The organism is Streptomyces sp. Da 82-17, from assembly GCF_046098215.1.
Lineage (GTDB): Bacteria > Actinomycetota > Actinomycetes > Streptomycetales > Streptomycetaceae > Streptomyces.
The window spans coordinates 55,624-110,201 of record NZ_JBJURH010000025.1 but is presented as its reverse complement, the minus strand read 5'-3'; the positions used below and the strand labels follow the sequence as shown (position 1 = coordinate 110,201).

The window sequence follows — 54,578 nt, the reverse complement described above, 5'->3', positions numbered from 1 at the left end:
ATCGACGACAAGCTCGGCGGCGACCGCCCGGAGAACCTGAGCCCCGGCTCGAAGAACATCCTGGTCGTCGGCTCGGACAGCCGTGGCGGCGCCAACTCCGGCTACGGCAAGGGCCTGACGACCATGCAGTCGGACACGCTGATGGTGCTGCACCTCGCGGCGAACCGGAAGTGGGCCACCGTCGTGTCCTTCCCGCGCGACTCGTGGGTGGAGATACCGGCCTGCGACAAGGGCGACGGCACGAAGTCGAAGCCGCACCACTTCAAGATCAACGAGGCGTTCGCGGTGGGCGGTTCGACCGGCGAGGTCGCGGGCGCGGCGGCCTGCACGATCCGTGCGGTGGAGCAGAACACCGGCCTGCGCATCGACCACTTCGTCTCCGTCGACTTCCAGGGCTTCAAGGGCATGGTCAACGCCCTCGACGGCATCGAGGTCTGCCCCGAGCACCCCATCCACGACAAGAAGGCCGACCTCGACCTGGAGGCGGGCTGCCAGACGGTGAAGGACGAGCAGGCGCTCGGCTACGTACGTACGCGCTACAGCGTCGGCGACGGCTCCGACCTCGGACGGATCGGCCGCCAGCAGGAGTTCATGCGGGCCCTCGCCGACAAGGCGCAGCAGAAACTCACCAGCCCCGGCGACCTCTACGACTTCCTGAAGGCCGCCGCCGGCTCGCTGACCACGGACCGGTCCCTCGCGGGCGTGAAGCCGCTGGCCGGACTGGCGACCGAACTCCAGGACATCCCGAAGGACCGGCTCACCTTCCTCACCGTCCCCAACTACTCCCGTGAGGCGGACGTGCCGAGCGACAAGGCCAACGTGGTGTGGCAGTACCCGCAGGCCGCCGACCTGTTCACGTCCCTCGCGAAGGACGTGGAGGTCGACGACAAGCGTCTGGAACGGGAGTCGAAGAACCCGGTGTACGCCCGCACGGTCACCGTCCAGGTCCTCAACGGCACGGGCCGCGCGGGCCTCGCGGGCGAGGTGGCGGCGGAACTCCGCGCGGCGGGCTACACGGTGGCCGCCACGGGCAACGCCCCGGAGACGGCGCCGCGCACCCGCGTCACGTACCCGGCGAACCTGCGCCCCCAGGCCGAAGCCCTCGCGTCCCGCCTGCCCGGCAGCAAGACCGAGCAGACGGACGACCCGGCCACGGGCCAGGTGACGTTGGTACTGGGGAAGGACTTCGAGGGGGTGCGCTGAGGGAGGTCGGCCTCAGGGCCGGTTGTTCGGTGCCGGTGCCGTGCCGTGCCGTGCCGTGCCGGTGCCGGTTCCCGTTGCCAGTTCCGTCAGCCATTTCCGGTTGCTGGTTCCGGTGTCCGGTTCCCGTTGCCGCAGCCGGTTGTCAGCGCCGCTTACGAGGCTCCCGGGCATGGTCAACAGCCCTGTGGAGGTCCGGCAGTTCACCGGTCCCGCGGACGCGGACCGGCCGTCGAGCGGATCGTCGAGTCCCTCGCGCCAGGGACGAGCCGCCTGCTGACGGCCACGGCGGACGACCATGGCTGACGGCCACTGCGGACGGCGAACTCGTCGGCTGGCTCAACGTCACACGCGACCCGTGGGCGCTGTTTCGGGGGCGTCCTGATGCGAGAGGTCCGGCGCATCGCCCGCGAGGAGATGGGCCTCGAACAGCTCCACCTCGCCGCCCGCGCGGGCACGGGGCTCTCTGAGCGCAGACTCCCACCCCCGCAACCCCTCCCCATTGCTTTACAGTGGGTGTAGAAACACACCGCACCTCACGACCTCGCGTACGAGAAGGAGTCACGGTCCCGCAATGGGTGAGCCTCCCAGTACCCGCCGTGCCGCGTCCGGCCCGCGCCGTTTCAGCGAGGGACGGGAGGTGGCACGGTGACCGAGGTCCTGCTGCTGCTCGTGGCCCTGCTGCTCACGCTCGCGTGCGCGGTGTTCGTCGCCGCCGAGTTCTCCCTGACGACCGTCGAGCGCGGCGAGCTCGAACGCGCGGCGGAGGCGGGGGAGCGGGGCGCCGAGGGCGCGCTGAGGGCCGCACGGCGGCTGACGTTCCAGCTGTCTGGCGCCCAACTCGGCATCACCGTCACGTCGTTGGTGATCGGCATGCTCGCCGAACCGTCGCTGGCCGCCCTGTTGCGCGGCCCGCTGCGGGCCGTGGGGCTCGGCGCCGCCGCGTCCTCCGTGGCGACCGTGCTCGGCGTGGCCGTGTCGACGGTGCTGCTGATGGTGATCGGCGAGCTCGTACCGAAGAACTGGGCCATCGCCCGCCCGCTCGCCGTCGCCAAGGTGGTGGCGGGCCCGCAGCGCGGCTTCACCGCCGCGTTCGCCCCGTTCATCCGGCACCTGAACAACACCGCGAACCGGTTCGTACGGCGCTTCGGCCTGGAGCCCACCGAAGAGCTGGCCTCCGCCCGCGGCCCCGAGGAACTCGTCGCCCTGGCCCGGCACTCGGCGGCCGAGGGCGCCATCGAGCAGGACTCGGCGGAACTCTTCGTCCGCACCCTGCACCTCGCCGGACTCACCGCGGAGAACGTGATGACGCCGCGCGTCGACGTCTGCGCCCTCGAAGCCCACGCCACCGCCGCCGACGCCGCCAACCTCAGCCACGCCACCGGCCTGTCCCGCTTCCCCGTCTACCGCGACACCCTCGACGACGTGATCGGCACGGTCCACATCCGCGACGTCCTCGCCCTCGACCCCGACAAGCGGGCCGAGACCCAGGTCACCGTCCTGGCCGGCGAGCCGCTGCGCGTCCCCGACAGCCTCACCGCCGACCGCCTCCTCGGCCGGCTGCGCGCCACCCGCACCATGGCGATCGTCATCGACGAGTACGGTGGCACGGCCGGAGTCGCGACGGTCGAGGACATCGTCGAGGAGGTCGTCGGCGAGGTCCGCGACGAGCACGATCCCGTCGAGGTCCCCGACCTGCTGCCCGCCCCGCCCACCGAGGACGGCCGCCCCACCTGGGAGGCCGACGGCAGCGTCCGCACCGACCAGCTCGCCGCGATCGGGCTCACCGTGCCGGACGGCCCGTACGAGACCGTGGCCGGGCTGATCGCGACCAGCCTCGCGCGGATACCCGCCGAGGGCGACCACGTCCTGGTCGACGGCTGGCGCCTGGACGTCCTCGACATCGACCACCACCGGGCCGAACGCGTCCACATCACCGCACCCGCCGCCACACTGGCCCGGTCGGACCGTTCCGCCCGGTCGGCCCGGTCGGCCCGGTCGGAGCGTTCCGGGCAGAGCACGCCGGAGGGCGTCCGATGACCACGTTGCAGCTCTTCATCGGCGCCCTGACGCTGCTGACCAACGCGTTCTTCGTCGGCGCCGAGTTCGCGCTGATCTCGGTGCGCCGCAGCCAGATCGAGCCCCGCGCCAAGGCCGGCGACCGGCGGGCGCGCATCACCCTGTGGGGCGTCGAGCACATCTCCGCGATGCTCGCCACCGCCCAACTCGGCATCACCGCCTCGTCGTTGGTGCTCGGCGCCGTCGCCGAACCCGCGATCGCGCACCTCCTGGAGCCCGGCTTCGAGGCCGCCCACGTGCCGCACGCCCTGGTCCACCCCGTCGCGTTCGTCATCGCCCTCACCCTGGCGACGTATCTGCACATGCTGATCGGCGAGATGGTCCCGAAGAACATCGCGCTCGCCGCACCCGTGCCGTCCGCCCTGCTGCTCGGCCCGCCGCTCGTCGCCGTCACACGGGCCCTGAAACCGCTGGTGTTCGGCATCAACGCCCTCGCCAACAACCTCCTCAAACTCCTCAAGGTGGAGCCGAGGGACGAGGTCGAGGCGGTGTTCACCGACGACCAGCTCGCCCGCATGGTCGAGGACTCCAGGGCCGCGGGCCTGCTCGCCCCCGAGGACGGCGAACGCCTCCGCGACGCCCTGGAGCTCGGCACCCGCCCCGTCGGCGAGATCCTCGTCCCGGCCGCCCGGATGCGCACCGTCGACCACACCGTCACGCCCGCCCGGCTGGAGCGCGTGGCCGCCGAGGCCGGCTACTCCCGCTTCCCCGTCACCGGCCCGGACAGCGCCCTGCTCGGCTACCTGCACATCAAGGACACCCTCGGCGTGACCGACCGCGACCAGCCGTTCCCGCGCACGTCCCTGCACCCCGTCACCCGCGTACGCATCGACACCCCGCTCGACGACACCCTCACCGCCCTGCGCGCGGCCGACAGCCACCTGGCGGCCGTCACCGGCGCCGACGGCACGGTCCTCGGGTTCGTGACGATGGAGGACGTCCTGTCCGAACTGGTCGGTCCGACACCGGTCGACGCCTGAACCTCGGCCCTGCGCATGCGCGCCCGCGCTGTTCTGCCCGTGGCAGAACAACCGCCCGATCGGCTCGACGATCACTACAGTCCCGACGCATGACGACGACGACCACCCGCTGCGTCGAGTACCCGGCGGACGGTCTGACGATGATCGGGCACCTCGCCCTGCCGGCCGGAACCGACCGCCGGCCCGCGGTGCTGCTCGGCCCGGAGGGCACCGGGCTCAGCGACGTCGAGCGCCGCCGGGCCGACGCGCTCGCCGAGCTGGGATACGTGGCGCTGGCCTTCGACCTGCACGGCGGGCGCTACCTGCACGACCCCGACGAGATGCTGGCCCGCTGCCTGCCGCTGCTCGCCGACCCCGACCGCATGCGTGCCATCGGCCACGCGGCGCTCGACGTGCTGCGCGCCGAGCCGCGGACCGACCCCGACCGGATCGCCGCCGTCGGCTACGGCACCGGGGGCGCCATCGGCCTGGAACTCGGCCGCGACGGCGTCGACCTGCGCGCGATCGGCACGGTCAACGCGCTGACCACCGGCCGCCCGGGCGAGGCGGCGCGCATCCGCTGCCCGGTGTGGGCCGGAGTCGGCTCGGAGGACCCGATCATGCCGCCCGAGCAGCGGAACGCGTTCACCGCCGAGATGCAGGAGGCGGGCGTCGACTGGCGCCTCACGGTCTACGGCGGCGCCCTGCACGCCTTCCACCACCCGCCGGTCGACCACCCCACGGTCCCCGGCGTCGGCCACCACCCACGGCACGCGCAGCGTGCCTGGCACGATGTCGTCGCCCTGCTCGCGGAGTGCCTGCCCGTGACGGAGTGACCCGGCGACCCGGCCACCTGCCGACCCGACGACCCGGTCGACGACCGCGGGACTCACTCCTCGGCATCCCGCAGCCCGACGCAGTCGTGCGCCCAGAAGGGCTCCGAGTAGACGAACGTGCCCGTCATCCACGGCTCGTACGCGGTCAACCGGGCGACCTGGAACGCGGGTTCGGGGATGCGTAGCGACGGTGAACGGAAGCCCGCCGGGACGGCGGCCTCGAAGCCGCGGCTGCCGTAGTAGGCCGGCGAGCCCTCAAGGAACACCAGCGGTACACCCCGGCGGTCGGCGGCCGCGAGGGCGTGGGCGACGAGTTGTGTGCCGATGCCGCGGCGCTGAAACTCCGGGAGCACGCCCAGCGGTGAGAGTGACAGGACGTCCACGATCCGCCGCGGGGCGTCCAGTCGCGTCGAGCTCAGCAGGACGTGCCCGACGACCCGGCCGTCGACGACGGCGACGTACGACATCGGCGCCCGAGCGGCCTCCGTGGCGCGCAGTGTCCGCACGAGCGCGGCGACCCGCTCGTTGCCGCCGAAGGCGCGTGTGTGCAGTGCGTGCACGGCGGTGTGGTCCTCGGCGGTCTCCTGCCGGACGACGATCCCGGCGGGGGCGGTCCGCGCGGCTGCCGACGTGTCGTGTGAGGTCGTGGCGGACCTGGGGGCCGTGCTCATCGTGCGGTGGCGGCCAGTACCGCCGTGAGGCCCGCTCGGAGGTCGCGGACGAAGAACTCGGGGACTTCGAGGGCCGGGAAGTGCCCGCCGGATTCGGGGAGGCTCCAGCTGACGATCCGCCGGTACCGTTCCTCGGCCCAGGGGCGCGGGCACTTCTCGACGTCGCGCGGGTACATGGTGAGGGCCGACGGGACGTCGACGCGGAGTTCCGGGTCGAGGGAGTTGTGGCTCTCGTAGTAGATGCGCGCCGCGGACGCGCCGGTCCGGGTCAGCCAGTACAGGGTGACGTCGTCGAGGACGCGGTCCCGGGAGATCGTCTCGAACGGGCTGTCCTCGGTGTCCGACCACTCGGCGAACTTGTCGAGGATCCAGGCGAGCAGACCGACCGGTGAGTCGACGAGCGAGTAGCCGATGGTCTGCGGCCGGGTCGCCTGCTGCTTGGCGTACGCGGCGCGGTGCCGCCAGAAGTCGCGGGTCTCCTCGGCCCACGCGCGCTCGACGTCCGTCAGCCCGTCCGTGGACAGCCCGGGCGGGCCCTCCGCGAACGTGGTGTGGATGCCGAGGACCTGCTCCGGGAACCGGCCGCCGAGGACCGTGGTGATGTTGCCGCCCCAGTCGCCGCCGTGGGCGAGGAACCTGTCGTAGCCGAGCCGTCCCATCAGCTCCACCCACGCGGCCGCGATCTTCTCGGTTCCCCAGCCGGTGGTGGCCGGCTTGTCGCTGTGGCCGAAGCCCGGCAGGGAGGGCGCCACGACGTGGAACGCCGGGTCGTCGGCGTCCTCCGGGTCGGCCAGCGCGTCGATCACGTCGACGAACCGGGCGACGCTGTCGGGCCAGCCGTGCGTCAGGAGCAGCGGGGTGGCGTCCGCGCGTGCGGACCGGCGGTGCAGGAAGTGGATGCCCAGGCCGTCGATCGAGGTGCGGTACTGGCCGATCCGGTCGAGGCGTTCCTCGAAGGGCCGCCAGTCGTAGCCGGTGCGCCAGTAGTCGACGACCTCGACGAGATCGGCGAGCGGAACGCCCTGCTCCCACCGTCCGGCTCCGGGCCCGGCGGCGCGGACCGTCTCGGCCTCCGGCAGTCGCGCCGCGGCCAGCCGTGCCCGCAGTTCGTCGAGTTCGGCGTCGGACGCGCGGGCGGTGAAGGCGTGCACGTCGGTGGTCGGACGGGACATGGGACCTCCTGGCCGTGGTGGAACCGGCCACACGCCAAAGTGAACCGGCTAAGACGGTTCTAGCAGTTTTCCGAGCCGCGCAGCAACCGGCTATGGTGGTTCCATGCGTGTGGTGTTCCCTGAATTCCGCCTCGGCAAGGTGCTCTCGACGAGCTTCACGGGGACTCTGTCGGAGCGTTTCGGCGAGCCCGTGGAGCGCATTCCCGTGCCGCGGCGACTCGTCGACTGGCTGACGGTGAGCGGCCTGGCCGTGGACTCCTGCACCGACGCCCAGCTCGACGTCGCCCGGGAGCTGCGGGAGGCGATCCACCTCGCGGCGACGGCGGCCGCCACGGGGGAGGCGCTGCCCCCGTCCGCCGTCCGCGTGATCAACGACCGCAGCGCTCAGGGCCGGGCGACGGCCGTCCTGACGCCCGAGGGCGAGCGGCGCTGGCAGCTCGGCGCGGACTCCCAGGTCGAGGACGCCCTCGGCGTGATCGCCGCCGACGCGATCAGCGTCCTCGCGGGCGAACGCGACGGCACGCTGGCCCTGTGCGCGTCACCGACGTGCCGGGCCGCGTTCTTCGACACCAGCCGGAGCCGCACCCGCAGATGGTGCGAGATGAACACGTGCGGGAACCGCGAGAAGAAGGCCCGCTTCCACGCCAACCAGCGCAGGGACCCCGGGCCGGCGAAGTGACCGCCAGGCTCGGCCCGCCCTGTAGCCCGGCCCGCCGCTCGGTCGCCGTGACGTCCGTCAGGCGTCCAGCCGTTCCTCCAGGCGGACCGTCACCGTGTCGCCTTCTCCCTTCCCGATCGCCCTGCGCACCTCCGCCTTCACGGGCAGCTTGTGCGTGCCGTCGCCCAGCGCCATGAAGGAGCTCCGGAACGGGTGCCCGTCGATCGTGCCCCGGACCTTCACCAGGCCGCGCGTGCCGAAGAACGCGACCGACTCGGGCCACACGAGATAGGTCCAGCCGCCGTCGTTCGGACTCTTCCGCAGGGTCGCCGAGAACTCCTGGTCCACCATGTGCACCGCCTCCTTGGCATGTCATCGGTCCGTGAGGATCCACCAGGTAGGACGGGTCCGGCCGGGGAAACTCATCGCCGCCGCAGCTCCGCGACCGCCGTCGCCCGGCCTCGGCGCGGCGCGGCCGCCAACAGGGCCCGGGTGTACAGGTGTTGAGGATCGGCGAGCACCCGCTCCGTCGGGTCCTGCTCGACGAGTTCCGCGTCCGTTTCCGGGTGCCCGTCGCGCACGGTCCGGACGAACCCGACGAGCGCCGACGTGAACGCGTCCGGGCTGTGGCTGCCGAGCGCCTGCACGTTGATGCCGACGCACGCGGTGATCAGGTCGGCGGGCAGGTCGCGGATCAGCCGGGCCGACATGGGCTGCAGGCAGCAGGCCGCGCCGAGCGCCACCGAGGTGAGGTCGAGTCCGGCCTCGACGGCGACGCGCGCGGGCCAGGCCCGCCACGGCGAACTCGCGCCCCTGCCTTGGGAGATGGAGCTCCCGTAGTGCACCCAGCGCGGCCCGCCCGCGGTGTCGGCGGCCACCCGCGCGTGCGGGTCGAGCTCCAGGGCACGCAACCGGAACTGGTGGTACGTGGGGAGCCACAACTCGACGGTCGCTGGGCGGCGGCCCGGCAGTGCGACCTCGAACTCGGCGTCCCGGCCGTCCGCCCGGAGCGGCACGCTGTGCGCGAGCCGGCCGTCGTGCACCACGTCCAGAACGGGCCGTTCCTGCGGGCCGTTGAGGCGCGGCGCCGGGTCGGCCCGGTAGCGGCACAGCAGTCGCGCGCTGTCGGTGCGCAGCGTCACCCGCACCCCGGCGGGCATCGCGGCCCGCCCGACCCCGCCCTCGGGCAGATGCAGCGCGGCCTCGTCGTACGGCAACCGCCAGGGCGCGACCCAGCCGGGCCCGTACTGCAGGGACACGGCCCCCCGGAACCGCAGCACGGGATCCGCACCGTCGACGACCCGCGCCCGCGCCGACGCCTGCCCTGGCCCTTGAACTGCCCCTGTACGCCCCATGGTTGACGCCTCCTTCCGCCGCCGCACGGCAGAGGCATCCTCGGCGCCGGGGTCGGCGGTAGCCAGTCGTACGGGATGCAGTGACCCGCACTCACAGGAAGCGTGGACACCCCCTTGACGGCCGCAGGATCTGGACGGAGACTCGACCCGAAGAAACCCTACTGAATTGGTAGGGAATACGTAGGGAACGCGGAGCCGGGAACGGAACGAGGGAGACAGAGGCAGACCATGGCCACGACCACCACCGCGACCGCTCTCACCACAGCGGGGCCCCGCCCCACGGTGTCCCGCCCCACCGATCCGCCGCCGTTCCGGAACGCCATCGGCGCGGACGCCCGCAGCGGCTTCTACGTCGTGCCGCGCCGCTACCGCCTCTACCTCTCCCGCTCCTGTCCGACGTGCCGACGCATCGCCCACGTGCACGAGTCGCTCGACCTCGCCGCCTGCCTCCCGGTGACCCTGCTGCCCCCGGCGCCGGACGCCCCGGACGGCGGGTACGTAGCGCTGCGCCCCCTGTACGAAGCGGCGGCCCACCACTACCCGGGCCCGGCCGCGCCCCCGGTCCTCGCCGACACCTGGACGGGCCGCATCGTCAGCTCCCACGCCCCGGACATCCTCCGCGACCTGACACACCGTTTCGCCCGCCCGTGCACCTGACGGAGCACCGCAGCACGGCGCGGCTGGCAGGCCGCGCCAACTCCCCGGCACATGCGACGACTTGAGTGCCGTCGAGCGGCGGCCCGTCCCGGGTGGCATCGTCTTCCCCGTGACCTCGCCCCGCGCCACCGAAGACACCGCCGCAGACGCAGCGGCGGCCGCCACCGACCGTCCCGCCCTCGACCGTCTCGACGCCTACCTCGAAGCCCTCGTCGACGCCCTCTGGGAGGGAAGAGACCGCCCGCCCGCGCACGAGCCCGAGCGGATCGCCGCCGCGGGCGGGGGTGAGCTTGTGCAGTGGGCCCTCGAGGAGCTGAAGCGCGTTCCCGCAGAGCCGAAACGCTCCGACACCGCCCGCCACGTGCACACCCTGCTGGCCGAGTTCCGCTCGCGCCGCTGCCCGTGGAACGCGGCCCTGCTGCGGCTGCTGGACGACACGTACGTCTTCGCCGCCACCGGCCCTCGTCGGCACGAGGACTGGGCGCACGACGTCCTCGCCGTGCTGCACCGCACCGTCACCGACCCCCGAGGCTGGGCCCGCCTGGACTGGGACCGCCACAACGACGCCCGCGACATCGTCCCCGCGTACCCCTTCGACCCGCCGGACGCGGCCGAACTGCCCGGCCGTCTCCATCCCCTCGACACCGAAGCCGCCGTCGCGGCCCTCGCCGTCATGAAGGAGGGCTGGGGTTCCGCGTCCACCCCCGTCCGCTCCCGCCCCACCCGCGACGCCCTGCTCGCCGACGCCCGCACCCTGCTCGACCGGTACGGCCCCACCGCCCGCTGCTTGACCAACGCCCGGGCCGCCGCCACCGACCGCGCCCCGGACTTCCTCGCGGCCGGGCTCCAGGGCACGGCATCCCGCACCTTCCTCACCGGCGAGTACCTCAACGGCCTCGACCTCTTCGACGACTTGGGCCTGGTCGTCGTCGGCGACGAGGAGGTCGGCGTGTTCTGGTCCATCGGCGCCTACTGACGACCACCCCGACTGCCCCGACTGCTCCGTGGTGGGCCTACGGGACCGCCCACTCGCCGGTGAACACCGGCTCCCGCTTCTCGTTGAACGCCGCGAACGCAGCCGGCGCGTCCACGGTCGCGAAGTTGACCGACTGCGCCCTGGCCTCGTTCGCGAGCGCGTCGCGCAGCGTGCGGTCCGCGCCCTCGTTGAGCAGCGCCTTGTTCTGGGCGAGGGCCACCGGGGGCCCGGCCGCGAGGCGCCGCCCGAGGTCGGCGACGAACGCGTCCAGCCCGTCAGGATCGACCAGCCAGGTCACCAGGCCGAGCCGGTGCGCCTCCTCGGCGTCGACGGTCTCGGCGAGCAGCGCGAGGCGTTTGGCCTGCTGCAGGCCGACCAGCTTCGGCAGCAGCCAGGAGCCGCCGCAGTCCAGGGAGAGGCCGCGCCGCGCGAAGATCTGCGAGAACCGCGACCGGGGCGTGGCCACCACGAGATCGCAGCCGAGCGCGAGGTTCCAGCCCGCCCCGACCGCCACGCCGTCGACCTTCGCGACGGTCGGCACCGGGAGTTCGTGCAGCACCAGCGCGAGGTCGCTGACCACCCGCATCCGGGCCAGCGGATGCGCCGGGCGTCCCTCGTCCCCGTCCGACAGATCGGCCCCGGCGCAGAACGCGCCGCCCGCGCCCGCGAGGACGACGGCCCGCACGCCCGGGTCGTCGCCGGCCTCCGTGAGCGCGTCCCCGAGGGCGTGCCACAGCTCGACGTTCAGGGCGTTCTTGAGCCGGGGACGGTTGAGGGTCAGGGTGCGGACGCCGTCCGTGGTGGTGCTGAGCAGTACGGGCTCGCCGGTCATGACGTCGGCTCCGCCTTTCTCCGGGGTGTGCTGGGAGGGGACAACAGGCCGCGCACGTACGGCGGTTGAAGGCAGTTGGCGATCGGGCGGCGCTGGACCGTCATCCCCTTGAGCCGTTCCAGGTCGGCGGGGACGGCGGCCGCGGCCCCCTCCTTGTGCCCGGCGAGGTACAGGTCCCGGATCTTCGCCGCCTCGGCCTCGTACCCGTACCGGCGGGCGAGGTTGGTGGCGACGTTCTTCGGGCCGGTCGCCGCGAGCACGATCGGGATGCGGTCGCGTACCGGACGGTTGATCAGCTTGAGAGGGCTGTCGGAGGCGTGGTCCAGGCCCGCTGCGGTCATCGCGGTCGGCGACGGGGTGCGGGTGTGGATCTGGAAGTGCTGGACGCGATCTCCAGGCGTTCGGATCCGCATGGATCCTCCCCAACTGCCGTTCTCCCTACGGGCGTTCGGGTCAGAGGGACATCGGTGGAGCACCCGAACCGCGAACTTAACGATCGTTCGGCAACTGCCGTCCTCAGGCAACCACAGGCCTCAGAACGGTGTCAACGGAGCTGCGGAACGTGGGTTCACGGGTTGCACTGCGCCGGCCAGGCCTGCCTCGACCAGGCGACCCAGGGGCGCCACGACTCCAGGTTGTACGTGCCCCACTCGAACGGGTTGTACGCGACGTGGCAGCGCAGCTGTTCCTCGATCGTGGGCGTGAGGAGATGGCCCTGCGCGCCGAGCTTGGTGCGCATCTCGCTGGTGTGCGCGAAGTGCGTGGCCGGGCCGCTCCACGCCCGGCCCCAGCCCGTCGGGTCGACGTTGATGACGTAGCCGCGCGGGTCGGGCGTCACCCACGGCTGGTACATCAGGTCCCGGCCGAGCCACGGGTCGGCGACGACCGGGTACGCCGAGTCGGGCAGACCGCGGTGGTCGACCCGCTGGACGAGGGTGTCGCCGCGCACTTCGTACCGTGTGGGCACGGACTTCCCGTCGGCCGTCCTGGCCCACGGCGGGTTGAAGCCGCCGAGGAACGCGCCGTCCGCGCCGGTGACCGCGACGCCGCCGCCCTTCTGCTCGTCGAGCGAGGCGCCCTCGGGCAGCCGTACGTCGTACGCGTACGCCTGCGGGGCCCCGGCCTCCTCGATGACGGTCGTGATCTGCGCCGAGCCGTCGGACTTCGCGACGGGCACGGTCGTGCTGCCGTCGCCGTGGTCGAACTCCCGCTGCCCGCCCGGCGCCTGGGCCTCCGTCGTCGTGCCGGTGCGCGGCAGGGACACCGCCACGGCGTCCGCGCCGGTGCCGAGCGTGACGGGCTGCCCGGCGTCGGACGGCATCCGCAAGCCCTCGACGCCCCGCCCCTCGGCGCCTTGTCCCGCCGCGCCGTCGAACACCTCCGGCGCCACCCGCTCGATCGCCTCCGTGGCGTCGCCCCCGCCGTCACCGCCGACGACCGCGGCCTGTGCGGGTGCGGTGCCGGACAGCGCCAGTGCCGTCGCCGCGACCACGCCGACCGCCGACGCCGCTGCCTGCCTCGTACGCATGCGTTCCCCCTCGATCCTGGACGTGCCGTGCGCGCACCATCCTGCTGCGGGGGTGTGGAAGAAACCTTGGACAAACCTTGAGCGCCCGGAGCGTCGAGCGGAACCGGGGCTCGGGGCGGCCCAAGTCCTAGCGGTGCGGCAGGAGTTGGGAAGCCGTTCCGGTGATCGCGTCGATGGCGTGCATGAGCGTCGGGACCTGGCGGCCGCCCGGCCGGGTCACCGCCATGATGCGGCGGGCCGGGGCGGGCTCGCCGTGCAGGCGCAGCCGCTTGACCCGCTGGTCCTCGTGCAGCCGCGCGAGCCGCGGCACGAGGAACACCCCGAAGCCGTGCGCGACGAGCGCCGTACCGGTGTCCCACTCGTCGCAGTGGTGCGCGATGTTCGGTGTGAACCCGGCGCCCATGCACGCCGCGAGCACCAGTTGGTGGTACGTCGAACCGGGCGTGCCGACGATCCACTCCTCCCGCGCCGCGTCCGCGAGGGTCACCCACCGCTTGTGCGCGAGCGGGTGGTCGCGCGGTACGACGAGGTCCAACGGGTCGTCGAGGAGCGGCTGTTGGTCGAAGCGGCCGTCGGTCATGGGCGGCGAGTCGGCGGTGACGACGAGCAGCGCCAGGTCGGCCTCCTGCGCGAGGAGCAGGTCGAAGCAACGGTCCGGCTCGGCCTCGATGATCCGCACCGTGACATGCGGGTGCGCGTCGCGCAGGGCCGCCGCCGCGGGCGGCAGCAGCGTGCTCGCCGCGGTGGAGAAGCCGCACAGCGTGACCTGCCCGGCCGGCTCCGAACCGGCGGCCGCGAGCTCGGCGCGCGCCAGCTCCCACTGCTCCTGCAGCAGCTCCGCGTGCCGCAGCAGGATCCGCGCCGCGTTGGTCAGGCGGATGCCCCGGCCCTGGTGGACGAGCAGCTCGGTGCCGACGTCGGAGGCCAGCTGCCGCAGCTGGTACGAGACGGCGGACGGCGTGTAGTTGAGGGCCTGGGCGGCGGCGGTGACGGTGCCGTGCTCGGCGACCATCTGCAGGATCCGGAGACGGGGATCGATCATGCGAACAGTTTGCACGGTCACCCCCGGAACTGTTTGATTCCGCTCGTGTTTGCTGCCGTGCACACTGACAGGCGTGGCTGAGCTGAAGGTTTCTCGGGGGCGCAGGCTGCCCTCGGAGTCGGTGGACCGGGACCGCGGGGCGGTACGTACCGCCGGGTTGCTGCTGATCGTGCTGACGGCGGGTGCTTACCTGCCGAGCCCGCTCTATCCGGACTACCAACGCCTGTTCGGCTACGGCGACTTGGTGATGACGCTGCTCTTCGCGACCTTCGCGTTGGTGTCCGGCCCGGCGCTGCTGTTGTGCGGCGCGGCGGCGGACGCGCTGGGCCCGCGCCCGCTCGTCCGCGCGAGTGTGCTGCTGGCCGCGGCGGGCTCGCTGTGCTTCCTGCTGGCCGACAGTACGGCGGTGCTGTTCGCGGGTCGTGTCGGGCAGGCGTCGGCGTTGGGCGCGGCGACGGGGGCTGCCCAGTCGCTGATCGCCCGGCACCGCAGCAGGAGCGCGCGCATCGGCGGCCCGCTCCTGGTCAGCCTCGCCTTCGCGGGCGGCACGGCGCTAGGCCCGGCGGTCTCGGGCGTGCTCGCCCAGTACGTGCCCGGCCCGCTGGTCACGCCGTTCGTCCTGCACCTGGCGCTGCTCGCGTGGGTGTGGAGACGGCTCGGCAGGGCCGTCCCGGCAGCTCCGCGCGCGATCGTCCGCCCGTGCCTCGCCCGCCCGAGCATCCCGGCCCCGTTGCGGCCCGTCTTCTGCGTGTCCGGCCTGAACGGCTTCCTCGCGTGGGCGGTCGTCGGCATCTACCTCGCGCTCGTGCCCGCCCTCCTGCAACGCACCCTGCACAGCGACAACCCGGCCCTGTCCGGCGCGGTGCTCGCCGCCGTGCTCGGCTGGTCGTTGCTCGCCCAACTCGCCGCCGTCCGCTGGAGCGCCTACGTCACCCAGCTCGTCGGCGTCACGGCACTCACCGCGAGCCTGGTCCTGCTGGCCGCGACCGGCGCGACCTCCCTCCCCGCGACCGTCGGCTCGGCCCTGCTCGCCGGCGCCGGGCACGGGCTCGCGTTCAGCGGCGCCACCACGGCCGTCGACGCCCGCACCCCCGCAGACCGACGCGCGGGCGTGGGCTCGGCCCTGCACCTGCTGTTCTACCTGGGCTCGGGCGTCCCCGCCGTCGCCGTCGGCCTGATGACCATCCGTACGCCCCTGCCCGCCGCGGTCGGCATCCTCAGCTGGACCGCCGCGGCGCTCGGCGCACTCGCCCTGGCCCTCACGTACGGGCTGGGCGTGTCCGGGAGGCTCAACTCCCGTTCCTCCGCTGCGAGTCCAGCTTCCGGAGTGCGGGCTTCAGGATCTTGCCGCCCGCGTTCCGGGGCAGTTGGTCCAGCAGGACCAGGTCCTTGGGGCGCTTGAAGGACGCCAGGCGGCCGTCGAGGAAGCGCGTCAGGTCGGGCAGGGAGAGGTCGGCGCCCGGGGCGGTCGTGACGTACGCGACCGGGATCTGGCCCCAGCGGTCGTCCGGGCGGCCGACGACCGCGACCTCGCGTACGGCGGGGTGGGCGGCGACGGCGTTCTCCAGCTCGGCGCAGTAGATGTTCTCGCCCCCGCTGATGATCATGTCCTTCTTGCGGTCGACGACCCAGACGAAGCCCTCCTCGTCCTGCCTCACCAGGTCGCCGGAGTGGAACCAGCCGCCCTCGAACGCCTCCGCGGTCTCCCGCGGCTTCCGCCAGTAGCCCCGGGTGACGTTGGGCCCGCGGTAGACGATCTCGCCGACCTCGCCCACCGGTACGTCGTTCATCTCCGCGTCGACGATCCGGTACTGGATGCCCGGGATCGGCCGGCCCACCGAGCCAAGCTTGCGCAGCGAGTCCGCGCCGCGCAGCACACACGTGATCGGCGACGTCTCGGTCTGGCCGAACACCGCCACGTTCAGCGCGCCCGGGAACTTCTCACCCATCGCCCGCAGCGTCGCGTCGCTCGCCGGGGCGGCGCCCCAGCTGATGATCCGAAGCTTCAAGTCCCGCTTGTCGACGTCGGGTTCGGCGCACAGCAGGTCCCACTGCTGCGGCACGTTGAACACCACGGTCGCGCCCTCCGCCTCGTACGCGTCGAGGACCGCCTTCGGGTCGAACGCGCCGAGCGGGTGGATCACGGTCGTCCCGCCGACCACGAAGTTCGCGACCATCGATCCGAGGCCCGCGATGTGGAAGAACGGCGCGGTCAGGAAGCCGACGTCGGAGTCGTCGAACATCTCCATCGCGCGGATGCACGTGACCGCCTGCACCTGCATGTTCCGGTGCGACAGCAGCACCCCCTTCGGGCGGCCCGTCGTGCCCGAGGTGTACATGATCAGCGCCGTCGACTCCTCGCTCACGTCCGGCAGTTCCATCGGCTCGTACGCGGCCAGGAACTCCTCGTACGCGCACTCCGCGGGGCCCGCTTCCCCGATCACGACCACCGTGCCGATCGACGCCGCCCCCGGCACCGAGCGCAGCAGCGGCAGCAGTGGGGCGTCGACGACGACCGCCGACGGCGCGCAGTCCGCGAGGATGTACTCCAGCTCCAGGGGCGCGAGCCGGAAGCTGAGCGGCACGGCCATCGCGTCCAGGCTGTTCGCCGCGAACACGGTCTCCACGAACCACGGATGGTTGAGGGTGAGCAGCGCCACCCGGTCGCCCGCGCCGACGCCCCGGTCGGCGAGCGCCGCGGCGAGCTGCAGGGAACGCCGCGACAACTGCGCCCAGGTCGTCGTCTCCCCACGGTGGCGCAGGGCGGGTTTGTCGGGGCGCATCATCGCGTGCGTGGCCGCCTGGGACATCCAGTGGTTCCGGAAGGACCAGGCGGGAGCCGTGCCGTTGGACATGGGGACTCCGTAAGTTGTCGGTCGGTCCGCGCGGTGGTGGCTGCTCCGGCATTCTGCCCGCCAACCCCCGGGCCGGAGAAGCGTCGTGACCCGATTTGTTAATCAGGAATCACATGGCGTACGAGGCGTGCCCGGGCGTGCGGGAACCGCCGCCGCCCCGCCGCCGAGCCCCCGCGGGTTGTGATTGACTGAGCGGCATGGCCCCGTCCCCGCACCAGCCCGTACGTTCATGACCGCCGAGCCGCTCTCCGCCACGCGCCCCCGCAACCGCAGGCAGCTCATCGTCGAGGCGGCCGGCCGGCTGTTCAGCGAGCGCGGCTACCACGCCGCGTCCATGGAGGAGATCGCCACCGGTGTGGGCATCTCCGCCGCGGCCCTGTACCGGCACTTCCCGAACAAGTACGCGCTGTTCGCCGAGTGCGCGCACACCATGGCGGACCGGCTCGTCGCCGCCCTCGACGAACTGCCCCGGGACGCCCCGCCCGCCGACGTGTTCACCGCCCTCATCCGCGTCACCGCCGCCCACCGCGCCTCCGGCGGCGTGTACCGGTGGGAGGCCCGCTACCTCGACCGCGACGACCGCCGCCTGCTCCGCGCCAAGTTCGCCCGCGTCGTGGGCCGCGCCACCGAAGCCGTACGCCGACATGAAGACCCGGCGGCCGAACGCCCCGACGCGGGACGCCCTGACTCCGAACCGTCGGCCGCTGCGTCGGCCACTGAACTCGCCGACGCAGCACGCCAGTTGCGGGTCGTCGCCGCGCTCGGCGCGATCGGCTCGATCACCATGCACCGTACGTCGATCGCCCAGCGCCGCCTGGAAGACCTGCTGTCGACCTGCGCCCTGCGCGTGGCCAACGCCGGGCGCAGGCCGGTGCGGGGGAGCGGGCGTGCCGTCGAACTGCCCGCGCTGCCGGTGGCGCGCTCGCGGCGGGCGGAGATCCTCGCCGCCGCCGTCCCGCTGTTCGCCCGCGACGGCTTCGCCAACGTCACCAACGGCCAGATCGCGGAGGCCGTCGGGATCGCCCCGTCCGCCCTGTACCGCCACTACCCCGGCAAGGTCGACATCCTCGCCGCGGCCTGCCTCCAGGCGGCCGGGCTGCTCACGCAGGCGGTCGACCGCGCGCTGCACGGCGTCACCGAACCACGGGACGCGCTCATTGCGCTCGCCGAGACCTATGTGGCGTACAGCTTCGAGCACACCGACCTCACCAGCGTCGCCGAGGCCGAATTCGGGGGCCTGCCCGCCGAGTTGCAGCGCCCGCTGGTGCACGCCCAGCGCGAGCACATCGCCGTGTGGGAGCAGCAGCTGAGGCTCGCCCGGCCCGACCTCGACCCGCGGCAGACCCGGGTCCTGGTGCACGCCGGGTTCGGTGTGGTGGTCGAGGCCGGGCGGAAGCTGCGCTGGCGGGACAGCCCCGAACACCGGGCCGCCGTAACGGAGTTGGTGGTCGCCGCACTGGGCGTCTGACGTGGGCTTCGGCCGGCCGGGGCGTCAGGAGCTCGGCCGGTTGCCCGTCGGGATGACGATCGGGGTGGTCTGACCCGAGGAGCCGTTGTTGAGGAACGCCATGGCCAGCGCCCGCAGGAACTGGTCGAACAGATAGAACCCGCCGGGCGCCACCGGGATCAGACCCTCGCGGAACTGGATGTACGCCGGCCACCCCGCGCGGATCAGCGCCGCCGACGCCGGGTCCCGCTTCAGGCCCAGCCAGTCGCCGATCTCGTCGCTCAGGACGTACCGCACGAACTCGTTGAGGAAGCCGCGCGACACCCCCAGGTCGACCTGCGACGGCAACCCCAGCAGCTCCTCCGCGAGTTGGATGCCCTCGGTCGTCGGCGCGAGGATCGGCGTCAGCACCTGACCCGACTGTTCCTCGGCCGCCGCCCACGACTTCGGGATGTACTCCTCCCGTACGCCGAGCAGATGCAGCGCCACCTGCCAGGAGTGCAGGAACGCCGCCTGGTCCTCTGTCGAGAACGGCACCTTCCATTCGAGGAGCTTCCTGCGTACGTATGTGCCGAGACTGTGGAAGGTGACCAGGATGTCGGCGTTGCTGATCGGGATGTCCTGGTCCGAGACCGACGTCCAGTGCGGCGACTGCGGCAGCAGATGCCGGACCGCCGCGTGCACCAGACGTGTCTTGTTGGCGGTGACCACGAACTGGCCCGACGGTTCGAAGCCGTCGAGCTCCGCCAGGTCGTAGCCGAACGTGAACGTCTTCGCCGCCCGGTCCTTCATGTCGGCGCCGCCCGCCGACCAGTACACGCTGCGCGCCTCGCGCGGGATCACCGTGCTCATGATCCCGCTGCCGAGCCCGTACAGCATGAACAGATACGTGTCCTTGCGCCGGTTGAAGTCCGCCGCCCGCGCCAGCATCGCCCGGTCCGCCCACGACGGCAGCCGGTTGACCTTCCGCAGCCACGCCGTCAGCTCGGCCGGGAACGCCCCGGGCAGCGGGTCGTCGTTGTTCACCCAGGACTCCATGGCGGAGTTGACCGCCGGAACCTGCCCGTTCTCGATCAGGGAGACCAGGAGCCGGTCCACCTCGTCGTCCCACACGTACTCCGGGTCGGCGCCCGCGCCGGCGCCCGCGATCGAGCCCTCCGGTGACCACGCCCACGCCTCGCCGGCACTGCCCGCCGCGCCCACGAGGCCGAGCGCGACACCGAGGGACAGGACTTTCCTGCGGCTCGGACTTCCGTTCCTCCCGCTGAGATCGCTCATTGACCTGCTCGCCTTCCTGGTAGGTCGATGCGGCTCAACACGCCTTGCCCCGATGGGGTGTTGGGGGAGCCGCGCATGACTCGATGCTTGTTCCAGGATGTGATTTCCGATTAACATAGCGAGGCGCGCCGCCACCGACAAGAGACTCGGCGAGGGCGGCGCAGCGGCGTTCCGGTTCGACTTTTCCGTACGACGTTCCCGTACGACGTCTCCGTACGACCGAGGAGCCCCCGCATGACCACGGAGCAGGAGCACACCCCGCTGCCGGACGCCGACGCGCAGAGCGCCGGGGCGCCGTCCTCGCGGCCCGGGTGGGTGACGGGCGAGGCGGTCGCGCGGTGGTGTGCGCGGGTGAGCCGGGAGGGGGAGGGCGGCGCGGTGTCGACGGCGCTCGCCCCGTTCGACCTGACGCCCGTCGCCGCCGTCCCCGTGTGCGCCCCGGACGACGTCGCGCGGGCGGTGGCGGCGGCCCGGGCGGCACAGGAGGAGTGGGCGCGGACCTCGCCCGGGCGCCGGGCCGGTGTCGTCCTCGCCTTCCACGACCTGCTGTTGGAACGCCAGGAGCAGGTGCTCGACCTCGTCCAGTGGGAGACCGGCAAGGCCCGCTACCACGCCTGGCAGGAGGTGGCGCAGGTCGCGACGATCGCCCGGCACTACGCCCGCCGCGCCCGCCGCCACCTCGCGCCGAAACGGGTACGCGGCATGGTGCCCGGCCTGACGAAGGTCGTGGAGGTGCGCGTGCCGAGGGGCGTCGTCGGCGTCGTCTCTCCGTGGAACTATCCGCTCTACCTCGGCGTCGGCGACGTGCTCCCGGCGCTGCTCGCGGGCAACTCCGTCGTGTCGAAGGCCGATGAGCAGACCGCGCTGACCCTGCTCTGGGCACGTGAACTGATGGCGGAGGCCGGGCTGCCCGCCGACGTGTGGCGGATCGTCACCGGCCCCGGAGACGTGGTGGGCGGCGCCCTCGTCGACGCCGTCGACTACGTCTGCTTCACCGGCTCGACCGCCACCGGACGCGCCGTCGCCGAGCGCGCCGCACGCCGTCTCGTCGGGGCGTCGCTCGAACTCGGCGGCAAGAACCCGCTGATCGTCCGCCCCGACGCCGACCTCGCCGCGGCCGCGCACGGCACGGTCACCGCGGCCTTCGCCAACACCGGCCAGATGTGCATCCACATCGAGCGGGTCTACGCCCACGAGGACGTGTACGACGCGTTCCGCGACCAACTCGTACGGCACATACGGCAGTTGAAACTGGGCCGGTCCTACGACTACGCGGCGGACATCGGCTCGCTCACCTCGCCCGCCCGGCTCGCCGCCGTCCAGGCGCACGTGGCGGACGCGGTGGCCAAGGGGGCGCGGGTGCTCGTCGGCGGCCGGGCCCGCCCGGACGTCGGGCCGCTGTTCTACGAGCCCACGGTCCTCGAAGGCGTCACCGGTGACATGGCCGTGTACGCCGAGGAGACCTTCGGCCCGGTGCTCTCGCTCTCCTCCTACGGCACCGACGACGAGGCCGTACGCCTGGCCAACCAGGGGAGTTACGGGCTCTCCGCGTCCGTCTGGTCGAAGGACACCCGCGCCGCCGCCCGCCTCGCGGCCCGCGTCCGGGCCGGGGCGGTCAACATCAACGACGGCGCCGCGGCGGCCGCCGGGAGCATCGAGGCCGGGATGGGCGGCATGGGCGACAGCGGCCTCGGCAGACGGCACGGCGCCGAGGGCATCCGCAAATACACCGAGACCCGGACCGTCGCCACGCAACGGCTGCTGCCCCTCGGCCCGCAACCCGGCGCCACCGCACAGGACTTCGTGCGCCGCACCAACGGGCAACTCGCCCTGCTGCGCCGGCTGCGGGTCCGATGAGCGTCCGGGAGGAGTGGGAGTCGCTGCGGGCCGCGCAAGGCCCCCTCGACACCGGCGAACTCGACGCACTCTGGGCCGAGTTGGAGCCTGTGGACGCCTGTGAGGTGCTCGGCGCGTGGCGCGGCTTCGCCTTCCCCACCGGGCATCCGATCGAGAAGACGCTCGCCGCGACCCGCTGGCACGGCAAACGCTTCGACGCGCTCGACGACGCCAAACCCCTCGTCTGCCGAGCCGCCGACGGCACCCTCTATTCCGACACCAAGGCGGGCCGCGGCGAGGCGAGCCTCTGGAACGTCGAGTTCCGCGGCGAGGTGACCGCGACGATGGTGTACGACGGCATGCCGGTCCTCGACCACTTCAAACGGGTCGACGACCACACCCTCATGGGCGTGATGAACGGCAGACCGGCACTCGTGCTCGCGGACGGCCGGCACTTCTACTTCGGCCTGGAACGCGAGGAGTTGACGCCCCTGACTTTGGGCGGGACCGGCGGGGCTGCGGGCGGGACCGGTGGCTCGGCGGGCACGTCCGACGGCTCGGCGGACGGCCCGGCATGAGGGCCTCCGTGCTGCTCTCGCGCGGGCCCGACCGCCCAAGCGAACTCGTCGACGCCGAACTCGACGGGCCCCGGCCGGACGAGGTGATCGTCCGGATCGAGGCGGTGGGCGTGTGCCACACCGACCTCGTCACCCGCGCAGCGCTCGGCGACCGCCCCGCGGTCCTCGGCCACGAGGGCTGCGGCACCGTAGCCCGGGCCGGGACGCAGGTCGACACCGTCCGCGTGGGCGACCGGGTCGTGATCTCCTTCGCCTCCTGCGGCCGCTGCGAGCAGTGCCGGGCCGGGCATCCCGCCTACTGCGCCCTCGCCACGGTCCTGAACGCCTCCGGCCGCCGCGTCGACGGCTCGCCCACGCTCCGCCTGCGGCAGCAGGAGCCCGGCCGACTCCCCTTGTACGCGGCCCACTTCGGGCAGTCGTCGTTCGCGTCGGCAGCGCTCGCCGACGCCCGCGCGTGCGTGCCGGTCGGGGACGTGCCGCCGGAGGCCGCCGCCCCGCTCGGCTGCGGGTTCCTCACCGGAGCGGGCGCGGTCCTCAACATCCTGCGGCCGGGCCCCGGCGACCGGCTGCTCGTCGTCGGCGCGGGTGCGGTCGGCAGCGCGGCCGTTCTGACGGCCCTGTCGGAGGGCGTCGAGGTCGTCGTGGCCGAACCCGTGGCAGCGCGCCGCCAACTCGCCGTACGGCACGGGGCGTTGGCGGTGCAGTCCCTGGACGCGCCGATGCCGTCGGGCACGCACGCCCTCGACACCACCGGCCGCCCCGAGACGCTCACCCGCACCCTCGCCCTGCTGCAGCCGCGCGGCATCCTCGCCGTGGTCGGGCTCGGCCCCCGCACGGTCGGCGTCGACGTGCGCGAGCTGATGCTGCGCGGCCTGCAACTCCGCGGCTGCGTCGAGGGCGACGCCGATCCGCGGCTCCTCGTGCCGGAGCTGGTCCGCCGCCGGGAGCAGGGCCGCCTGCCCCTCGACGCCCTGGTCACGCCGTACCCGCTGGCCGACTTCGACCGGGCGGTCGCCGACCAGCGCACGGGCCGCGTACTGAAACCCGTACTCCTCCCGCCCCACGCCTGACCCGCGCATCGACCCCGTACCCGTACGACCGACCCGACGACACAGAGCGGAGCACCGATGACGACCGCGCCTGCGATCCGGCCCGAGCGGACGCTGTACGACGACGACCACGAACTGCTGCGCAAGACGGTCCGCGCCTTCGCCGACAGACACGCCGCGCCGCACGCCGAGCGGTGGCGGGCCGAGGGGAAGGTCGACCGGGAGCTGTTCCGGGAGGCCGCGAAGGCCGGGCTCCTCGGGTTCAACATCCCCGAGGAGTACGGGGGCGGCGGGATCGACGACTTCCGCTTCAACGCCGTCATCGGGGAGGAGTTCTCCCGCCACCCCGCGGCCGACGGGCTCGCCGCAGTGGGACTGTCCAACGACATCGTCGTCCCGTACTTCACCGGCCTGACCGACGACGAGCAGAAGGCCCGCTGGCTGCCCGGCATCGCCGCCGGCGAACTCGTCGTCGCCGTCGCCATGACCGAGCCCGGCACCGGCAGCGACCTCGCGGGCATCACCACGACGGCCGTCCGGGACGGCGACGCATACGTGGTCAACGGCAGCAAGGTGTTCATCTCCAACGGCCAGAACGCCGACCTGATCGTCACCGCCGTACGCACCGGACCCGACCGGCACGGCGGCATCAGCCTCCTCGTCGTCGAGGCCGACCGGCCCGGGTTCACGCGCGGCCGCAACCTGGAGAAGGTCGGCCTGCACGCGCAGGACACCAGCGAGCTGTTCTTCCAGGACATGCGCGTGCCCGCCGCCAACCTGCTCGGCGCCGAGGGGGCCGGCTTCAAGTCCCTGATGCGCAACCTCGCCCAGGAACGCATCTCCATCGCCGCCAACGCCATGGCCTCCATCGAGGGCGTGCTGGAACGGACCGTCGCGTACGTCAAGGAGCGCAAGGCGTTCGGCCGGACCGTCGGCTCCTTCCAGAACACCCGCTTCGAGCTGGCCGACATGGTCACCACCGCCCGCGTCGGCCGCACCTACATCGACGGCCTCCTCGCCCGGCACGCCCGCGGCGAGCTGGACGCCGTGGACGCCGCGTCCGCGAAGTTCTGGGCCACCGAGAGCTACGTGAACATCGTCGGCCGCTGCTTCCAACTCCACGGCGCCTACGGCTACATGCTCGAATACCGCATCGCCCACGACTATCTCGACTCCCGCATCACCACCGTCTACGGCGGCACGACCGAGATCATGAAGGAGATCGTCGCCCGCGACCTGGGCCTCTGACGCGGGGCGGAAAGTTCTTCACCGGAGCCCTTGAGGTTGACCCGAGGTCAACCCGCAGAGTGCTCCGTATGACGAACCCGAAGACGAACCAGAAGCCGAACTCGAAGCCGAACCCCGCCTGGACGGGCATGGTCGCCGTCGACGACACCGCACTCGCCGTCACCGACACCGGCGGCACCGGCACCCCCGTCGTGTACCTCAACGGGGCCTACGCAAGTCAGCGCCACTGGAAGCCGACCGTCGCCGAACTCGGCGGCGACTGGCGGCACATCACCTTCGACGGGCGCGCCCGCGGCAAGTCCCGCAAGTCCGCCGACTACTCCTTCGAGGCCTGCCAACGCGACCTCGACGCGGTCCTCACGGCCCGCGGCGTCGAACGGCCGATCCTCGTCGGCTGGTCGTACGGCGCGTTCACCGCGATGTACTGGGCCGAGCGGCACCCCGACCGGGTCCGGGCCGTCGTCAACGTCGACGGCGCCCTGCCCGCGGGCCTCACCGGCGCGGAGGGGCACGAGCGGATCCGCAAGCTGTTCCGCCGCAACCGGCTGATCCTGCCCCTCGTCGCCCCCTTCGGCCTCGCCGCCCGCATGTCCGCCGACCAGCACGCCGACGTCAACATCGAGCTGAACGAGATCGCCGCCGCCTGCGCCCCCGTACTGGAACGCGTGACCTGCCCCGTGCGGTACGTCCTCGCGGCGGGCGACAGCTACGGCAGCAAGGACGGCGAGCAGGAGGACGCCCGCGCCGCACTCGAACCCGTACTCGCCCGCAACCCGAACCTGAAGGTCGGCGAGAAGGTGGCGAGCGACCACGGCGCGATCCTGCGGAAGGACTACCGGGCGGTGGCCCGTGCCATGCGCGAGGTAGCGTCGGCGGCACGGCAGTCGACGGCGGGAGGCGATGCGTAGTGGTCAACAGATGCTTGGGCAGGGCGAGTTGATGGCGGGCGGGCTCACGATCGGGCAGGCGGCGGCGTACGCCGGGGTCACGATCAAGACGGTGCGCCACTACCACCGGCTCGGCCTGGTCGACGAGCCGCGCCGGGACACCTCCGGCTATCGCCGGTACGCGTCGACCGACCTCCTCCGCCTCGTCCAGGTGCGCACCCTGGCCGCGGCGGGGGTGCCGCTCGCCGAGATCGGCGAGCTCCTGGACGCCGGCCCGGAGCGGTTCGCCGCCGCCCTCGACGACGTGGAACGGCGCCTGAACGAGCGCATCGACGAACTCGTCGCCCGCCGCGACACCCTGCACCGCCTCGCCGACGGCGACCGGGCCCTCCTGCCCGACCGCGCCTGCGCCCTCCTCGACCGCTTCGCCGCACTCGGCTTCCCCGCCGCCTACACCGCCTCGCAGCGGGAAGGCCTGGTCCTGGCGCGGGCGGTGGCCCCGGACTTCTTCGACGGCTTCGTGGCGCAACTGGAGCACCGGCTCGACGACCCCGAGTACGTCCGCCTCGCCCAGCGCAGCTGGGAGGCGCTGTCCTGGGAGCCGGACGACCCGCGCCTGGACGCGCTCGCCGCCGACTTCGTCGCGAACCTGCTGACCCGCCGCGACCTCATGGAGGAGCAGGCCGCCGACCTCTCCGCCACTCCCGACGCCACCACCCGCTACCGCCTCATCAACGACCACCGGGCCGACCAGCACCCGACCCTGACCCGCCTCACGACCCTCATGGAACAGAAACTGCGCGAGGCCGGGCTCCAAGTCCCGCGCAGTCGCGGCTAGTCGGGATCCCCGGCCCAGGGCTCGGTGGGCCGGTCGAGCCCCGAGATCCTGAACAGGGTGCGTACTGTCTCGCGGTCGACACGGCGGGACAACTGACGCAGGGCCGTGGCACCGCACGTCAGCAGGCGCCGTTCGGCCGAGGTGCGCGCGCCCGCCTCCAGGAGCGCCCAGAGCGCCGGGTTGCCCGTCAGGACCGTCGGGTCGACCTCGACGCGGGTGCCGTACAGGTCGCGCAGGACGAGGCGTTGGGCGACGCCGTCGTGCCAGCGCACCGACACCAGGCAGTCCGTACGCACGCACCGGCTCCGCAGCAGTCCCCGCGAGGCCAGCCATCCCGGCCCGGCGGTCACCCGGGGCGGGAGCAGCACGACGAACAGCCACACCGACAGCCCGGACCACAGGCCGACCCGCCACACCGTCAGGCCGCCCGCGCACCCGTCGACGAGGAGGGAGAGGCCCAGCAGGGCCACCGCACAGACCAGGGCGTCGCGCACGTCGGCGGGCCAGCGCCGGTCGGCGACGGCGAGACGGCCGGGAGGCCCGGCAGCCACTCCGGCGACCGCCTCGAAGGTCCTGCCCCTGCCGCCCCTGCCGCCACGGAGTCCCATACGGCCGAAGCTAGCCCCGACTCCCCGGCGAACCAGGCCTGTTGACGCCCCGCTGACGAAGCGCCGATCCAACCTTTACGGGCCGTGTCAGACGACCTCGAAGTTGGCCATCATCCCCATGTCCTCGTGCTCGGCGTTGTGGCAGTGGAAGAGGAAGCGGCCGCGGTAGCCGTCGAAGCGGGTGATGATCTCCGCCGACTCGCCGGGCCGCAGCGACACCGTGTCCTTCAGGCCCGCGTCGTGCGGCAACGGCTCCCGCCCGCCGCGCGACAGCACCCGGAACCCGACGAGGTGCAGATGCACGGGATGGTGCACGTCGGCGACGATCCGCCACACCTCGACGTCCCCCAGGCGCACGGTCACGTCGCTGCGCGCCGGGTCGTACGGCAGCCCGCCGATCAGCCAGCCGTGCCCGCCCCGCATCCGTCCGCCCCGGAAGGAGAACTCCCGCACCCGGACCGCGTCCGCGCGGCGCCAGTCGGGCAGGTCGTCCGACAGGACCCGCGGGACCCGGCTCGGGTCGGCGGCCTTGCGTACGACGTGGAAGGCGAGGACGTCGCGGGTACGGCCGGCGCCGAGGCGGTTGACGAGCCGGACGCGGCTGCCGACCGGGACGTCCGCGAAGTCGACGACCACGTCGTACCGTTCGGCCGGGGCCATCGGGAGGCGCCGGTGCGTGACCGGGGCGGCGAGCAGCCCCTGGTCGGCGCCGACCTGCACGAGGTCGAGCCGCCGCCCGTCGTCGCCGACCGCCTCGAACTCGTAGTGCCGGGCGTTCGAGGCGTTGAGGAGACGGAGCCGGTAGCGGGCCGCGTCGACCTCGTGCACGGGCCACGGGGCGCCGTTGACGAGGATCACGTCGCCGAGGACCCCGGCGAGGTAGGGCTCCTCGACTCCCGGTGTCCGCCGGAGCGTCGGGTCGAGCGCCGGGTAGGCGAGGCTCCCGTCGGCGGCGAAGGCCCGGTCCGCGATCATCAGCGGCAGCTCGCGCGGCCCGGCGGGCAGTCCGAGCGCGTCCTCGGCGTCGTCCCGCACGATGTGCAGCCCGGCGAGCCCCCGCCAGATCGCGGGCGCAGTGAAGTCCATGCGGTGGTCGTGGTACCAGAGCAGGGCGGGGCGCTGGTCCAGCGGGAAGGTGTAGGCGCGGGTGAGGTCGGTGACGACGGCCCGCGGATCCTGCATGGCGTGCCCACCGTTCCCGCTGCCGTGGCCGGAGTTCCCGCTTCCGTGTCCGGCGCCGTGTCCTGTGTGGCCGTCGGGGCCGTCGGGGCCGGACTCGGGCCAGCCCCTCGGCAGCACGAGGTCCGTCGGATACCCGTCCGAGTCGGCCGGGGTCCGCCCGCCGTGCAGATGGACGACGGTCGGCACGGGCAGTTCGTTGCGGTGCGTCACCCGCACGGCCCGTCCGCGCCGGGACTCGACGGTCGGCCCGGGGAAGGTGCCCTCGTACGTCCACAGCGGGGTGCGGACGCCGGGCAGGATCTGCGCGGTCGTCTCGCGCTGCGTCATCTCGTACCGGTCGACACCGCCCGAAGTGCCCGTCGGCGCAAGGACGTCGGGGATCGGCAACGGCACCCGGTACGGGGGCGGCAGCGGTACGGCGCTGCGCAGTTCGGCGCCGGTGACGGCCGGGCGGCGGGCGAGCGCGGCCGAGGCGGAGAGCCCGCCGGCCGCCATGAGCCCGAGGGCCCCGCCGATGCCGAGGACCCGGCGCCGGTTCAGGCCGGGGGCCCGGCCGGGCAGGTCGGCGTGCTGCTCAGGCATGGCCGGCCTCCATGGTCCGCACGCGCGCCTCGCCCGTCTGCGGGGCCCGGCGGTGCAGGGGCCGGGCCCACACGGCGACGAACAGCACGACGATCCCGGCGACGGTCAGCACGCCCAGCGGGAAGTGCAGCCACAGCGCGCCCTCCATCCCCGCCACGTACTGCACCGTCTCGGCCGCGACCACCGCCAGCGTGGCGAGGAACGGCCAGGCCCGGCGCAGCCGCACCCACGCCACGATCGCCACGACGAACTGCAGATAGCCGATGTAACTGGTGACGTCGGCGCCGACCGTGTGCCAGCGCAGGCCGTCGTAGTCGCCGCTCATGTACACGCCGGCGAAGACCGGTTGTCCGAAGACCGTGATCACATGCGCGCTGACGACGGCCCGTAGAACCCACCCGCTTGCCGCGGTGGCCATGGGCGTCCTCCCCGTTGGTTTCCGTCCGGATCCGTTCCGATCCGTGCTGGTTCCGTTCCTTGGCGAACCGGAACTCCTTGGCGAACCGGAACGCCCTTCACGCTATGACCGTCGAGTTATCTTGACCAAGACCAATATTGCTATGCCGCTATACCTGTGCAGGCATGGAGGGAACGGTATGGATCTGAACGCGCTCAAGCAGTTCGTCGTCGTGGCACGCCTGGAGCACCTCAGTCGCGCGGCGGACGAACTCCGGGTCGCCCAGCCGTCGTTGAGCCGCACCGTCGCCCGCCTGGAGAGCGAACTCGGCACGCCGCTGTTCGACCGCGCGGGCCGCCTCCGCCTCAACGACGCGGGGAAGCTCTTCCTCGGGTACGTGGAACGCGCACTCGGCGAACTCGACGCGGGCCGGCGCGCGGTCGCCGACGCGACGAGCGAGGGCTTCGGGACCGTACGCCTGGCGTCGGAGACGTTCCTGACGCTCACCGGTCCGCTCACGGCGTTCAAGCGGGCGCATCCGGCGATCGAGGTCCAGTTGCATCAGTTGCCGGCCGACGACATGGCCCGGCACCTGCGCGCCCAGGACGTCGACCTGTGCGTGTCCTCGCAGGCCATCCCGGTCGAGGGCCTGGAGGCGGTCCAACTCCTCGACGAGGCGGTGTGGGTGGCCGCGCCGCTCGGCCACCCGCTGGCGGGCCGTACGTCGGTGACCGTCGAGGAACTCGCCGACGAGCCCTTCGTCACGGCCACCCGACGCCACTGGCTGCGCCGCCTCCTCGACCGCCTCTTCGCCGGGCAGGGCCTCACCCCGAAGATCGTCTGCGAGGGCGACGAGTCCAGCGCCATCGCCGACCTGATCAGCGCGGGCCTCGGCATCGGCCTGGTCCCCGCGATGGCCCGCCGCTCCACGACCTGCGCGCCGGTCGTGTGGATCGCGGTGGACCACCCCGACTGCCGCCGCACGGTCCACCTCTACCGCGCCACGAACAACCGGCTCTCCACCGCCGCCGAACTGATGCGCACGACGATCACGCAGTGGGACTGGGAACCCGGCGAACAGGCCGTGCCGGGCGCGGTGCACTGCCCACACCCGTGCCGGGAGGCTGCCGGGTAGGGCGGCGGCGGAGGCGGAGGCCCGACAGTGCCCAGTGCCCGGTCGGACGTCGGCCGCTCCACGTCCACGGCGCCACGAACAACCAACCCTCCACAGCCGTCCGTACGTTCACCCCCGCCGACCCCCCAACCGATAGCGCAACAACCGGGCACGGACGTCGTCCGCCGTCAGCCCGAGGCCTGCCGTCAGGGTTTCGTCGGGGATCTCGTCCGCGTCGACGTACGCCGCCGCTCGGCCGCCGAAGCGCTGCGTCGTGCGTTCCAACGCGGCCACGGCCTTGAGCGCGGCCAGCGGCGCGTCGTGGGTGAGGCGGTCCAGCTGTTCGTCGATCCGGGCGAGGAGGGCCGTCAGGTCGTCCGGCAGCGGCACGGTGCGTGCCTCCACGTCGGCCATGTGCCGCTCCCAGTCCGCGGCGGGCCCGGGGGAGGGGAAGTCCCGCACGGCGTCGGCCTCGCCCCGGTCGATCGGGTTACTCCGCCGTGCCGCGCCATCCGCACGAGCACGCGGCCCGCGCCCGCGCCGCCGACGGCCGGCTCCCGGCGCCGTGGTACGCCCACCACTCCCGCGTCTCACGGAACTCGGACCCGCTGCCGGGGTCCAGGTACACCACCTCCGGCTCGGTGCCGTCCGCGAGCACGGCGCCCACCCAGCCCTCGTGGGACGTCCCGAACTCCTCCGTCGTCCACGCCATGTCCCCTCCGATCCCCGCAAGACGGCGGTACGCGGCCCACGATGCCGCACCGCCCGGCGCACGCACAGCCGTGCTGCCGCCCCCGGCCGCTACAAAACGCTTGCTGCGGCGGCGGGTTGGGCCCGGCGGGCCCGCCGCAGAGGCGGTCGTACGGCCGTTCGGCGGCATGCAGGTTCGTTTCGTCGCCATCCGTCCGTGTGAGCGGCCCGGAGACCGCCCGCCGGGCGGGCAGACATGGCGGCGCCGATATTCCCACCAGCAGAAAGACCGGTCGATGCGACTTCGCTCCGCCTTCACCGCCGTTCTCGGCGCCGCCCTGCTCCTCGTCGCCGTCCCCGGCTCGGCCTCGGCCGCCTCGGGGCAGTTCCGCTACGACTACGTGACACTCGAGGGGCACGCCGTGACGGGCTTCCTCAACGACCCGCCCAGCGGCGAGTGCGTGAACCTGCCCGGCGTCGGCTGGGAGAACCCGCTGCCCGGCCACTCGCCGAAGAACCGCACGGACGCCTGGGCGCTGGTCTTCACCGACACCGACTGCGAGGGCGACTCCTTCCGCCTGCGCCCGCACACCGGCGGGGCGTCGGAGCGGCTGAAGGTCCGCTCGGTCGTCTTCGGCTGACGGACACGCTCAGCCGGCACGGACGGAGGGGGTGCGCATCGTCGGGGACGCGCACCCCCTCCCCTTTCTGTACGCCGACGGCCCCCGGCTCATGTCCGGGGGCCGTCCGGGCCCGGCTCACCTCCCGGGCGCCGAGGTCTCCTCCGCGACGGTGAAGTGCCGTACGCCGCCCGGCCGTTCGAGCTCGTCGAGCACGGCCACGGCCAGGTCCTCCGCGCTGATGCGGGAGCTGCCGTCGGGGCCGGTCAGCAGCGTCGTCGTACCGCGCCGGTAGCGTCCGGTGCGGGCCCCGGGTTCGAGCAGGGCCGGCGGACTGACGTACGTCCACGCGTCGTACGGGTGCTCCGCACAGGCCTGGAGCTGACGCGTACTGGCCTCCGCGATCGCCCGCCACTGCGCCGCGACGTACCGCGGATCGTCGAGCACCGACAGGCCAGGTTCGGCAGGGGAGTCGAGCGGCGCCGCCCCGCCGACGACCAGGACCGGGACGCCCGTCCGCGCCGCCGCGTCGAGCACGGCCACCGTCATCGGGGCGAGCGTGTCCTCCTGGCCGGGGGCCGGGCGGACGGCGAGTACGGCGACGTCGGCCTTGTCGAGCGCCCGGTCCAGGGACGCCGGGTCGCCGCCGCCCGCGTCCACGGCCACGGAGGTGACGCCGGGCGCGGCGGCCGTACCGGGGCGTCGGGAGGCGGCGATCACCTGGTGGCCGCGCGAGACGGCTTCGGCGACGACGCGCGAGCCGACCATTCCGGTGGCGCCGAGGACTGCGATGTTCACGAGTCGGACCCTTTCGGAGTCGAAGAGAGGCGAAGAGAGGCGAAGAGAGGTGAAGCGAGAGAACTGCGGGAGGAGCGCTAGGAACTTGAGGAACGTGACGAACGCGAGGCGGGCGTGATCTGTCCCGCCGCCAGCGCCGCGAGCGCCAGCGCGAAGCCGAGGAGCTGAAGGGGTGCGAGGGTCTCGCCGGAGAGCAGCACCCCGAGGACGGTGGCGACGAGCGGTGAGAGCAGTCCGAGGAGCGCGGTCGCCGTCACCGGCAGCGAGCGCAGCCCCCGGAACCACAGGGTGTACGCGACGAGCCCGCCCGCGGTGCCCAGCCACACGTACCCGGCGACGGCCTGCCCGTCGATCCCGCCCGGCACGCCCTCCACGAGCAGCGTCGGCACGACCAACACCAGCCCGCCCGCGGTGAGTTGCCACCCCGCGAACCCGACCGCGCTGACCCCCTCGGGGCGGCCCCAGCGTTTCGTGAGGACGACGCCGGTGCCCATGGCCGCGGCCCCGCCGAGCCCGGCGGCGATCCCGAGCGGGTCGAAGGCCGCGCCCGGCCCCAGCACCACGAGCCCGACCCCCACGACCCCCACCACACCCCACCCGAGCCGCCACGGCGACAGCCGCTCGGAGAGGATCAGCACGGCGAGGAACGCCACCAGGATCGGCTGACTCGCGCCCAGCGTCGCCGCCACACCGCCGGGAAGACGCTCCGCGGCGAGGAAAAGCAGCGGGAAGAACACCCCGACGTTCAGCGCGCCGAGCACCCCCGCCTTCCACCACCACGCCCCGCGCGGCAGCGTCCGCGCGACGAGCAGGCCGAGCAGCCCGGCCGGGAGCGCCCGCATCAGCCCGGCGAACAACGGGGCGTCGGGCGGCAGGAGTTCGGTGGTGACGACGTACGTCGTGCCCCACACCGCGGGCGCGAACGCCGTGGCGAGCGTGAGCCCGGCACGGCCCGCCGCGGTGGCGGGCGCCGACGGGGAGGGGGCGGAAGGGGCCGGGGGAGCTGTCGTTGTGGTCACGACCTCACTGTCGCGCCCGCCCCAACCATGAGTCCAACACATCGTTTTCATGCAATCGATCGCGAGACGCGATGAATCGCTCGCGGTGAGGCACGATGGCGGCATGGAGCTGAGGCAACTTCGATACGTCCTGGCCGTGGCCGAGACCCGCAACTTCACGCGCGCCGCCGAGCAGTGCTACGTCGTGCAGTCCGCGCTCAGCCACCAGATCAAGACGCTGGAGGACGAACTCGGGGTGCGGCTCTTCGCGCGTACGAGCCGACGGGTCGAACTCACCGCCGCGGGCGAGGCGTTCCTGCCCTCCGCCCGCGCCTGCCTGGAGGCCGCCGAGCGTGCCGCCGCCGACGCGACGGCGACGGTCGGGGAGCTGCGCGGGCCCGTCACCCTCGGCACGATCCCCACGGTCACGGCCCTCGACATCCCCCGGGCGCTGCGGGCCTTCCACCAGGCGCACCCGGCGGTGCGCGTCACGCTGCGCACCGCGCCCAGCGACGCGCTGATCGCCGACGTCGCGGCGGGCGCGGTGGACATCGCGGTCCTCGGCCTGCCGGAGAACGTCACGCCGACCGGCGTCCAGTCGGCCGAGCTGGCCAGGGAACGGCACGTCGCCGTCGTGTCGACCGAGCACCGGCTTGCGGGGCGGCGCCGGCTGCGGCTCGCCGATCTGGCGGACGAGACGTTCGTCGACTTCACGGCGGGCACACCCGGGCGCGCACAGAGCGACCTCGCCTTCGAGGCGGCGGGCCTCCAGCGCGACGTCACGTTCGAGTCGATGTCGATCAACCTGATCCTCGACCTGGTCGAGCAGAACCTCGCCGTCGCGCTCCTGCCGCCCGCGATCATCCGGCCGGGCACCGACCTCGTCGCGATCGCGGTCACGGGCGGCCCGACCCGCAGCGAGCACCTGGCCTGGAGCGAGTTCAACCCCACCCCGGCGGCCACAGCCCTCCTGACGGTCCTGCGCGCCAACGCACGCCCGGAACGGTGAGCCCCGCAGTGCCTTGACCGCCGCCCCTGTCCGTGCGTACGTAAGCACGCTCACATACGCGCGCGGGCCCGCTCCGCCCGACCGCCCGGCGCCCGCAGATCGCCCTCATCCACGAACAGCTCGCCGCCCTCGCCGGTGCGTCTCGTGAGACCTGCACCAAGGCCCTGCACGAGTTCGCCGACCGCGGCGTCCTCCGCCTGGACCGCGGCCGCATCACGATCCTCGACGCGGCCCGCCTCCGGGACGAGACGGGCTGAACGAGCGTTCTGCCCCCTGTCACAACCTCCGCCGTGCCGGTGTCTGAAGGCCGTACCCCCTGGATACGGAGCCGTGTCCCTGGATACGGAGGAGGCAGGAACCATGAGCGAGCACACCGACGTGGTCGTGATCGGCGGCGGATACGCGGGCGTGATGGCCGCGAACCGGCTGACACAGCGCGCCGACGTGAACGTCACCCTGATCAACCCGCGCCCCACCCTCGTCCACCGCGTCCGCCTGCACCAGCTGGTCGGCGGCACCGACGAGGCGGTCGTCCCGTACGAGGACGTCCTCGCCGACGGCGTGCGGCTGGTCGTCGACGAGGTGACCCGGATCGACGCGGCCGGGCGCACCGTGGCCCTCGCGGGCGACGGCCCGGACGGCACGGCGGGCGCCCTCGCCTACGACTACCTGGTCTACGCAGTCGGCAGCGGAAGCGCCGCCCCCGACGTGCCGGGCGCCGCCGAACTCGCCCACCCCATCGCGACGTTGGAGGAGGCGCAGCGGCTGCGTGCCGTTCTCGACCGGGCGCCGTCGACCGCCCCGGTGACCGTCGTCGGCGCCGGGCCCAGCGGCATCGAGACGGCCGCGGAACTGGCCGAGCAGGGGCGGCGGGTGACGCTGGTGTGCGGGGGAGTGCTCGGCCCCTACCTGCACACCCGCGGCCGGCGCTCGGTCGCGGGGCGCCTCGCCCAGCTCGGCGTGACCGTCGTGGACGGGCCGGGCTCGAAGGTGACCGAGGTGACCGGTGACGCGGTACGGCTCGCCGACGGGCGGGAACTGCCGAGCGAGGTCACCGTCTGGACGGTCGGCTTCGGCGTGCCCGACCTGGCCGCGCGCAGCGGACTCGCCGTCGACGCGGTCGGCCGGCTGCTCACCGACGAGTCGCTGACCAGCGTGGACGACCCGCGGATCGTCGCGGCCGGCGACTCGGCGGCGCCGTCGGGGCTGCCGCTGCGGATGAGCTGCCTCAACGCGACGCCGCTGGGCGCGCGGGCCGCCGACACCGTCCTCAGCCGCCTCGCGGGCGAGGAGCCGGGGCATGTGCACCAGTCGTTCTCGGCGCAGTGCGTCAGCCTCGGCCGCAACGCGGGCCTGTACCAGTTCGCCAACCGCTCCGACATCGCGGTCTGGCTGCACATCGACGACGGCCTCGGCGCGAAGATCAAGGAGAAGGTCTGCCAGGGCATCCCGGGCCACCTCTCGGGCGAGGCCCGCAAGCCCGGCTCGTACAAGCTCCACCGCATCCCCGGCGGCGTCACCCAACGCCGCAAGCTCCTCCGAGCAGCTGAGGCGGACCGAGCGGCGGCCCGGACGGAGGCGACGTCGACGGTGGCGGGCGGGTCGGCCTGAGACGGTGCGGGGGTACAGGGCGCAGGTGTCCAGCCGGCTCGGAACGTGCTGCGCCGCCCTACCGGCTCACTCGCCCGCAGCCGAGCTGCCACCTCGCCCCGGAATCCGTGGCGACTGCACGGCCTGGGCCTCGGCCTTCGCGTCGTCGACCGCGGCGGCGGCCTGTTTCACGGCCTCGTCCGCCGCGGTGGCCGCGTCGAGGGGCGGGGGCGGGGCCGGGGTGCCCTTCTCCAGCTCGGGCACGCGGCCGTCGTCCTCCTCCGGGCCGGTGGCGGCCCCCGACGGCGCGCCCTCGGCCGAACGGTCGCCGAACGCGCTGGTCACGGTCCGTACCGCCTCCGTCAGCTCGCCCGGGATCACCCAGAACGTGTTGTTGTCGCTCTGCGCGAGGTGCGGCAGCGTCTCCAGGTACTTGTACGCGAGGACCTTCGGGTCGGCGTTGTTGCGGTGGACGGCCTGGAAGACCCGCTCGACGGCCTTCGCCTCGCCGTCCGCCCGCAGGATCATCGCCTGCTGGGTGCCCTGCGCCTCCAGGATGTCCTTCTGCTTCGTGCCCTCCGCGGTGAGGATCTTGGCCTGCCGGTCGCCCTCGGCGTGCAGGATCGCGGCGCGCTTGTCCCGCTCGGCCCGCATCTGCTTCTCCATCGCTTCCTTGATGGTGTTGGGCGGGTCGATGGCCTTGATCTCGACCCGGTTGACGCGGATGCCCCACTTCCCGGTGGCGTCGTCCAGGACGGAACGCAGCCGGGCGTTGATCTCCTCGCGGGAGGTGAGCGTCTCCTCCAGGTCCATGCTGCCGATGACGTTGCGCAGAGTGGTCACAGTGAGCTGGTCGATCGCCTGGAGGTAGTCGGCGACCTCGTACGCGGCGGCCCGCGGGTCGGTGATCTGGTAGTAGAGCACCGTGTCGATGTTCACGACGAGGTTGTCCTCGGTGATCACCGGCTTGGGGTCGGAGGAATACACCTGCTCGCGCACGTCCAGCTTGGTGTTGACGCGGTCGGCGACCGGCAGGACCAGGTTGAGGCCGGGTTGCAGCGTGCGGCGGTAGCGGCCGAACCGCTCGATGTTGTACCGCCGGGCCTGCGGCACGATCCGTACGGAGGCGGCCACCACGAAGACGACCACGATGGCAGCGACAAGGGCGAAGATCAGAACTGCGTCCACAGCGCCTCCAGTGCTCTGCGTTCAGCGGTTCACGGCAGGAGTTCGCGCGGATACACGACGGCCGTCGCGCCCTCGATCTCCATGACGTCCACCAGCGCCCCCACCGGGATCACATGGGACTCGTCGAGGGCCCGCGCGGACCACTCCTCGCCGGACAGCTTGATCAGGCCGTGGGTGGCGGTCACCTCGCGTACGACCTCGGCCCGCCGCCCGATCAGCGCGTCACTGCCCTCGTGCGAGAGCGGCTCCTGCGCCATGTGCCGCAGCGCGACAGGACGTACGAGAACGAGGCCTGCCGCTGCCGCCGCCCCGAAGGCGACGAGCTGACCGGCGAGACCGATCCCCACACCCGCGACCACGGCGGCGACGAGCGCGGCGCCCGCCAGCAGCCCGAGGACCAGGGTGAGGGTGAAGAACTCCGCGGCACCCAGTGCCGCGGCGGCGAGGAGCCAGACGAACCACGGCATCGAATCCCCCTCCAGGAAAGGGCCTTCCCCTCCAAGCTACCTCTCCCGGCCCACCTTCCGGCGACGGCAAGTCGTCCACGGCCGTCGGAGGCGAGGGAACCCGAGTAGGGCGACTCAGGCGGCGGACGGTTCGATTTCCCCCGCGAAGACGATGACCTGGTCGATGAGGCTCCGTCGCAGATGGACGACGTCCGTTCCCGCCAGACGGGGGCCTCCGTCAGGCGTGGTGAACACCCACTGGTACCGGGCCCACTCCCCGGGCATGTCCACGGCTGAGCAGCGCACCATCGTGCCGGTCCCCGCCGGGTGGCGCCGGATGTCCAGCACGAACTGCTCGACCGCCGCGATCCCTTCGCTGCGACCCAACGGCCCCCAGAAGACCACGTCCGAGGTCAGGGCCTGGGAGAGCAGGGCAGTCACATAGCTGTCGTCCGAGGCGTTGAACGCGGAGATGAACGTGTCGATCGCGGAGCGTGCCGTCTCTTCCTGCATGCCCCAGTAATACCAGCCGTGGCAGGTGCGCCAGTCCGCGAGGCGCCTTCCGCTCACGGCGGACCGTCCCGCCCACAGCGGACCGTCCTGGTCACGGCACTAGTCCTCGTACGACCGCACCAGGCGGGCGAGCTGTCGGCCCGCCGCCTGCAGGGGTTCCTCGCTGCGGTTGACCTGGGCGGTGACTTCGGCGCCCTCCAGGGTGGAGATGACGGTGGTCGCCAGCTCCCCGGCGGTCTCGGCGGGGAAGCCGCTGCGCAGCAGCTTGTCGCGGACCAACTGCTCCCAGCCGCCCAGCGCGTCGGCGCACGCCTGCTGGATCTCGGAGTCGGTGCCGAGCGTCTCCAGGGCCGCCGCGGTGACGGGGCAGCCGTCGATCCAGCCCGACTCGCGCAGTTCGTCGGCGAGTCGGCGGGCGCAGGCCAGCACCGCCTCGGCCGGGTCGTCGTCGCTGTCCAGCGCCTCGCGCAGGAGCGTCGCGAACTCCGCGCTGCTGTGCCGGATCGCGGCGACGGCGACGGCCCCCTTGCCGCCGGGGAAGAAGTGGTAGACGGAGCCGAGGGTGGCCTGTGCCTCCTGGGCGATCTGCTTGATTCCGGTGCCGACGTACCCCTGCCGCTGCAGGAGGCGTGCTGCGGCGACGACGATCCGGTCCCGTGTGCTGGTGGTCTGCATCTGCATGCAGCAGCACGGCACGGAACAGCACCGCACCGAACAGCACCGCACCGAGCAGTCCGTCACCGTCATCGGCCTCGGCCCCATGGGGCAGGCCATGGCCGGCGCCTTTCTCGACCAGGGGTACGAGGTCACCGTCTGGAACCGCACCGCGTCCCGTGCGGACGACCTCGTCGCGCGCGGGGCACTCCTCGCCCCTGACGTGGAAAAGGCGCTCGCCGCCAACGAGTTGGTGGTCCTCAGCCTCACCGACTACGACGCCGTGTACGCCACGCTCGGCCCCGCCGATGCCGCGCTGGCCGGACGGGTCCTCGTCAACCTCAGCTCGGACACCCCCGAGAAGGCCCGGGCGGCGGCCCGTTGGGCGGAGGAGCGGGGCGCCGTCCAGCTCACCGGAGGCGTCACCGTGCCGCCCTCCGGGATCGGCGGGGCCGAGTCGTCGACGTTCTACAGCGGCCCGCGGGACGTGTACGACCGGCACAGGGCCGCGCTCGAAGTCATCACGGGGCGGACCGACCACCGGGGAGAGGACCCGGGGCTCGCCGCGCTCATGTACCAGATCGGCATGGTCATGTTCTGGACGTCGATGCTGAGTTATTGGCAGGCCGTCGCCCTCGCCGACGCCAACGGCCTGAGCGCGGCGGACATCCTGCCGCACGCCGTGGAGACCGCGAACTCACTGCCGGGGTTCTTCTCCTTCTACGCCGAGCGCATCGACGCGGGCCGGCACGTGGGTGACGTGGACCGCCTCGCGATGGGCACGGCCAGCGTCGAGCACGTCCTGCACACCAACGCCGACGCGGGGGTGGACACCACGCTCCCGGCGGCGGTCGTCGAGCTCTTCCGGCGCGGTATGGCCGCCGGGCACGCCGCGGACAGCTTCTCCTCGCTGGTGGAGCTGTTGAAGAAGGCGGAGGTGTAACGGCACTGCACGCAGCGCATCCGCGCGTCAAGATGGGCGGGGACGGAAGGTCCGTCGTGCGGGAGGGGGAGCCATGGCCGAGTGGAGTGAGGCCGACGGCACGGCACTGCTGCTTCCCCTGCTCGTCGTCGCGGCCCTGCTGATCCGCACGGCCGTCCTCGAACTGCGCCGCCCCGGCTCCGCCCGCCGCCAGTGGTCGTTCGTCGCCGACAGGCGGGCCCTGGCGGGCGGGGCGGCGGTGGCCGTGGCGGTCGCGGTGCTCGGCTGGACCGCGATGGGCTGGGCCGCCGCGGCCTGGGCGGCCCTCGTCGGAACCTTGACCGCGTACGTCCTGGGCCGGGGCGGTCGGCACGGCTGATGCTGACCTGGTCCGGCCTGGGAGACTGAGGTTGACCGGGGCGGTCGTCGCTGTAGCAGGTGTGTGGGAGGAGGCGGGCTCGCCCGATGGGGTCGATCTACCGCAGCGAGGCGGGCCGGTGTACCGTCCGGCGGTGGTGCCTGGAGCGGCTCGACGCGTGGGCGGTGCCCCACGAGCGGACCACGGTCACGGCCCACGGCGCGCCCACGCACACGGTGACGGCAGGCTCCGGACCGCGCACGGTCGTGTACGTCGCCGGGACCAACTTCAACGCCGCGACCTCCCTGCTGCCGGCGACCGCGCTGGTCGAGGCCGGACACCGGGTCGTGCTCCTCGATGTACCGGGTCAGCCCGGCCTCAGCGGCGAACAGCGGGAAGCAGTCCAACTCCCTTGGTACGGCACCTGGTTGAGGGACGCGCTGAAGCAGCTCGACACCGGTCCCGTCACCCTCCTCGGCCACTCCTTCGGCGCGGGCATCGCCCTCTCCGCCACAGCCCCTACGGCCGCCGCATCACCGACGCGGATCGAACGCCTCGTCCTCGTCTCACCAGGCGGCCTGACCGGATTGCGCGTCACCCCCAAAGTCCTTGCGTCCTCGGCGAGTTGGTATCTGCGACCCGACGAGCAGCGCAGCGCTCGGCTGCTGCGGGCCATGCACGCGCCCGGCCGCGCACCGGACGACGGCCTCGTGGAGTGGATGACCCTCATCGCCCGCCACGCCCGCTCCAGCGCGTCCCCCGGCAAACTTCCCGCACTGCCCGCAACTCTCCCTCCCTGTACGGCAGTTGTGGGGGAGCACGACACCTTCCTGCCGCCGCGCGTGCTCGCCCCCGCCGTCCGCCGTGCGCTCGGCGTCGACCTGCGGGTGGTGCCCGACGCCGGGCACCTCCTGGTCGAGGAACACCCCCGGTACGTGGCAGAGTTGGTGTCCTGACGGCGCAAGGCAGAGCCGTACGTCATGGGTGGCCGGAGCGAGGTGTGCGCGTGGAACGGCTGAGGCGCGGCTCGTGGCAGCGGCGTGCCCTGTTCGCGTTCCTGGCGCTGTGCGTGCTGTGGACCGTGGGCGTGGCCGTGTGGTTCGTGGGCGTGGCCGTGTGGTTCGTGGTCTCCCTCGTCACCCCGCCACCGCCCGAGCCCTGGGAGGACGAGGAGCGGGCAGCGGGGCTGCATCACGAGCAACTCCCGGACGACGTGGGGCGGTTCTACGTACCGGAGTCCGCCAGGACCGAGAAGGACGGCACGGTCGTACTCCGCTACAAGCTCGGCGGAGGCATCGACTCCAACGTCTCCGACTTCCGCCGTACGTACGGCATCACCGCCGAGCGGAAGCAGACCGGCCCGAACGAGGTGACGTTCACGGACCACGCCGGCGACAGGCGGCGTACGTTCACGGTCGTGTACGGCAGTGTGCTGACCTCGCCGAACCTCTCCGAGCAGGATGAGGAGGCGGCCCGGATCACGGTCCGGGCGGTCCAGGACCAGGGCAGGCCGGTCGAGGGCGTAGGCGGGTCAGTCGGCGAGCGCCTCCCGCGCCCGGGCCAGCATCCCCAGCGCGTCCACCGTCGGTGGTGACAGCAACGCCTCGTCCCGCAGTTCCGACCACGGCACCCAAGCCGCCGCCTCCGTCGAGCCGCCCGCCTCGCTCACCACCGGCTCCCGGCAACCTCGCAGCGTGACCGCGTAGAACAGCGCGGTAAGGCTCCAACTCACCTCGTTCCGGCGGGCGTTGTACGTACGCGCGTCCAGGAGGCGAGCCGTCGCCGGGGTGAGGCCGGTCTCCTCGTGGAGCTCGCGGGCGAGCGCGTCGACGGGCTGTTCGCCGGGGTCGATCCCGCCGCCGGGCAGATGCCACAGTCCGGGCGGGAACACCGGTGACGCGTCCGAGAGGCGGGCGAGCAGCAGCCGGTCGGCGTCGGCGGCGATCCCGTACACCGAAATCCGGGTCCGTACACGCGAGTTCACCGCTCACCCTCCACGAGCCGCCGTATGCCGGAGCGATCTTCTCACCCGAGGTCCGCGAACGCCTCCACCGCATGCGTCTTGCCCGTGACGACGAGGACGTCGCCCTGCTCGATGACGGTCTCGGCGGTGGCGTACGTGAAGGCCTGGCCGGGGCGTTTCACGCCGACGACCGTCACCCCGTACTTGCTGCGGACCTGGCTGCGGCCCAGCGGCATGCCGGTCGCGAGCTCGGGCGCGACGGTCTTGACCAGGGCGTAGTCGTCGTCGAACTCGATGAAGTCCAGCATCCGCCCGGTGACCAGGTGGGCGACGCGCTCGCCCATCTCGTACTCGGGCAGCACCACGTGATGGGCGCCGAGGCGTTCCAGGATCTGGCCGTGCTGGCGGCTGACGGCCTTGGCCCAGATGTTGGGCACCTCGGCCTCCAGGAGGTTGGAGGTGACCAGGATCGACGCCTCGATGTCGGAACCGATCGCGACGACCGTGCTGGTGAACTCGTGCACGCCGAGCTGGCGCAGCACCTCCGGGTCGGTGCAGTCGGCGACCGCGGCGTGGGCGAGGCCGTCGCCGTGCTTCTGCACGAGCCCGGCGTCGGTGTCGATGCCGAGCACGTCCCAGCCGCGCCGGGTGAGTTCGTCGGCGAGGGAACTGCCGAACCGTCCGAGGCCGATGACGGCGAGCCGCTGGTCGGCGGGGGCCTTGGCGGCGTACTGCTGGGCGAGCTGCTTGCGGCGGCGCCGGCGCAGGTTGTGGAGGTAGTTAACCAATGACGGGTCGCTCCTCGGGCAGTCGGTAGCGGCGCGTGCGCTCCCGCAGGGCGAGCGCCGAGACCAGGGTGATCGGGCCGAGCCGGCCCACGAACATCAGCAGGATCAGGATCAGTTGACCGACGGCCGGCAGGTCGGCCGTGATGCCGGTGGACAGCCCCACCGTGGCGAACGCGGAGACCACCTCGAAGAGGACCTGCTCGAACCGGTACCGGGTGATGCTGAGCAGCGCGAGCGTCGCCGCCATCACCAGGCCCACGCCGAGCAGCGCCACCGTGAGCGCCTGCCGCAGCACGTGCGGCGCGAGCCTGCGGCCCATCACCGACGCGTCCGGCTCGCCGCGCACCTCCGCGACGATCGCCGCGGCGAGCACGGTGAACGTCGTGACCTTGATGCCGCCCGCCGTGCCCGCGCTGCCGCCGCCGATGAACATCAGCACGCAGGTCACCAGGAGCGTCGACGCCTGCAGCGCCCCGATGTCCAGGCTGTTGAACCCGGCGGTACGCGACATCGCCGAGTGGAAGAAGCCGTTCAGGAGCTTCCCCGGCCAGTCGAGCGGCCCGAGCGTGCCCTTGCCGGTCCACTCCAGGAGGCAGGTGAGCAGCGTGCCGAGCGGCAGCAGCACGGCCGTGGCGAGCAGCGTGAGCTTGGTGTGCAGCGTCCAACTGCGGCGCCCCGTCGTCGTACGGCGATGCCGGTGCCGCAGGACTTCGAGCAGCACGGGGAAGCCGAGGCCGCCGAGGATCACGGCAGCCGAGACCGGCAGGGTCACCCAGGGGTCCCGCGCGTACCGGGTGAGGTTGTCCGCGTGCAGGCCGAACCCGGCGTTGTTGAACGCCGACACCGCATGGAAGAGCCCGAAGTACGCCGCTTCCCCGGCGGGCCGGCCGTACCCGAACCGGAAGCGCAGCGCGAGCGTCGCGCCGACCGCGAGCTCCACGGCCGCGCTGCACCCGGCGACCCCGAGCAGCACCCGGCGCACGTCCCCGATACCGAAGCTCTTGGTCTCCGCCTGCGCCGTCAACTGCATGCGCAGACGCAGCTTCCCGGACACGAGCAGGGCGAGCAGCGAGGCCGTGGTCATGATGCCGAAGCCGCCGACCTGGATGAGCGCGAGGATCACCCCCTCGCCGAAACCGCTCCAGTGCGTGCCGGTGTCCACCACGGCGAGACCCGTCACACACACGGCCGACGTGGCGGTGAACAGCGCCGTGACGAACCCGGTGGCGGCCCGGCCCTCCCCGGCGGCCGGCAGCGCGAGCAGCACCGTCCCGACGGCGATGACCAGCGCGAAGGCCATGACCACGGTCCGCGCCGGATGCGCCGCGAACAGGGTGTGCCAGAGCCGCGCCCGCGCCATGCCCGCCACCGGACCACCGCCCTTTCCCGGAATGCGCCGTACCGCCTCAATGCCTAGTTTTGGCCCTATGAATACTGAACGCGAATGGTCGCGTACTCCGAGTACGCGAAGGTCTCACCAACTGCGTGCCGCGGGCGTGCTCTGCGGGGTCGCCGTCCTCGGCGGCCTCGTGACCGGCTGCGGAAGTGGGAACGGCGGCGACGGGGGCGAGAAGCCGCCCAAGGCGGCCGCCGTGGCGGAGGCGCCGGTTCCGTCGCAGACGCCGAGCGGCGCGGGCACCGCCAAGCCGACCGGGAGCCCGAGCGCGAGCCCCAGCCCCGGCTCGACGCTCACCGACGACCAGGCCGAGCGCAAGGCCCTCGTACCCAAGGTGAAGGTGGCGTACGACAAGGCCCTCACGGCGGCCGTGGAGGCGGTGCCCGACTCGAAGCCGGTGGCGATCGAGCTGCAGTCCGATCAGAATGGCGCCCCCTGGTGGGACGCGGAGGTCGCCAAGACGGACGGCAGCGTCTCCAAGGTCCGCGTCGACGCCGTCACCGGGAAGGCCGACAAGCCGCAGGCAGACTCCGACCAGGACGCCGACGACAAGAAGCAGCTCGCCGACCTCCTCGGCAAGGCCAAGATCACCCCCGAGGACGCCGCCGCCGTCGCCCTGGAGAAGACCCCCAAGGGCACGGTCAGCTCCGTCGAACTCGACGACGACGACCAGGGCGCCACCATCTGGTCCGTGGACGTGGTCAACCCGCAGGACTGGTCGAAGACGTCGTACGACGTCGACGCGGTGAGCAAGAAGATCCTGAAGCAGGACGTCGACCGCGACTGAGGCGTCCGTACGGCAGCGGTGCAGGGTCCCGGAGCGCCGGGGTTCTGCACCGCTTTCGCGTCAGCTCAGGTTGCCGTCAGCTCAGGTCCGGCCGGCGGTAGGCGGCGACGACCACGACGTCGGCGAGATCACTCAGCTCGTCGTCCACCCACGCGAAGGGACGGCCGTCGGCGTAGTCCACGAGCGGACCGGTCTTCCAGTGGATCCCGTCGGGGCGTTCTTGGAATAGGGCGTCGCCGAAGTCGACGAAGGGGAGTTCGGGAAGGCCGAGCACGGGGGCGATCCATCGATCGGCGTCGTCCATCCACGTGGTGGCTCAGCACAGCTCGTAGTCGAGCCGCAGCAAGGCCTGCCCGTGCCCGGGGTTGAGCCAGACCCGCAGGGGCCGCCGCCGGACCGAGAGTCCTCTGTGCCCCGCTGGAGTTCCGTTGTCCCGGGGCACCCTGAGTGTGGTGTAGCCGCCGGGCGCTTCTCCGGCTCGGCTGCGTGGGGGTTGAGCGGTCCGTCCACATCGAGGAGGCTCGTGGTGTGCAGTGGCATGCGGTCGTCGGGTTTGTCGTCGCGGTGACGCCGTTGACGTTGTTGCCCGGTACGAGCTTCACGCTGGTCACGCAGAAGGTGCTCGCGGGCTCGCGGGTCGACGGGGTGCGGGTGGCCCTCGGGTCGGCGTGCGGGTTGCTGGTGCACGCGGGGTTCGCCGCGGTGGGGTTGTCCGCGTTAGTGATGACGTCGGCGCGGGCGCTGACCGTGGTGAAGGTGGTGGCCGCGCCTATCTGGTGTGGCTGGGTGTGACGACCTGGCGTTCGGCGCGGCACGGCGAGCGAGTCGCGTCGGAGCGGCCACGGCGGTGGTGCCTGGTGCCGGGTCGACTCGGGGGATTCGGCCAGGGGTTGTGGTCCAACGTCCTCAACCCGAAGGCGGCTTCCGTCTATCTCACGCTCGTACCCCAGTTCTTGACGCCCCGTCACGTCCTGGCGCCGCAGATCGGGACGCTCGTGGTCGCGCATGTGCTGGTGGTGTTGGCCTGGCTGCTGCTCTGGACCTCGGTGCTGGGCCGGGCCCGCGCGGCGGTCGACTCGCCCCGGTTCCGGCTGTGGACGGGCCGCGTCGCCGGGGGAGTGCTGGTGGGGTTCGGGGTGCGTACGGCAGTGAGTGGGTGAACCGTGCGCGCAGTGCTTGATTTGCGCCGCGGGGCGTAGAGATCGGGCCACTTTGGCCCCTGTGGTGGGGAACCTTGTCCCGTCGTACGCCTTCCTGGGCGGCGAGTTGGAGAATCCTGGCAGATCGGTTCGGGGGCGCTCGGCGGGGGCGGGGACGGGGGGCGAATGAAGCGCGTGGGGGATGCGACCGCCTACCCGGGCAGAGCAGTCCTGCGGATCTTCGGGCCGCCGACGGAGGCGGACGGCGGGGCGGGCTCGTACGGATCGCGCCCCGGCTCCTACGTCTCGGACGCGTACGACTCGGACCCGTACGGCGTCGCCTTCCTCGTGGACGATCGGCACGCGATCACCTGCGCCCATGTCGTCGCCGCGGCCCTCGGCCTCGACGACGGTGAGCGGCCGGACGACGGCGCGCGCCTGCGCGTGGACCTGCCCCTGCTGCCCGGGGCCCCGGCGACGGACGCAGGCACAGCGGCCGTCACGACGACCGTCACAGCGGCCGTCACCGCGAGCGTCGCGCTGTGGGGCCCCGACCGAACCCCGGACGGCGGCGGCGACGACCCGGACGTCGCGGTGCTGAGGCTGGACGCCCCGCTGCCCGGCGGCGCGGCGCCTGCCCAGGTCGTCGACGTCGAGCCGGAGGAACTCCGCGGGCACGCCGCCCAGATCGTCGGGTTCCCCGAGGGCCGCGGGCAGGGCGTGTGGCACGAGGGCGTCCTGCGCGGGCCGCAGGCCGACGGGCAGATCCAGATCGACCGGGCCGGGGAGGGCTACCGCGTGTCCCGGGGTTTCAGCGGCAGCCCCGTGTGGTCGCGGGACGTCGGCGCGGTCGTCGGGATGACCGTCAAGGCCGAACTCGGCGAACCGGCGGCCGCGTTCATGATCCCGGTCGCCCGACTCGCCGCGGTCTGGCCGCCGTTGACCGCGCTGACCCGCCCGGCCTCGCCGTTCCGCAGCCTCGAACCGTTCGAAGAGGCCCACGCCGCAGCGTTCTTCGGCCGTACGGACGACAGCGCCAGGGTCGCGCGGGTCGTCGCCGGACGGCGGTGGACGACCCTGGTCGGCCCCTCGGGCTGCGGCAAGTCGTCCCTCGCGATGGCGGGCGTCGCCCCGCTGCGCCGCGCCGACGGCGACACGGTCGCCGTCCTCCGCCCCGCCCACCACGCGGGCGCACTCCGGGGCCTCGCCTCCGTACTCCTCGACCTGTTGGAGCCGCACGCGGGCGAGGCGGAGAAGTTCGCGCGGATCTCCGCCGTGGCGGACGAGATCGCGGCGCACGGGATGCGTGAGGTCGTCTCCCGCGTCCTGCGCGTGCAGCGGGCGGCCCGACTCCTCATCGTGGTCGACCAGTTCGAGGAACTCCTCGACGAGGAGCACTTCACCCCCGACGACATCGCCGCCCTGTCCGACGCCCTCGGCCCGAAAGCCCCGCCCGTCGTCTCCGTCCTCGCCGTCCTGCGCGCCGACTTCCTCGGCCCCGTCCTCGCCCACCCGCGCCTCGGCCTGCTCGCGAAGGCGCGCGTCGAGGCCGTCGAACCGATGCGGCGGGAGCAGCTGCGGGACGTCGTCACGAGGCCGGTCGAGGCGATCCCGGCGGTCTCGTACGAGGAGAACCTCGTCGACCGCATCCTCGCCGACGTCGGCGGAGCCTCGGGCGTCCTGCCCCTCCTCAGCTTCACCCTCGCCCAACTCTGGGACGCTCAGCGTGCCGGGCGCCTCACCCACGACGCGTACACCGCCCTGGGCGGAGTCACCGGCGCCCTCGGCAGGCACGCCGACCGGGTCTGGGAGCAGCACTTCGGCCAGGGCGACCACCGGGACGAGCGGCAGCACGCGGACCAGCGGCACGACGACCGGCAGCAAGCCTCACAGCAGCGCAACGAACAACGGCACGCCTCACAGCAGCGCAACGACCAGCAGCACGCCGAACGCCTCCTCACGCGCCTCGTCCGCACCCCGGTCGGCACGGACACCCCCGTCCGCCGCACCGTCGCCCGGTCCGAGCTGAGCGAACCCGAGTGGCGCATCGCCCAACGCCTCGCCGGCGCCCGCCTCCTGGTACTCAACCAGGGGCAGGGAGAGGCGAGTTCGACCACGGAGGGCGAAGGCCCCGACCGTTCCGCCTTTGCGTCGGAGACCGTCGAGCTGGCCCATGAGGCGCTCATCTCCAGCTGGGACAGGCTCAGTTCACGGGTGCGGGACGACCGGGTCTTCCTGGACTGGCGGGAGAACCTCCAGCTGGACCTGGACCGCTGGAACAAGTCCGGACGCAGCAAGGACCTCCTGCCGACCGCCACCGCCCTCGACGCCGCCGAGCGCTGGCTGCCGGAACGCAGCGACGAACTCGCCGAGGAGCAACGGGAGTTCGTGCGGCAGGGGCGGGCGCACCGGCGTCGCCTCACCCGTCGGCGGCGTGCCGTCATGGCCCTGTTCGGCGTGCTGCTGCTCGCCGTCAGCGTCGCCGCCGGAGTCGCGGTCGATCAGCGGCAGACCGTCGTCGAGCAGCGCGACCGCGCCACGTCCGCGCAGGTCGCGGGCCTCGCCGAGTCCGTGGGCCGCACCGACCCGCGGCTCGCCCGACGCCTCGCCGTCGCCGCCGCGCGGCTCGGCGACACTCCCGAGGCGTGGTCGACGCTCCTGACCGTACGCAACCAGCCCGAGCAACAGGCCGTGAAACTCCCCGAGTTCGACGTGAAGTCCGCGGCGCTCGACGACACCGGCCGCATCCTCGTCGCCGGCGGCGGCACCCACGTGGGCACCTGGGACGTGCAGACCGGCAAGCGACTCGGCACGTTCCGGACCGCCGAGCGCGTACGCAACGTGCGGATGTCCGGTGACGGCTCCACGGTCGCGGTGAGCACCGACGACGAGACGACCGTCGTCCTGGAGACCCGCGGCCTGGAACGGCGCGGCAACCCGTACCCGACCGGGCCCGCCGTCTTCTCGCTCAGCCCGAAGGGCACCTTCCTCGCCTCGTCCGTGGACCACGAGGGGAAGGGGACCTACGTCCTCACCGTCCGGAACACCCGCACAGGCAAGGCCCTGGGCGAGCGCACCAGCAGCGACCCGATCGACACGGCCTTCTCCGCCGACGAGAAACGCCTCTCGCTCACCACCACAGGGAGCGAGCGCGGCACGGTCGCCTGGCTGGACCTCCGTACCGGCGACAACCTCCGAGTCCCCGACTTCGAGATCAAGCCGGAGCACTTCCCCGGCCCCATGGTGTTCAGCCCCGACGGCACCCGCACCGCCGTGCTGACCGACAAGGGCCTTCGGGTCGCCGGGCTGCTCGACGAAGGCGACGTCGGTTTCTACGACTTCACCGGCGTGCCGAAGGAGAACGCGGACGAGAGCCAGTACGGCGACGACGTCCGCTTCAGCCACGACGGGAAGTTCGTCGCCGTCGGCTTCACCCTCTGGGACGCGACGTTCTCCCAGGGCGACGAACCCGTCTTCACCTACCCCACGGCCATCAGCCAGTGCTATCCGGGCACGTTCCGGTTCTCGGCGGACGACTCCGAGATGCGGTGCGTGGGCGACGACGGCACGTTCCGGTCCATCGACGTGTCCCGCGTGACCTCCGCCGCCGAACGACCCTCGGGCGGGGGAGGGGCCGTCGCTGCGAGCGCGGACGGCTCGACCCTGGCCGTTCTGGGCGGCGGCGAGGGCAGGGTGCAGATCTGGTCCACGTCCCCGCTGGCCAGACGCCGGGAGTTCACGCTCCCGCAGACCCCCGCGTACGTGCTGCTCAGCCCGGACGGCAAGTTGCTCGCCGTCCGCCACAGCCTGAACCGGGTACAGATCTGGGACACGGTCCGGCGGAAGAAGCTCGGCACCCTGCCCGGCAGCATGGGCGGCATCACGACGACGGTCGCGATCTCACCCGACGGGCGCACATACGTCACGTACGACCGCGAGGGCAGCGCCGGGGCGAAGGGGTACGTCGAGACGCTGAGGTTCTACGACCTGCGAACCATGAAGCTGATCAAGAAGCGGTCGTTCGAACTGCGCACCTCGCTCATCGACTTCTCCACCCGGGTGACGTTCCGGCCCGACGGAAAGGCCGTGACGGTCAGCCCGTTGCTCGGCACGGTCGCGGTCCCGTCGGGCAAGGTCCTCGTACGCGGCACCCAGGGCCTGCACCTCGACGGCTACGGGCCCGACGGCACGACGGCCTACACCAACCCGACCAACGTGCGGAGCCAGCTCTCCTTCCTGGACCCGCGGACGCTGCGACCCGAGGGGGAGCCCCTCGACGTCGGCGTGGTGCCCTCCATGGAAGACGTCCCGGTCCACTCCCCGGACGGCCGCCTGGTGGCGGTGAAACGTGAGGGCGCGGAGGCCGCGGACGACGTGCTGGCGGAGGCCGACGAGGTGCGGCTCTGGGACATCCGCACCCGCCGCCGGATCGGCCCCGCCCTCGCCGACCCGGCGGGCAGCGTCAGCCCGGTCACCTTCACCGCCGACGGCTCCGCCCTCATCGCCACCGACGGCCGGGGCGCCTTCCGCACCTACCCGGTCTCCCGCGCCCGGCTCACCCGCGAACTGTGCGCCCTGTCGGACGGCGGCCTGACGGAACGGGAGTGGGCGCGACACATCCCGGACGTGCCGTACCGCGAGACGTGCTGAGGCCGAAGACCGGAGCCGTCGATTCAGGTGATGGTCCGCCGGGTGTCCGGTCCGCGCGGCGGCGGGAACGCCCGCCGGTAGTCGCTCGGTGAGACCCCCACCTGCTTCAGGAAGTGGTGGCGCAGGTTGTTCGCCGTGCCGAGGCCGGTGAGCACGCCGATCTTCTCGATCGGCAGGGTCGTCGACTCCAGCAGGCTCCGGGCCAGGCCGAGGCGTTCGTTGAGGAGCCACTGCAGCGGTGTGGTGCCCGTGGCCGCGTGGAGACGGCGGTAGAACGTGCGCGGACTCAGCGCCGCCCGCCGCGCCAGGTCCTCGACGGTCAGCGGCTCGTCGAGGTGCGCCCGCGCCCACGCGAGGACCGGCGCGAGGCCCGCGTCGTCCGTGGCGGGCATCGGGGCGTCGATGAACTGAGCCTGCCCGCCCGGACGGTGCGCCGGCACGACCATCCGCCGGGCCAGCTGGTTGGCGACATGCGCACCGAGGTCACGGCGTACGAGATGGAGGCACAGGTCGAGACCGGCGGTGAGGCCCGCACTGGTGAGGACGTCGCCCTCGTCCACGTACAGCACCGAGTCGTCCACCTCCACCTTCGGATAGCGGGCGGCGAGTCGGGCCGTGTGCATCCAGTGCGCCGTGGCCCTGCGGCCGTCGAGCAGCCCGGCCTCCGCGAGCGCGAACGCCCCGTTGCAGAGCGACACCATCCGCGCCCCCGCGTCGTATGCGCGCCGCAGCGCGGGCACGAGCCCCTCGGGCAGCGGCCGCTCTTCCTCGACGAACGCGTCCGGCACGGACGGGACGATGACGGTGTCGGCGCCCACGATGTCGTCGATGCCGTACGGGGTGCGGACCGAGAAGCCCGTCGGGTCCGCCGCGCCCGGCTCGGGCCCGATGCCGCAGAGCCGGAAGTCGTACCACCGGTCCGCCAGATCGGGCTGCGGCTTGCCGAACACCGTGCAGGGGATGCTGAGTTCGTACAGGTCCCAGGCGGGCACCCCGAACTCCTCCGTCACGACCACGGCCACCGAACCCACGCTCATGCGGCGAGCGTACGGCACGAATTTGGTGGTCGACGTCATTCCTGTCACTGTCCGGCCGCGGGACGGCCTGCGAGCGTGGTCGTACGCGATCACTCGTCGCGCATTCCCTTACGGATCACAGGAGTTGACCTCGCATGCCTACGCCTCATTCCCCGTCCGTCGAAGGTCGGCGGGCCGTCACCGTCATCGGCCTCGGCTCCATGGGCTCGGCCCTCGCCTCGGCACTGCTCGACCGGGGGCACCCCGTCACGGTGTGGAACCGTACGCCCGAGAAGGCGCAGGCCCTGGTCGGCCGGGGCGCCCGGCTCGCCGCCACGCCCGAACAGGCCGTCACGGCAAGCGAGTTGACCCTCACCTGCGTCTTCGACGACGACGCGCTGCGCAAGGTGCTCACGCCGATCGCGGGCGCCCTGGCCGGGCGGGTCGTCGTCAACGTGACCTCCGGATCCGCCGAGCAGGCCCGGGACCTGGACGCCTGGTTGCGCTCGCACGGGGCCGAGCACCTGGACGGCGGCATCATGACGACCCCGCCCGGCGTCGGCGACCCGAGCATGATGTTCCTGTACAGCGGCTCGCGGCCTGCCTTCGAGGCCCACCGCGACACCCTCCAAGTCCTCGGTGACGCACGGTACTTGGGTACGGACCCGGGCCTGGCGTCCCTCTACGACGTGGCGCTGCTCGGCCTCATGTGGTCCACGCTGACCGGCTGGCTGCACGGCAGCGCGCTGGTGGGCGCGGACGGGGTCGCCGCCGCGGACTTCACGCCCGTCGCCGTCCGCTGGCTGACCGCGGTGGCCGGGTTCATGACCACGTACGCGGGCCAGGTGGACGCCGGCCGTTATCCGGGCGACGACGCCACCGTCGACGTACAGATCGCGACGGTCCAGCACCTGGTCCACGCCGCCGAGGCGCGCGGCGTCGACACCGCGCTGCCGCGGCTGCTGGAGTCGGCGATGCGGCGCGCGGCGGCCGCCGGTCACGGGTCGGACAGCTACGCCAGCGTGGTCGAGGTGCTCCGGGACGCGGGTCGGGGCGGCGATTCGGCGTAGGGGAGCGGGAGGGACGAGGGGCCGGGGCGTGGCGGGCCGGGGAGGTAGCCGTACGACGAGGTGCCCGCACCCCCCCCAGACCAGCATCCGAACGCGCCCCCGCCCCCGCGCCCGCCACGACTACCCTGCCGAGATGACCGAACCCGAACCCGAGTCCCGAGAACCCCGCGCCGTCGTCGCGCTGACGGATGCCGCAGTCCACCGCCGCACCACCGGCCAGGAGATCATCCTCGACGGGATCGACTGGACCGTACGGACCGGCGAGCACTGGGCGCTCCTCGGCGCCAACGGAGCCGGCAAGACGACGCTGCTCCGCCTCGTCGGCGCGGTCATGCACCCCACCGCCGGCACCGTGGAGGTCCTCGGCGCCCGGCTCGGCCGCGTCGACATGCGTGAACTGCGGGCCCGCGTCGGCCTCGTGTCCGCCGCGCAGAAGGTCCCCTCGGACGCCACCGCCCACACCGTCGTCCTCACCGGCGCGACCGGCACCGTGCAGCCGCTCTGGGCGTCGTACGACGCGGACACCCGCGAACGCGCCCACGCCCTGCTCGCCGAGCTCGGCTGCAAGGAGCTGGCCGACCGCCGGTTCGCCGACTGCTCGGGCGGTCAGCGCGCCCGGGTCCTCATCTGCCGCGCCCTGATGGCCGACCCGTCGCTCCTCCTGCTCGACGAGCCGTTCAACGCCCTCGACCTCCCGTCCCGCGAGGACCTCGTGGACGCGCTGCACCGGCTGGCCGCCGACCGGACCGACCTCGCGACCGTCACGGTCACCCACCACCTCGAGGAACTCCCGCCCAGCACCACGCACGCCTTCCTCCTCAAGGAAGGCCGCGAGCTGGCGTCCGGCCCCGTCGACGACGTGCTCACCCCGGCCAACATGACGACCTGCTTCGGCCGCCCCATCCACGTGTCCCGCCACGACGGCCGCTGGTACGCCCGCTCGGGCCGCTAGCGGCTGGAACGGGCGTACCGCCCCTGCCGGAACCCGGCCGTCACCTCCGCCGGCAGGCGACGTCGGCGGGGGCGGTGACGGGGTCGGATCGGTGAGCGTCGGGCAGCACGGGCCGCATTCTCAGAGGCGCCGCAGCCACGTGGCGATGCCGTGCCCGAGCGCGAGGTAAATCACCGCGGGCAGACCGAAGTTGAGCAGAATGCGCAGCCCTTCGACGTCCATCGTGAAGATGTCCTGAGCCCACCAGCCGAGCCATTCCGCCATGCCCTGCACGAATTCGACGAACGGGTTCGCGCGGTTGGCCTCCAGCAGGTGGAGAACGATCCACAGTCCCAGAAACGCGGCCGCCACATCGCCGATCGACTGGACCACCAGCGCCGCACGCCGCTGCCCCGCACCGTCCCGGGGACGCCCCGGGTGCGCGGGCGCGGGGCCGTGCCCGTACGGGTCGGGGCCGTTGTACGACTGCCGGGACGGGTCGAAGTCACTCATGGGGGGATACCAATCCGGCGCATGCACGCCTCGAATACAGAGAAGAACCATGCCCTGCCGCCGCTGTCGCGACACCGGCCGTGGCTCGAATTGCGGGACGCGCCCGCACTGTCTTCTGCGCCGGAAAGCGGCGTACGCGTTACACGCCCCGCAGCGCGCATCGACGATACGCACCCCGCATACACGCCGTCCCTCGCGAAAGGGACACAACCGGGGCCGCCACCCCCCACAGGATTTGGCCCCGGTTGTGCCGCTCACGGCCGTTTCGAGGACAAGCCGCATTTCGTTCTGCGCCAGCCCGAAATGGAGTGTTACACCCCCACGAAATGCGTAGATGAAATCCGCGCATGTGAAGATCTGGCGCACGACACAAGGGGCCTTGCTGCCACCGCGTCACGGCCGCTCCCCGCAGGTCGGCCGGGGGGAGGGCGGGCGTCGGTGTAACACCTTCCTCGCCGGTGGCGCTGAAAGGAATGCGACCGCCGGAAGGCGCTCGCGTGCGACACGGCCGGGGTCTCTCCCGTGGGGGGTGGAGGCCCCGGCTGTACGCCACCGACGCCGCCCGCGCGTCCCCCTTCCAACTCCCTTGAGCCGCGGCCTTCTTCACCGCCCGCGCCGAGGCGCCTCCGGACCCACGAGACCTGCCGGGAGAGGCGACCCGTGCCCTCATATATC

Annotated in this window: 53 protein-coding genes and 3 pseudogenes (1 of these 56 running past the window's edge); 29 read left to right on the top strand and 27 right to left on the bottom strand. The window is 72.7% G+C overall.

What is annotated here, in order from left to right; genetic code table 11:
* The 4 genes from ACIDOF_RS32250 to ACIDOF_RS32235 all read left to right on the top strand — a co-directional run.
* Window positions 1-1,203, top strand: partial view of an LCP family protein gene (locus tag ACIDOF_RS32250; protein ID WP_409009724.1) — the 3' portion only. Its footprint begins 129 nt before the window's first position; only the last 1,203 of its 1,332 coding nucleotides appear in the window; the start codon falls outside the window, past its left edge; the stop codon is at window positions 1,201-1,203.
* 645 nt (window positions 1,204-1,848) lie between these two features.
* Window positions 1,849-3,240, top strand: a complete 1,392-nt coding sequence (locus tag ACIDOF_RS32245) for a hemolysin family protein (protein WP_409009723.1) — start codon at window positions 1,849-1,851, stop codon at window positions 3,238-3,240.
* Entirely contained in the window at window positions 3,237-4,259 is a 1,023-nt protein-coding gene (locus tag ACIDOF_RS32240) for a hemolysin family protein (RefSeq protein ID WP_409009722.1), read from the top strand. The genes ACIDOF_RS32245 and ACIDOF_RS32240 overlap by 4 nt, the downstream gene beginning before the upstream one ends.
* A gap of 89 nt (window positions 4,260-4,348) precedes the next feature.
* Window positions 4,349-5,074: a dienelactone hydrolase family protein gene (locus ACIDOF_RS32235; protein ID WP_409009721.1), complete on the top strand. Its 726-nt coding sequence runs from the start codon at window positions 4,349-4,351 to the stop codon at window positions 5,072-5,074.
* Between the two features lie 53 nt (window positions 5,075-5,127).
* Here the strand turns inward: ACIDOF_RS32235 and ACIDOF_RS32230 are convergent, their stop codons facing one another.
* Both ACIDOF_RS32230 and ACIDOF_RS32225 read right to left on the bottom strand, forming a co-directional pair.
* Window positions 5,128-5,745 carry a GNAT family N-acetyltransferase gene (locus ACIDOF_RS32230; RefSeq protein ID WP_409009720.1) on the bottom strand — a complete coding sequence of 206 codons (618 nt, stop codon included), beginning with the start codon at window positions 5,743-5,745 and terminating at the stop codon, window positions 5,128-5,130.
* Complete coding sequence (locus ACIDOF_RS32225; protein ID WP_409009719.1) at window positions 5,742-6,917, bottom strand: epoxide hydrolase family protein; 1,176 nt, start codon at window positions 6,915-6,917, stop codon at window positions 5,742-5,744. The genes ACIDOF_RS32230 and ACIDOF_RS32225 overlap by 4 nt, the downstream gene beginning before the upstream one ends.
* A 103-nt stretch (window positions 6,918-7,020) precedes the next feature.
* On the opposite strand from ACIDOF_RS32225, the gene ACIDOF_RS32220 reads away from it, so the two are divergent.
* Complete coding sequence (locus ACIDOF_RS32220) at window positions 7,021-7,596, top strand: CGNR zinc finger domain-containing protein (protein ID WP_409009718.1); 576 nt, start codon at window positions 7,021-7,023, stop codon at window positions 7,594-7,596.
* A gap of 57 nt (window positions 7,597-7,653) precedes the next feature.
* Here ACIDOF_RS32220 and ACIDOF_RS32215 read toward each other — a convergent pair whose 3' ends face one another.
* A complete protein-coding gene (locus tag ACIDOF_RS32215) occupies window positions 7,654-7,926 on the bottom strand; it encodes a DUF1905 domain-containing protein (RefSeq protein ID WP_409009717.1) in 273 nt (90 codons plus the stop codon).
* Between the two features lie 71 nt (window positions 7,927-7,997).
* Window positions 7,998-8,930: a G-D-S-L family lipolytic protein gene (locus tag ACIDOF_RS32210; RefSeq protein ID WP_409009716.1), complete on the bottom strand. Its 933-nt coding sequence runs from the start codon at window positions 8,928-8,930 to the stop codon at window positions 7,998-8,000.
* A 228-nt stretch (window positions 8,931-9,158) separates the two neighbouring features.
* Here ACIDOF_RS32210 and ACIDOF_RS32205 point away from each other — a divergent pair.
* Both ACIDOF_RS32205 and ACIDOF_RS32200 read left to right on the top strand, forming a co-directional pair.
* Window positions 9,159-9,569, top strand: a pseudogene (locus ACIDOF_RS32205) (glutathione S-transferase family protein); the annotation flags it as partial.
* Window positions 9,570-9,696: 127 nt separating this feature from the next.
* Window positions 9,697-10,563: a hypothetical protein gene (locus ACIDOF_RS32200; protein WP_409009715.1), complete on the top strand. Its 867-nt coding sequence runs from the start codon at window positions 9,697-9,699 to the stop codon at window positions 10,561-10,563.
* A gap of 37 nt (window positions 10,564-10,600) precedes the next feature.
* Here the strand turns inward: ACIDOF_RS32200 and ACIDOF_RS32195 are convergent, their stop codons facing one another.
* The 4 genes from ACIDOF_RS32195 to ACIDOF_RS32180 form a co-directional block, all read right to left on the bottom strand.
* Window positions 10,601-11,395 carry an enoyl-CoA hydratase/isomerase family protein gene (locus ACIDOF_RS32195; protein ID WP_409009714.1) on the bottom strand — a complete coding sequence of 265 codons (795 nt, stop codon included), beginning with the start codon at window positions 11,393-11,395 and terminating at the stop codon, window positions 10,601-10,603.
* Window positions 11,392-11,808 carry a hypothetical protein gene (locus ACIDOF_RS32190; RefSeq protein WP_409009713.1) on the bottom strand — a complete coding sequence of 139 codons (417 nt, stop codon included), beginning with the start codon at window positions 11,806-11,808 and terminating at the stop codon, window positions 11,392-11,394. Before ACIDOF_RS32190 ends, ACIDOF_RS32195 begins: the two co-directional genes overlap by 4 nt.
* Window positions 11,809-11,963: 155 nt before the next feature.
* Window positions 11,964-12,923 (bottom strand): DUF2599 domain-containing protein, encoded by a 960-nt coding sequence (locus ACIDOF_RS32185; protein ID WP_409009712.1) that lies wholly within the window; start codon window positions 12,921-12,923, stop codon window positions 11,964-11,966.
* Between the two features lie 127 nt (window positions 12,924-13,050).
* Entirely contained in the window at window positions 13,051-13,965 is a 915-nt protein-coding gene (locus tag ACIDOF_RS32180) for a LysR family transcriptional regulator (protein ID WP_409009711.1), read from the bottom strand.
* Window positions 13,966-14,038: 73 nt separating this feature from the next.
* Between ACIDOF_RS32180 and ACIDOF_RS32175 the strand changes: the two genes are divergently transcribed.
* Window positions 14,039-15,367 (top strand): MFS transporter, encoded by a 1,329-nt coding sequence (locus ACIDOF_RS32175; RefSeq protein WP_409009710.1) that lies wholly within the window; start codon window positions 14,039-14,041, stop codon window positions 15,365-15,367.
* On the opposite strand, the gene ACIDOF_RS32170 is transcribed toward ACIDOF_RS32175, so the two are convergent.
* Window positions 15,255-16,820 (bottom strand): long-chain-fatty-acid--CoA ligase, encoded by a 1,566-nt coding sequence (locus ACIDOF_RS32170; RefSeq protein ID WP_409009709.1) that lies wholly within the window; start codon window positions 16,818-16,820, stop codon window positions 15,255-15,257. The genes ACIDOF_RS32175 and ACIDOF_RS32170 overlap by 113 nt on opposite strands.
* A gap of 229 nt (window positions 16,821-17,049) precedes the next feature.
* Here ACIDOF_RS32170 and ACIDOF_RS32165 point away from each other — a divergent pair, with 229 nt between their 5' ends.
* Window positions 17,050-18,288: a TetR/AcrR family transcriptional regulator gene (locus ACIDOF_RS32165; protein WP_409009708.1), complete on the top strand. Its 1,239-nt coding sequence runs from the start codon at window positions 17,050-17,052 to the stop codon at window positions 18,286-18,288.
* A 24-nt stretch (window positions 18,289-18,312) separates the two neighbouring features.
* On the opposite strand, the gene ACIDOF_RS32160 is transcribed toward ACIDOF_RS32165, so the two are convergent.
* Window positions 18,313-19,545, bottom strand: coding sequence for an oxygenase MpaB family protein (locus tag ACIDOF_RS32160; RefSeq protein WP_409009707.1), 1,233 nt, complete (start codon window positions 19,543-19,545; stop codon window positions 18,313-18,315).
* Window positions 19,546-19,779: 234 nt separating this feature from the next.
* On the opposite strand from ACIDOF_RS32160, the gene ACIDOF_RS32155 reads away from it, so the two are divergent.
* The 6 genes from ACIDOF_RS32155 (at window position 19,780) to ACIDOF_RS32130 (ending at window position 25,981) form a co-directional block, all read left to right on the top strand.
* Window positions 19,780-21,402, top strand: coding sequence for a succinic semialdehyde dehydrogenase (locus ACIDOF_RS32155; RefSeq protein WP_409009706.1), 1,623 nt, complete (start codon window positions 19,780-19,782; stop codon window positions 21,400-21,402).
* A complete protein-coding gene (locus ACIDOF_RS32150) occupies window positions 21,399-21,959 on the top strand; it encodes a DUF4334 domain-containing protein (RefSeq protein ID WP_409009705.1) in 561 nt (186 codons plus the stop codon). Before ACIDOF_RS32155 ends, ACIDOF_RS32150 begins: the two co-directional genes overlap by 4 nt.
* The gene (locus ACIDOF_RS32145; RefSeq protein WP_409009704.1) at window positions 21,956-23,029 is read left to right on the top strand and encodes an alcohol dehydrogenase catalytic domain-containing protein; all 1,074 of its coding nucleotides are present in this window, start codon (window positions 21,956-21,958) and stop codon (window positions 23,027-23,029) included. Before ACIDOF_RS32150 ends, ACIDOF_RS32145 begins: the two co-directional genes overlap by 4 nt.
* Window positions 23,030-23,086: 57 nt before the next feature.
* Window positions 23,087-24,256 carry an acyl-CoA dehydrogenase family protein gene (locus tag ACIDOF_RS32140; RefSeq protein ID WP_409009703.1) on the top strand — a complete coding sequence of 390 codons (1,170 nt, stop codon included), beginning with the start codon at window positions 23,087-23,089 and terminating at the stop codon, window positions 24,254-24,256.
* A 68-nt stretch (window positions 24,257-24,324) separates the two neighbouring features.
* Entirely contained in the window at window positions 24,325-25,164 is an 840-nt protein-coding gene (locus ACIDOF_RS32135) for an alpha/beta fold hydrolase (protein WP_409009702.1), read from the top strand.
* A 10-nt stretch (window positions 25,165-25,174) separates the two neighbouring features.
* Entirely contained in the window at window positions 25,175-25,981 is an 807-nt protein-coding gene (locus tag ACIDOF_RS32130) for a MerR family transcriptional regulator (protein WP_409009701.1), read from the top strand.
* On the opposite strand, the gene ACIDOF_RS32125 is transcribed toward ACIDOF_RS32130, so the two are convergent.
* From ACIDOF_RS32125 to ACIDOF_RS32115, 3 genes are all read right to left on the bottom strand, one after another.
* Window positions 25,978-26,589: a hypothetical protein gene (locus ACIDOF_RS32125; protein ID WP_409009700.1), complete on the bottom strand. Its 612-nt coding sequence runs from the start codon at window positions 26,587-26,589 to the stop codon at window positions 25,978-25,980. The two genes, ACIDOF_RS32130 and ACIDOF_RS32125, sit on opposite strands and share 4 nt — an antisense overlap.
* A gap of 87 nt (window positions 26,590-26,676) precedes the next feature.
* Complete coding sequence (locus tag ACIDOF_RS32120) at window positions 26,677-28,353, bottom strand: multicopper oxidase family protein (protein ID WP_409009699.1); 1,677 nt, start codon at window positions 28,351-28,353, stop codon at window positions 26,677-26,679.
* Window positions 28,346-28,771 carry a hypothetical protein gene (locus ACIDOF_RS32115; protein WP_409009698.1) on the bottom strand — a complete coding sequence of 142 codons (426 nt, stop codon included), beginning with the start codon at window positions 28,769-28,771 and terminating at the stop codon, window positions 28,346-28,348. Before ACIDOF_RS32115 ends, ACIDOF_RS32120 begins: the two co-directional genes overlap by 8 nt.
* A 178-nt stretch (window positions 28,772-28,949) precedes the next feature.
* Here ACIDOF_RS32115 and ACIDOF_RS32110 point away from each other — a divergent pair, with 178 nt between their 5' ends.
* A complete protein-coding gene (locus ACIDOF_RS32110; protein WP_409009697.1) occupies window positions 28,950-29,885 on the top strand; it encodes a LysR family transcriptional regulator in 936 nt (311 codons plus the stop codon).
* Between the two features lie 108 nt (window positions 29,886-29,993).
* On the opposite strand, the gene ACIDOF_RS32105 is transcribed toward ACIDOF_RS32110, so the two are convergent.
* Together ACIDOF_RS32105 and ACIDOF_RS32100 are read right to left on the bottom strand one after the other, a co-directional pair.
* Window positions 29,994-30,278, bottom strand: a complete 285-nt coding sequence (locus tag ACIDOF_RS32105; protein ID WP_409009696.1) for a hypothetical protein — start codon at window positions 30,276-30,278, stop codon at window positions 29,994-29,996.
* 76 nt (window positions 30,279-30,354) lie between these two features.
* A complete protein-coding gene (locus tag ACIDOF_RS32100) occupies window positions 30,355-30,576 on the bottom strand; it encodes a hypothetical protein (protein ID WP_409009695.1) in 222 nt (73 codons plus the stop codon).
* A 274-nt stretch (window positions 30,577-30,850) separates the two neighbouring features.
* Between ACIDOF_RS32100 and ACIDOF_RS32095 the strand changes: the two genes are divergently transcribed.
* Window positions 30,851-31,195 carry a hypothetical protein gene (locus tag ACIDOF_RS32095; RefSeq protein WP_409009694.1) on the top strand — a complete coding sequence of 115 codons (345 nt, stop codon included), beginning with the start codon at window positions 30,851-30,853 and terminating at the stop codon, window positions 31,193-31,195.
* A 117-nt stretch (window positions 31,196-31,312) separates the two neighbouring features.
* On the opposite strand, the gene ACIDOF_RS32090 is transcribed toward ACIDOF_RS32095, so the two are convergent.
* Window positions 31,313-31,972 (bottom strand): NAD(P)-dependent oxidoreductase, encoded by a 660-nt coding sequence (locus ACIDOF_RS32090; RefSeq protein ID WP_409009693.1) that lies wholly within the window; start codon window positions 31,970-31,972, stop codon window positions 31,313-31,315.
* A 77-nt stretch (window positions 31,973-32,049) separates the two neighbouring features.
* Complete coding sequence (locus tag ACIDOF_RS32085; RefSeq protein ID WP_409009692.1) at window positions 32,050-32,991, bottom strand: EamA family transporter; 942 nt, start codon at window positions 32,989-32,991, stop codon at window positions 32,050-32,052.
* 103 nt (window positions 32,992-33,094) lie between these two features.
* Between ACIDOF_RS32085 and ACIDOF_RS32080 the strand changes: the two genes are divergently transcribed.
* The 3 genes from ACIDOF_RS32080 to ACIDOF_RS32070 all read left to right on the top strand — a co-directional run bounded on the left by ACIDOF_RS32080 (window position 33,095) and on the right by ACIDOF_RS32070 (window position 35,590).
* Window positions 33,095-33,979 carry a LysR family transcriptional regulator gene (locus tag ACIDOF_RS32080; protein ID WP_409009691.1) on the top strand — a complete coding sequence of 295 codons (885 nt, stop codon included), beginning with the start codon at window positions 33,095-33,097 and terminating at the stop codon, window positions 33,977-33,979.
* Window positions 33,980-34,077: 98 nt separating this feature from the next.
* Window positions 34,078-34,236: a helix-turn-helix domain-containing protein gene (locus tag ACIDOF_RS32075; RefSeq protein WP_409009751.1), complete on the top strand. Its 159-nt coding sequence runs from the start codon at window positions 34,078-34,080 to the stop codon at window positions 34,234-34,236.
* 103 nt (window positions 34,237-34,339) lie between these two features.
* Window positions 34,340-35,590, top strand: a complete 1,251-nt coding sequence (locus ACIDOF_RS32070; protein WP_409009690.1) for an NAD(P)/FAD-dependent oxidoreductase — start codon at window positions 34,340-34,342, stop codon at window positions 35,588-35,590.
* A 66-nt stretch (window positions 35,591-35,656) separates the two neighbouring features.
* Here ACIDOF_RS32070 and ACIDOF_RS32065 read toward each other — a convergent pair whose 3' ends face one another.
* From ACIDOF_RS32065 to ACIDOF_RS32050, 4 genes are all read right to left on the bottom strand, one after another.
* Window positions 35,657-36,757 carry an SPFH domain-containing protein gene (locus ACIDOF_RS32065; protein ID WP_409009689.1) on the bottom strand — a complete coding sequence of 367 codons (1,101 nt, stop codon included), beginning with the start codon at window positions 36,755-36,757 and terminating at the stop codon, window positions 35,657-35,659.
* 29 nt (window positions 36,758-36,786) lie between these two features.
* Window positions 36,787-37,224: an NfeD family protein gene (locus tag ACIDOF_RS32060; RefSeq protein ID WP_409009688.1), complete on the bottom strand. Its 438-nt coding sequence runs from the start codon at window positions 37,222-37,224 to the stop codon at window positions 36,787-36,789.
* Between the two features lie 114 nt (window positions 37,225-37,338).
* Window positions 37,339-37,716: a nuclear transport factor 2 family protein gene (locus ACIDOF_RS32055; RefSeq protein ID WP_409009750.1), complete on the bottom strand. Its 378-nt coding sequence runs from the start codon at window positions 37,714-37,716 to the stop codon at window positions 37,339-37,341.
* Window positions 37,717-37,815: 99 nt separating this feature from the next.
* Complete coding sequence (locus ACIDOF_RS32050) at window positions 37,816-38,391, bottom strand: TetR/AcrR family transcriptional regulator (RefSeq protein WP_409009749.1); 576 nt, start codon at window positions 38,389-38,391, stop codon at window positions 37,816-37,818.
* 4 nt (window positions 38,392-38,395) lie between these two features.
* On the opposite strand from ACIDOF_RS32050, the gene ACIDOF_RS32045 reads away from it, so the two are divergent.
* The 4 genes from ACIDOF_RS32045 to ACIDOF_RS32030 all read left to right on the top strand — a co-directional run bounded on the left by ACIDOF_RS32045 (window position 38,396) and on the right by ACIDOF_RS32030 (window position 41,244).
* Window positions 38,396-39,313, top strand: a complete 918-nt coding sequence (locus ACIDOF_RS32045) for an NAD(P)-dependent oxidoreductase (protein ID WP_409009748.1) — start codon at window positions 38,396-38,398, stop codon at window positions 39,311-39,313.
* Window positions 39,314-39,386: 73 nt separating this feature from the next.
* Window positions 39,387-39,671 (top strand): hypothetical protein, encoded by a 285-nt coding sequence (locus tag ACIDOF_RS32040; RefSeq protein ID WP_409009687.1) that lies wholly within the window; start codon window positions 39,387-39,389, stop codon window positions 39,669-39,671.
* Window positions 39,672-39,757: 86 nt separating this feature from the next.
* Window positions 39,758-40,606, top strand: a complete 849-nt coding sequence (locus tag ACIDOF_RS32035) for an alpha/beta fold hydrolase (protein ID WP_409009686.1) — start codon at window positions 39,758-39,760, stop codon at window positions 40,604-40,606.
* Between the two features lie 50 nt (window positions 40,607-40,656).
* Complete coding sequence (locus ACIDOF_RS32030) at window positions 40,657-41,244, top strand: hypothetical protein (protein ID WP_409009685.1); 588 nt, start codon at window positions 40,657-40,659, stop codon at window positions 41,242-41,244.
* Here ACIDOF_RS32030 and ACIDOF_RS32025 read toward each other — a convergent pair.
* The 3 genes from ACIDOF_RS32025 to ACIDOF_RS32015 are packed head-to-tail and all read right to left on the bottom strand — an operon-like array spanning window position 41,182 to window position 43,761.
* Complete coding sequence (locus tag ACIDOF_RS32025; protein WP_409009684.1) at window positions 41,182-41,634, bottom strand: NUDIX hydrolase; 453 nt, start codon at window positions 41,632-41,634, stop codon at window positions 41,182-41,184. The two genes, ACIDOF_RS32030 and ACIDOF_RS32025, sit on opposite strands and share 63 nt — an antisense overlap.
* Before the next feature lie 41 nt (window positions 41,635-41,675).
* The gene (locus tag ACIDOF_RS32020) at window positions 41,676-42,401 is read right to left on the bottom strand and encodes a potassium channel family protein (RefSeq protein ID WP_409009683.1); all 726 of its coding nucleotides are present in this window, start codon (window positions 42,399-42,401) and stop codon (window positions 41,676-41,678) included.
* Window positions 42,394-43,761, bottom strand: coding sequence for a TrkH family potassium uptake protein (locus ACIDOF_RS32015; RefSeq protein WP_409009682.1), 1,368 nt, complete (start codon window positions 43,759-43,761; stop codon window positions 42,394-42,396). Before ACIDOF_RS32015 ends, ACIDOF_RS32020 begins: the two co-directional genes overlap by 8 nt.
* Window positions 43,762-43,828: 67 nt before the next feature.
* On the opposite strand from ACIDOF_RS32015, the gene ACIDOF_RS32010 reads away from it, so the two are divergent.
* Window positions 43,829-44,584, top strand: coding sequence for a PepSY domain-containing protein (locus tag ACIDOF_RS32010; RefSeq protein ID WP_409009681.1), 756 nt, complete (start codon window positions 43,829-43,831; stop codon window positions 44,582-44,584).
* Window positions 44,585-44,666: 82 nt separating this feature from the next.
* On the opposite strand, the pseudogene ACIDOF_RS32005 reads toward ACIDOF_RS32010, so the two are convergent.
* Window positions 44,667-45,124: pseudogene (locus tag ACIDOF_RS32005) on the bottom strand (hypothetical protein); the annotation flags it as partial.
* On the opposite strand from ACIDOF_RS32005, the pseudogene ACIDOF_RS32000 reads away from it, so the two are divergent.
* Window positions 45,071-45,744: pseudogene (locus ACIDOF_RS32000) on the top strand (LysE family translocator). The pseudogenes ACIDOF_RS32005 and ACIDOF_RS32000 sit on opposite strands and share 54 nt — an antisense overlap.
* Before the next feature lie 174 nt (window positions 45,745-45,918).
* Window positions 45,919-50,373 carry a trypsin-like peptidase domain-containing protein gene (locus ACIDOF_RS31995; protein WP_409009680.1) on the top strand — a complete coding sequence of 1,485 codons (4,455 nt, stop codon included), beginning with the start codon at window positions 45,919-45,921 and terminating at the stop codon, window positions 50,371-50,373.
* 23 nt (window positions 50,374-50,396) lie between these two features.
* On the opposite strand, the gene ACIDOF_RS31990 is transcribed toward ACIDOF_RS31995, so the two are convergent.
* The gene (locus ACIDOF_RS31990; RefSeq protein ID WP_409009747.1) at window positions 50,397-51,389 is read right to left on the bottom strand and encodes a GlxA family transcriptional regulator; all 993 of its coding nucleotides are present in this window, start codon (window positions 51,387-51,389) and stop codon (window positions 50,397-50,399) included.
* Window positions 51,390-51,544: 155 nt separating this feature from the next.
* Between ACIDOF_RS31990 and ACIDOF_RS31985 the strand changes: the two genes are divergently transcribed.
* Both ACIDOF_RS31985 and ACIDOF_RS31980 read left to right on the top strand, forming a co-directional pair.
* Entirely contained in the window at window positions 51,545-52,459 is a 915-nt protein-coding gene (locus tag ACIDOF_RS31985) for an NAD(P)-dependent oxidoreductase (protein WP_409009679.1), read from the top strand.
* 133 nt (window positions 52,460-52,592) lie between these two features.
* A complete protein-coding gene (locus ACIDOF_RS31980) occupies window positions 52,593-53,411 on the top strand; it encodes an ABC transporter ATP-binding protein (RefSeq protein WP_409009678.1) in 819 nt (272 codons plus the stop codon).
* 120 nt (window positions 53,412-53,531) lie between these two features.
* Here ACIDOF_RS31980 and ACIDOF_RS31975 read toward each other — a convergent pair whose 3' ends face one another.
* On the bottom strand, window positions 53,532-53,903 hold the full coding sequence (locus ACIDOF_RS31975) for a hypothetical protein (protein ID WP_409009677.1): 372 nt from the start codon (window positions 53,901-53,903) through the stop codon (window positions 53,532-53,534).
* Window positions 53,904-54,578: the final 675 nt, after the last annotated feature.

What these genes read in the sequence shown, in the direction of transcription:
- ACIDOF_RS32190 (WP_409009713.1), bottom strand. Translation starts at nt 11,808, where the DNA reads ATGCGGATCCGAACGCCTGGAGATCGCGTCCAGCACTTCCAGATCCAC.
- ACIDOF_RS32215 (WP_409009717.1), bottom strand. Translation starts at nt 7,926, where the DNA reads ATGGTGGACCAGGAGTTCTCGGCGACCCTGCGGAAGAGTCCGAACGAC.
- ACIDOF_RS32225 (WP_409009719.1), bottom strand. Translation starts at nt 6,917, where the DNA reads ATGTCCCGTCCGACCACCGACGTGCACGCCTTCACCGCCCGCGCGTCC.
- ACIDOF_RS32170 (WP_409009709.1), bottom strand. Translation starts at nt 16,820, where the DNA reads ATGTCCAACGGCACGGCTCCCGCCTGGTCCTTCCGGAACCACTGGATG.
- ACIDOF_RS32105 (WP_409009696.1), bottom strand. Translation starts at nt 30,278, where the DNA reads ATGGCCGACGTGGAGGCACGCACCGTGCCGCTGCCGGACGACCTGACG.
- ACIDOF_RS32110 (WP_409009697.1), top strand. Translation starts at nt 28,950, where the DNA reads ATGGATCTGAACGCGCTCAAGCAGTTCGTCGTCGTGGCACGCCTGGAG.
- ACIDOF_RS32235 (WP_409009721.1), top strand. Translation starts at nt 4,349, where the DNA reads ATGACGACGACGACCACCCGCTGCGTCGAGTACCCGGCGGACGGTCTG.
- ACIDOF_RS32060 (WP_409009688.1), bottom strand. Translation starts at nt 37,224, where the DNA reads ATGCCGTGGTTCGTCTGGCTCCTCGCCGCCGCGGCACTGGGTGCCGCG.
- ACIDOF_RS32070 (WP_409009690.1), top strand. Translation starts at nt 34,340, where the DNA reads ATGAGCGAGCACACCGACGTGGTCGTGATCGGCGGCGGATACGCGGGC.
- ACIDOF_RS32140 (WP_409009703.1), top strand. Translation starts at nt 23,087, where the DNA reads ATGACGACCGCGCCTGCGATCCGGCCCGAGCGGACGCTGTACGACGAC.
- ACIDOF_RS32240 (WP_409009722.1), top strand. Translation starts at nt 3,237, where the DNA reads ATGACCACGTTGCAGCTCTTCATCGGCGCCCTGACGCTGCTGACCAAC.
- ACIDOF_RS32115 (WP_409009698.1), bottom strand. Translation starts at nt 28,771, where the DNA reads ATGGCCACCGCGGCAAGCGGGTGGGTTCTACGGGCCGTCGTCAGCGCG.
- ACIDOF_RS32135 (WP_409009702.1), top strand. Translation starts at nt 24,325, where the DNA reads ATGACGAACCCGAAGACGAACCAGAAGCCGAACTCGAAGCCGAACCCC.
- ACIDOF_RS32125 (WP_409009700.1), bottom strand. Translation starts at nt 26,589, where the DNA reads ATGGGACTCCGTGGCGGCAGGGGCGGCAGGGGCAGGACCTTCGAGGCG.
- ACIDOF_RS32150 (WP_409009705.1), top strand. Translation starts at nt 21,399, where the DNA reads ATGAGCGTCCGGGAGGAGTGGGAGTCGCTGCGGGCCGCGCAAGGCCCC.
- ACIDOF_RS32100 (WP_409009695.1), bottom strand. Translation starts at nt 30,576, where the DNA reads ATGGCGTGGACGACGGAGGAGTTCGGGACGTCCCACGAGGGCTGGGTG.
- ACIDOF_RS32145 (WP_409009704.1), top strand. Translation starts at nt 21,956, where the DNA reads ATGAGGGCCTCCGTGCTGCTCTCGCGCGGGCCCGACCGCCCAAGCGAA.
- ACIDOF_RS32220 (WP_409009718.1), top strand. Translation starts at nt 7,021, where the DNA reads ATGCGTGTGGTGTTCCCTGAATTCCGCCTCGGCAAGGTGCTCTCGACG.
- ACIDOF_RS32230 (WP_409009720.1), bottom strand. Translation starts at nt 5,745, where the DNA reads ATGAGCACGGCCCCCAGGTCCGCCACGACCTCACACGACACGTCGGCA.
- ACIDOF_RS32010 (WP_409009681.1), top strand. Translation starts at nt 43,829, where the DNA reads ATGAATACTGAACGCGAATGGTCGCGTACTCCGAGTACGCGAAGGTCT.
- ACIDOF_RS31980 (WP_409009678.1), top strand. Translation starts at nt 52,593, where the DNA reads ATGACCGAACCCGAACCCGAGTCCCGAGAACCCCGCGCCGTCGTCGCG.
- ACIDOF_RS32055 (WP_409009750.1), bottom strand. Translation starts at nt 37,716, where the DNA reads ATGCAGGAAGAGACGGCACGCTCCGCGATCGACACGTTCATCTCCGCG.
- ACIDOF_RS32130 (WP_409009701.1), top strand. Translation starts at nt 25,175, where the DNA reads ATGCTTGGGCAGGGCGAGTTGATGGCGGGCGGGCTCACGATCGGGCAG.
- ACIDOF_RS32155 (WP_409009706.1), top strand. Translation starts at nt 19,780, where the DNA reads ATGACCACGGAGCAGGAGCACACCCCGCTGCCGGACGCCGACGCGCAG.
- ACIDOF_RS31975 (WP_409009677.1), bottom strand. Translation starts at nt 53,903, where the DNA reads ATGAGTGACTTCGACCCGTCCCGGCAGTCGTACAACGGCCCCGACCCG.
- ACIDOF_RS32050 (WP_409009749.1), bottom strand. Translation starts at nt 38,391, where the DNA reads ATGCAGACCACCAGCACACGGGACCGGATCGTCGTCGCCGCAGCACGC.
- ACIDOF_RS32015 (WP_409009682.1), bottom strand. Translation starts at nt 43,761, where the DNA reads ATGGCGCGGGCGCGGCTCTGGCACACCCTGTTCGCGGCGCATCCGGCG.
- ACIDOF_RS32120 (WP_409009699.1), bottom strand. Translation starts at nt 28,353, where the DNA reads ATGCCTGAGCAGCACGCCGACCTGCCCGGCCGGGCCCCCGGCCTGAAC.
- ACIDOF_RS32185 (WP_409009712.1), bottom strand. Translation starts at nt 12,923, where the DNA reads ATGCGTACGAGGCAGGCAGCGGCGTCGGCGGTCGGCGTGGTCGCGGCG.
- ACIDOF_RS32180 (WP_409009711.1), bottom strand. Translation starts at nt 13,965, where the DNA reads ATGATCGATCCCCGTCTCCGGATCCTGCAGATGGTCGCCGAGCACGGC.
- ACIDOF_RS32160 (WP_409009707.1), bottom strand. Translation starts at nt 19,545, where the DNA reads ATGAGCGATCTCAGCGGGAGGAACGGAAGTCCGAGCCGCAGGAAAGTC.
- ACIDOF_RS32210 (WP_409009716.1), bottom strand. Translation starts at nt 8,930, where the DNA reads ATGGGGCGTACAGGGGCAGTTCAAGGGCCAGGGCAGGCGTCGGCGCGG.
- ACIDOF_RS32195 (WP_409009714.1), bottom strand. Translation starts at nt 11,395, where the DNA reads ATGACCGGCGAGCCCGTACTGCTCAGCACCACCACGGACGGCGTCCGC.
- ACIDOF_RS32095 (WP_409009694.1), top strand. Translation starts at nt 30,851, where the DNA reads ATGCGACTTCGCTCCGCCTTCACCGCCGTTCTCGGCGCCGCCCTGCTC.
- ACIDOF_RS32035 (WP_409009686.1), top strand. Translation starts at nt 39,758, where the DNA reads ATGGGGTCGATCTACCGCAGCGAGGCGGGCCGGTGTACCGTCCGGCGG.
- ACIDOF_RS32080 (WP_409009691.1), top strand. Translation starts at nt 33,095, where the DNA reads ATGGAGCTGAGGCAACTTCGATACGTCCTGGCCGTGGCCGAGACCCGC.
- ACIDOF_RS32165 (WP_409009708.1), top strand. Translation starts at nt 17,050, where the DNA reads ATGACCGCCGAGCCGCTCTCCGCCACGCGCCCCCGCAACCGCAGGCAG.
- ACIDOF_RS32045 (WP_409009748.1), top strand. Translation starts at nt 38,396, where the DNA reads ATGCAGCAGCACGGCACGGAACAGCACCGCACCGAACAGCACCGCACC.
- ACIDOF_RS31985 (WP_409009679.1), top strand. Translation starts at nt 51,545, where the DNA reads ATGCCTACGCCTCATTCCCCGTCCGTCGAAGGTCGGCGGGCCGTCACC.
- ACIDOF_RS32040 (WP_409009687.1), top strand. Translation starts at nt 39,387, where the DNA reads ATGGCCGAGTGGAGTGAGGCCGACGGCACGGCACTGCTGCTTCCCCTG.